The organism is Vibrio sp. QJM3NY_26 (assembly GCF_057786005.1).
In genome coordinates this window covers 519,044-576,714 of record NZ_CM173515.1, presented here as the reverse complement: position 1 = coordinate 576,714, position 57,671 = coordinate 519,044, and the positions used below count along the sequence as shown (strand labels likewise).

Below are 57,671 nucleotides of genomic sequence, written 5' to 3'. Positions count from 1 at the left end.
TCATCGCAGAGCACGCTCACTTCGATGGAACAGAACGACATCATCTACCTTGATGGCAAAGAGAATCCATACCAATGCTCCCTTTCGCAGGATTGTAAGTTAGGCTCCGCGCTAATTATCCCGTTAAGAGCAGGAAACGAAGTCATCGGAACCATCAAACTGTATGAGCCAAAGTTGAAACTATTCTCGACCATCAATATGTCGATGGGTGAAGGTATCGCTCAGCTATTGTCGAGCCAGATCCTGTTTAGTAATTATCAACAACAGCAAACGCTGCTCACCCAAGCGGAAATCAAACTGCTGCATGCACAGGTGAACCCACACTTCTTGTTTAATGCGCTTAACACAATCAGCGCAGTGACACGTCGCGACCCAGATAAAGCTCGGGAGCTAATTCAGCATCTGTCTCACTTCTTTAGAAGTAACCTGAAGCAGAACATCAACACTGTAAAGCTCAAAGATGAACTGGCACACGTTAATGCGTATCTAACCATAGAGAAAGCACGCTTTACCGATCGATTAGAAGTGGAATGGGATATCGACCCACAACTGTATGAGTCGCAACTGCCAAGCTTTACCCTGCAGCCACTGGTTGAAAACGCCATCAAGCATGGTATTTCAAACATGTTGGAAGGCGGCCAAGTGAAGATCTATAGCGAAGCCTTCGAGGGTGGATTTAAGCTGATCGTGGAAGACAATGCAGGCAACTATCAAAAGCCTTCTCAAGACCATGTCGGTTTAGGGATGGAAATTGTTGATAAACGACTCACTAATTTCTTTGGACAAGATTCAGCACTAAAAATAGAATCTCAACCACAGCAATTCACTCGAATGAGCTTTATCATACCTATACTAAAATAAAGGTATTTTCGGAGACGAATCGCTCCGAGTTGAAACATTTAGAAGCAGACATTTAAAAGATAAGCATGAATCAAACAGGGATAGAACCAAGATGAAGATTGTAGGATGTTAAAGGCATTAGTTGTCGATGATGAGCTTTTTGCTCGCGAAGAACTGATTGAACTACTGACCGAAACAGGAGAGGTGGAAATCATCGGCCAAGCAAGTAACGCGATCGAAGGACTTAAACAGATCAATCTGCTCAAGCCTGACGTGGTGTATTTGGATATCCAAATGCCGCAAGTTACCGGAATCGAACTATTAAGCATGCTTGACCCAGACACCATGCCCTACGTGGTATTCGTCACTGCTTACGACCAATATGCGATTCAAGCCTTTGAAGACAATGCCTTTGATTACCTACTCAAACCGGTTGAACCTTGTCGATTAAACAAGAGTGTTTGTCGTCTGAATAAGGTCATCAAGCAGAACCACAAAGCGCCGGAACAAGACATCTCTGCCATTGCTCCTTGCCGTTTAGAACAGATCCCGTGTATCGGCCATAACCGCATAGTGATTATGGCGAGCCAAACGGTCGAGTGCGCTTATTCGGATATCAGTGGTGTGCATGTTCGTAGCTCCTCACAAACGGCGACCTCACAGTTAACGCTAAAGATCTTGGAAGAAAAAACCGATTTGATCCGTTGTCATCGACAGTATTTGATCAACATAAAATCGATCCAAGAGATCAAACTGTTGGAAAATGGATTAGCGGAGATCATCACGCTGACTGGCTTTGAAGTGCCTGTCAGCCGCCGCTACCTCAAGACACTGAAAGAGCTACTCGGTCTCCAGTAACTTGTTAGAAATTCGACGACTTGTTCCAAAGCACGATCAAAAAAGCCAACGCATCAACGTTGGCTTCCTGCTGTTTACAAATCAATAGTGTTTGCGAATCGATAGAGTTACGAATCGATCTTGTCACACATCAATAGTGATTAGTCGACTTGCTTAATCTGCAGCTCTTTCGGTACTTCGAAGAACATGTTCTCTTCACGACCTTGAATCTCTTCAACCTCGGTAGCACCCAGCTCACGAATACGATCTAAGATTTGGTTTACCAACTCTTCAGGAGCAGAAGCACCGGCTGTTACACCGATTTTCTTTTTCCCTTCAACCCATTCAGTTTGAATGTCTTCAGGGCAGTCTGTTAGATAACCTGGCGTACCGAGCTTCTCAGCTAGCTCTTTTAAACGAGTTGAGTTCGATGAGTTCTTAGAACCAACAACTATCACCACATCAACATCACCGGCCATCTCACGAATTGCGTCCTGACGGTTTTGAGTCGCGTAGCAGATGTCGTCTTTACGTGGGCCTTGGATCTCAGGGAACACTCGACGCAGCTCTTCAATCACGTCTGCAGTTTCATCAACTGACAACGTGGTTTGGCTAACGTAATGCAGGTTACTTGGATCATTCACCACTAGGTTCTGTACGTCCTCTGGTTTCTCAACCAAGTACATTCCACCTGTTTGGCTAGCGTACTGACCCATGGTGCCTTCCACTTCTGGGTGACCCGCGTGACCAATCAGAACCACTTCCATATGCTTGCGGCTCGCACGAGCAACTTCCATATGTACTTTGGTTACCAATGGGCATGTTGCATCAAATACCGTGAGTTCACGCTCTTTCGCTTCTTTACGAACCGCTTGAGAGACACCGTGAGCAGAGAAGATCACGATGTTGTCGTCTGGCACTTCACTCAGTTCTTCGACAAAAATAGCACCACGCTGCTTGAGCCCCTCAACAACAAAGCGGTTGTGCACCACTTCATGGCGAACATAGATCGGTGGCTGATACATTTCGAGTGCGCGTTCTACGATGCTGATCGCACGATCGACACCAGCACAAAAGCCACGAGGGTTAGCTAACATTATTTTCATTTCATTGCTCATCATTTACCGCGGTACTAAGGTTGTTTCTATAGAGTTCGCTGTCAGCGAGGTTCGCATTCTACAGTGAAGCGCCTAGACAGTGAAGCTTCGGGTGACATCACAGCTGTAAGGCTATCTTGTTCTAGCGTGAAGACAGCTATTCTATCGTTATTCCACCGCTAAGATGTTGACGTCAAACGTAACGTCTTGGCCTGCTAATGGGTGATTAAAATCAACGGTCACTGAATCACCTGCAATATCAGTGATAATACCCGGGATCTCCATACCATCAGGACCTGAGAAAGCCATAATAGTGCCAACTTCGACTTCAGAATCGCCAACAAACTTAGCACGATCCATATGATGGATATGATCTGGATTTGGCATACCAAAGGCGTCTTGCGCCTTCAATTCGATAGACTTTTCAGTCCCCGTTTCAAGACCAATCAGGCACTGTTCAAAGTTCTCACTTAGGCTGCCATCACCCATAACGAACTTCGCAGGCTTACCCATATTTTCGGTGCTATCGGCAACTGAACCATCCTTCATTTTAATCGTAAAATGTAGAGTTACTGCTGAATCATTTTTAATTGCTGCCACGTTACTTTCCTTAGATTTCTTTATTATTTGAGAACGCATTCTGCTTTGCTCCCTTATTAATTGCAGCATAAAAAAAAGCGCCGTCGGAATCAACCGACAGCGCTTAGGGCTATTCTATTCTGTGAGTCATAGACTGACTTTAGGGCAATCTATTTAAAAGCGATTTACTTAATACTCATTAATGCCTGAGTAGCCTATTTGCTTTCATCTTTCTTGCGAAAGCCATCTAAGATGATCATCACAGCACCGATACAGATCCCCATATCCGCTAAGTTAAACGCAGGCCAATGGTAAGTACCCCAGTAGAAATCTAAGTAATCGACAACAAAGCCGTGTACGACTCGGTCAAATACGTTTCCAACAGCGCCACCAATGATGATCGCATAAGCAATGTTATTCCACTTCTCTGCCGCAGGTAGTTTACTCATCCAGTATGTCAGCATGCCCGTTACCGCAAAGGCGATACCAGTAAACAACCAACGCTGCCAGCCACTCTGATCGCTCAGAAAGCTAAATGCTGCACCATAGTTATGGACATACAAAAAGTTAAAGAATGGTAACACCTCGATACGGTTTGCCCAGCCATAACCCATATTGTCCATAACGAATAGTTTGATGCCAATATCTGCAAGGAAGACCAACAGAGCCAGCCATAACCAACGCACACCAGATTGTTTTAACGAAACTTCACTCATTTCTATTCCTAGTATTTACGAAGCCAGTACCCATTTAATCATCCTGTTTAAGGGATGATGAGCACTCAACTCGGTTAAACACATTTCCTATAATTAAAAATAACCCCAGTTGATACTGGGGCTATGATTTTTACAAAAAGTTCAGTCTTTCTCTGAGTCGTTATGCGTATTTACGCACTTCGCCTTCACCATCGATGTTCGACACACAACGACCACAAATTTTCTCGTGACCTTCGATTGTGCCTACATCTGGAGTGTGGTGCCAGCAACGGTCACACTTCTCAGCTTCAGTTGCTGCAACTTCAACGTATAGGCCTGCAACGTCTGTCGCTTGAGCTGTATCAGACTTATAGCTAAGCGGCTTAACAACAGCAGCAGAGGTGATAAGTACGAAACGTAGCTCATCTTCTAGCTTGTTGATTTTAGCAGCCAGTGCGTCGTCAGCGTATAGAGTCACTTCAGCCTGCAATGCACCACCGATCGTTTTCTCTTTACGAGCATCCTCAAGAAGCTTGTTCACTGCGCCACGAACTGACTGGATTTCAGTCCAGAATTCGTTGCTTAGCTCTTCGTCATCAGCAAGACCGAATAGGCCTTCGAACCACTCGCCAGTGAATACAAACGTGTCGCGCTCGCCTGGCATCTCGTTCCAGATTTCATCTGCAGTGAACGACATGATAGGAGCCATCCAACGAACTAGAGCTTCTACGATGTAGTAAAGCGCCGTTTGACAGCTACGTTGAGCATGGCTGCCCTGTTTCGCTGTGTACTGACGGTCTTTAATTACGTCTAGGTAGAAAGAACCCATTTCGATAGAACAGAACTGCATTAGACGTTGAGTCACACCGTGAGTGTTGTACTCACCGTATGCTTTAACGATCTCTTCTTGTGCAGCTTGAGCACGGCCAACAGCCCAGCGATCAAGTGCTACCATTTCTTCAGCAGGAACTAGATCCGTTTCAGGGTTGAAACCGTTCAAGTTCGCTAGGAAGAAACGAGCCGTGTTACGAATACGACGGTAAGCATCAGCAGAACGCTTAAGGATCTCGTCAGAAACCGCAACTTCGTTAGTGTAATCCGTAGAAGCAACCCATAGACGTAGAATATCTGCGCCTAGCTTGTTCGTTACATCTTTAGGAGCAACAACGTTACCGATAGATTTAGACATCTTACGGCCGTTACCATCAACCACGAAACCGTGCGTTAGCACTTGCTTGTATGGTGCTTCGTCTTTCATCGCGATAGATGAAATCAAAGATGACTGGAACCAGCCACGGTGTTGGTCAGAACCTTCAAGGTAAAGATCAGCACTGTGCGTTCTTTCTTCATTCGGGAAGTTGTACTCTTCACGAGAATCCACAACAGAGAAGTGCGTTACACCTGAGTCGAACCATACGTCTAGCGTATCAAGTACTTTCTCGTACTTGTCAGCGTCTTCAGCACCCATCAGTTCAGCAGCATCTACATCCCACCAAGCTTGAATGCCTTTTTCTTCCACAAGCTTCGCTACTTTTTCAATAAGAGCTGGGCTATCTGGGTGAAGTTCGGATGTTTCTTTATGAACGAACAGAGCAATTGGCACACCCCAAGTACGTTGACGAGAGATACACCACTCAGGGCGACCTTCGATCATACCTTCGATACGGCTTTGACCCCATTCTGGCATCCATTCAACACTCTTCGTTGACTCAAGTGCTTTTGCACGTAGGCCAGCTTGATCCATAGAGATGAACCATTGTGGTGTTGCACGGAAGATAATTGGAGTTTTGTGTCTCCAACAATGTGGGTAGCTGTGCTCGTAAGCGTGGTGATGCAGTAGTGCACCTTTCTCTTTTAAAACGTCTAAAACAGAATCGTTCGCTTTGAATACATGCTGACCAGCAAATAGCTCAGTATCTGGCAGGTAAACGCCGTTTGAGCCTACTGGGTTAGCGATTTCTAGGTCGTACTTCTTACCAACCACGAAATCCTCTTGACCATGACCAGGCGCAGTGTGAACCACACCAGTACCTGAATCCGTTGTAACGTGGTCGCCAAGAACAGCAGGAACAGTAAAGTCATAGAACGGGTGGTTGAACTGAGAAAGCTCAAGATCAGCACCAGTCGCAAAACCAAGATTATGGAAGTGCTCGATACCCGCACGATCCATTACGTCTTTTGCTAGTTCAGAAGCAACAACGATACGTTGAGCTGGCTGTTCGCCATTCGCTTCAACTTGGATAAGTACGTACTCAAGATCATCACGTAGACATACTGCGCGGTTAGCAGGCAGAGTCCAAGGTGTTGTCGTCCAGATAACGATAGAGATTTCGCCCTGACCCGCGTGACCTTCCGCTAGAGTAAATTTCTCTAGAAGCGCCGCTTCGTCAGCTGCTGTAAATTTCACATCGATAGATGGAGAAACTTTATCTTTATATTCAACTTCAGCTTCAGCCAAAGCAGAACCACAGTCAGTACACCAGTGAACTGGTTTGAAACCTTTAAGAAGGTGACCTTTGTCTGCGATTTTGCCTAGAGAACGAATGATATTCGCTTCAGTGCCGAAATCCATAGTGCGGTAAGGTTTATCCCACTCGCCCATGATACCAAGACGTTTGAAGCTCTCTTTCTGACCTTCAACTTGGCCCGCAGCGTACTTACGACACTCTTCGCGGAATTCAGCAGCCGAAATCTTCTGACCTGGCTTACCTTTCTTCTTCTCAACCATCAACTCGATTGGAAGACCGTGACAGTCCCAACCTGGGATGTACGGTGCATCAAAACCAGAAAGGGTCTTAGATTTGATAATAATGTCTTTAAGAATCTTATTCAGCGCGTGGCCAATGTGAATGTCGCCGTTCGCGTATGGAGGGCCATCATGCAGCACGAAAGATTTTTTACCTTTCTTTGCCTTACGGATTTCACCGTAAAGATCTTCTTTGTACCAACGCTTCAGCATTTCTGGTTCACGATTTGCCAGATTGCCGCGCATTGGGAACCCTGTTTCTGGTAAGTTCAGGGTATCTTTATAATCACTCATCGATTCTTAATTCCGTTATATTGGGCGAAGTTAGACATTATGTTAATCGGTGGAATCATCCGACTAATTCTTTAGCTGAAGCAGCCACACCCTTGCGGCTTCAGCATCCAATTCTATTTGATTCTTTAGTGCGTCGAACGATTCAAATTTTATCTCGTCGCGCAGTTTGTGCAAAAGTCGTACTTCTAACTGTTTACCATATAAATTGGCTTTAAAGTCAAAAAAGTGCACTTCTAATTGCTGCCTTACACCATTAACCGTTGGTCGTTGTCCAATATTAGCAACGCCACCGACAGGAACACCGTCGATATCCAATGCTTCAACAACATACACTCCCGATACAGGAGAAACACAACGCTTTAATGGAATGTTAGCGGTAGGGAAACCGATAGTTCTCCCTAGTTTTCGACCATGAGACACACGACCACTAATACTGTAGTCACGGCCTAACATGGTAGCACTTGCAGCCAAATCATCGACCGCTAGTGCATTCCGTATCTCAGTGCTGCTTACTCGTAATTGATTTAAGCAATAGCTTTGGGTGCTTACCACCTCAAAACCATATTTTTCGCCCGCTTCTTTAAGCATCGCGAAATTACCTGTTCGACCTTTGCCAAAGCAAAAATCGTCACCAACCACCAAGAATTTCACACCAAGCTTATCAACCAAAAGATCCTTAATGAATGCTTCTGCGGATAAGCTTGCAAAATACTGATTGAAATTCACACACAACAACCGACTGATATCTAGCTTACTCAGTTGCACATATTTATCTCGTAAGCGAGTTAAACGTGCTGGCGCTTTACCTCGGGCAAACAGCTCCATAGGCTGTGGTTCAAACGTCATGACAACAGAAGGGAGCCCTAATGCTGCAGCTTGTTTAGAAACCTGACTCAGAACCTCTTGATGTCCTAAATGAACACCATCGAAGTTACCTATGGTTAATACACAGCCATGATGCTGCGCTTTAATATTGTGTATACCTCGGATCAGTTCCATTATGATCAGCTAAAACCTGTTATTTGCATCATTTATTGTGTGAAACCGACGGATTATATACTAATCAGTATTAATCTGTCGCTGCTTTTAAATGTTTTACTCGGATACCTAAAATCAGTACCGAAACAATATAAACAAAGCCACCAAGTCCAATCAAGCCTGTTAATGTCAGCGCTCTCTGGCTAAAGCTCCATTCAAGCCAATGTTGCATATTATCCAACTGCCATAAAATCGCCGCAACCATCACTACGCCTGAGATAATCAATTTGGCACTGAACAACAAGGTTGTCTTAGATAATTGATACACACCTGCAAGATGCAATCCACGATATAACAAGGCCATATTCACAAAGGCAGACAATGCCGTCGCTATCGCCAAACCAACATAACCATAGAAATACGCAAAAATCGCGTTGAACACCATGTTGGTGACCATGGCGATAATGCCGTACTTCACAGGAGTTTTAGTATCTTGGCGAGAGTAATAGCCCGGAGCTAACACTTTAATCAGCATGAAATTCAGCAAACCCGATGCGTAAGCAACCAATGACATTGATGCCTGCTGTACATCATGTGGCGAAAACTCACCACGCATGAAGAGCACCATCAGCATCGGCTTAGCTAACACTATTAGGCCTAACATCGCAGGAATGCCAAGCAGCAACACCATACGCACCCCCCAGTCCATGGTGTGCGCAAACCCTTCACCTTGAGCTTCAACATGTTTACGAGACAAAGCAGGAAGAATGACAGTCGCAATAGCAATACCGAATAGACCTAGTGGGAATTCAAGCAGTCGGTCTGAATAATACAACCAACTGATCGAACCGGTCGCTAGGAAGCTAGCAATAAAGGTATCAAACAATAAGTTAATTTGGCTGACCGATACACCGAACAGAGCTGGGATCATTAGCGTACGGATCTTTACAACGCCCGGATCTCTCCAGCCCCACTTCGGCTTAACCAGAACACCCGCTTTTATCAAGAAAGGCATTTGGAAAAGAAATTGGACTAAACCACCAAGAAACACACCGATTGCCAAGCCAATTTCAGGCTGTTCTAAATTAGGAGCAAGAAACCAAGCACAAGCAATGATCATTACGTTCAAGAAAACAGGTGTAAATGACGAAACCGCAAATTTACCCATGGTATTGAGGATTGCACCAGATAAAGCAACAAAGGTAATAAACCATAAATAAGGAAAGGTAATCTTGAGCATAAAGCTCGCCAGCTCAAATTTAGGGGCTGCTGGGCCATCATTCAACCAATCTATAAACCAACCTGCACCAAACATCGCAGTGATCACACCCGAGCCCAAGACTCCGATAACGGTCACTATAGACACTAAAACCCCGAGCGTACCCGACACTTTAGCAATTAAATCTCGTGTCTTATCTTTATCACCTGCGGCGTGATATTCTGTTAATACAGGAACAAACGCTTGAGAAAACGCGCCTTCTGCAAAAAGTCGACGTAAGAAATTAGGAATTTTATTAGCGAAGAAAAATACGTCGGCACTCGCTCCTGCTCCCATCAAATTTGCTACTACTACATCACGTACTAGCCCCAACACACGGGAAACAAAAGTCATTGCACTGACAATCAGGCCTGACTTTAATAGTCGTTTACTCACAGAAACCTCTGACACTGGTTGATTACTTTCAAGCAAGGATAAATACTATCCTGTCCTTAGAAGCATAATTATTAGCATTGGTCTAAAAATGCTGTTAGAATCCCCGCCATCTTAACCGCGATGACCTTTCCATACCAAAATTTGTTTTGGCTGAGATTGGTTTTTGCACAAATCATTTGACAATTAAGCGCCTATGAGGGATAGTCCTCGCCCTTAAATTGTCACCGAACTAAGTTTTTGGGAGTTAGACCTTGGCAAACAGTAAATCTGCTAAGAAGCGCGCTATCCAAGCTGAGAAACGTCGCCAGCACAATGCTAGCCGTCGTTCTATGATGCGCACTTACATGAAAAAAACTATTGCAGCTATTGAAGCTGGCAATAAAGAAGCTGCAACTGCTGCTCTTGTAGAAGTTACACCTCTTCTAGACCGCATGGCGACTAAAGGCCTTATTCATAAGAATAAAGCTGCACGTCATAAGTCTCGTTTCGCTGCTGCAATCAAAGCTCTTTAATAGAAATTTGATTACAACGCAAAACGAAAAAAACCGGCCTCGGCCGGTTTTTTTATATCTAAATTTTGAGTAACACAGCGATTTTTCTTGCTGAACATTACTTAGCTTACTTAAAAGCACGTGGTTTGCCGGCAGATACCAGCTTACTAAAAGGCATATCGCTTACCGATAGAAAACTAAGCATATAAAAAACAGACAACTAGAAAATAAACAGACAAGAAAATAGATAAATAGATAGGTTGGTAAATAGATAGGCACTAACATTCGACATGAAATACTGACACTTCCTTGTGTCATTCTATCACTGATAAGAAATCCCCCTCCCACCAGCAATAAGCTACTTGCAGTAAATACCATGCAGTAGGTTAATCATCGCTTTTACTTCTTCACTGCTCAATGTGTAATACACAGTTTGAGCTTCTTTGCGAGTTTCGACCAAACCATCTCTTCTCAACCAAGCAAGATGTTGAGATAAAGCAGACTGACTCAGTTCCAACTTGCCACACAACTCCCCAACTGACAGCTCAGTACCATGTAATAGGCACAAAATCTGTAAGCGACGCTCGTTGGCCATGGCTTTGAGTAGAATCACAGCTTGCGCTGAGTTCTTCTCCATCTCTTTTAAGTTCATAGTTTGGCTCCCTACAACCTTTACACCAACTACGGCTATTAGTATTTCCGGCATATGGTGGCGTTATGATAATCGATATCAATTCATTAACAAACCGCCTCACTCGAACAATTTGCTAAAATCTGCGTCACATACATTTTTTACTGCTGGATGTTGGATCATCCTCTCAGCAAATATGACGTAGTACTCCTCTTTTAACTCTTCAATACCAACCAATAATTGCAGTGATGAATCCTCTTCAACTTCAGACATATAAAGCGTAGGCGCTAAGAAGATAGCGTCATCGTGATAACGAGCAAAAGCCTTCATCAATGCCGCGTCATCAAACTCACCCAAAATATCAGGTTTAAGTCCTTGTCTATCAAACCATTGCAGCACTTTACGCCCCATCGAGGTTCGACTTCCTGGGATCAAAAGCTTTCTTTGCTCTAATACAGCCGGGAAGCTAACACCTTCAACCTTACCCGAACTGAAAAAACTCATTCCACTCTCACCTAACTTCTTACTAAACAGGCCAGGACTTTGACTAGAGTCCACCGGACAGTCAGACAAGATCATATCGAGCTTATGTTGAGACAGTTGCTCAAGTAGCATTTCATGGGTCGATTCAAAGCAGCGTAAATGAATACTGTTATCTGGGGGAATAGTCGACATCAGAATCTTGCTGACAAGCCTTTTAGACAGCGCATCTGCAACACCAACATCAAACAGAATATTGGAGTGCTGGCTGTAATTCACGATATCCAACATCTCGTAGCTCAGGCCAAACATACGATCGGAATATTTAAAGACTAGCTGTCCAAGCTCTGTAGGCTCAACACTGCGACCATTGCGCTTGGTCAACTTGCCATCCATACGCTCTTCTAACGCTTTTATCTGACCTGTTACCGTTTGTGGTGTTAGGAATAGAGCTTCTGCTGCTTTAGTAACAGAGCCTTGCTTGCAAACCATCCAGAAGTAATAAAGGTGGTTATAGTTGAGGTGCGACATAGATGTGCCGTAATAAAAGAGTAGATACCCTTGTTATATCAAATATGACACCTTCGCTCAACAAACTCGGAAAAACCTAACCAAACTAGTTATTACCACTTATTTTTTCGAAGTGTCTGATTTCATAATGTAATATTTCAGCAATTATTTTTAATTTTTCTCTAACTTTTAAGATCTATATCACCTATCAAAAATACAAACAAAACCCAATAAAAACAACAATTTAAGATAAGACCATTTCAAGACCAAATATTTAAAGGGCAAATCATCACAAAAAAGTCTCACCTAAACCAAAATGTAATATTACTGAAATATTTGTTCTCTAACATCACGCTCAGATTAAACAAACAGACCAAACACAGACTTAAACGGTCCAATGGAGAAAACATTATGAACCAAGCTACTACTGCAGCAGCGCCTATCTCGAGCACAACTCGTTGGCTACGCTGGGCTAACTTGGCATTCATGCTTTACCTACTATTACTTTCAGTTTCAATGGTTGGTACAGGCTTCAAATGGGCAACAGGCGAGCAAGCAAAGGTTCTTTTCGAATTTGCTTCACACCCAGTTGCAGGCTTAATGATTGGTTTAGTGGCAACAGCACTTATTCAATCATCAAGTACAGTTACTTCAATTATCGTTGGCCTTGTGGCAGGTGGTTTACCTGTTGAGCTAGCAATCCCTATGATCATGGGTGCGAACATTGGTACTACAGTAACCAATACGCTAGTTAGCCTTGGCCATGTTCGTTGTAAAGATGAGTTCAAACGTGCATTCGCAAGTGCGACGATTCACGACTTCTTTAACCTATTAGCTGTTGCTATCTTCCTACCACTAGAGATGGCGTTTGGTATTCTAGAGAAGATTTCTCACTGGTTAGTATCACCGATGCTAGCAACAGGTGATATGAGCATGGGGGGTCTTAACTTCATCAAGCCAATCACTAAACCAGTAGTCAGTGCGATTAAAGAGCCACTATCGACATTTGGCGACACTGTTGGCGGTATCATGCTTATCGTTCTAGGTATCGCGACTATCTTCGTAGCTATCACGGTGATGGGTAAGCTAATGAAGAGCCTGATGGTGGGTCGTGCTCGTGAGATTCTAAAGAACGCAATCGGTCGTGGTCCTATCCACGGTATCGCTTCTGGCTCTATCGTTACTATCCTTGTTCAGTCTTCTTCTACGACAACAAGCTTGATGGTTCCACTAGTAGGTTCAGGTGTTCTTAAAGTACGTGACGTTTACCCATTCACTCTGGGTGCAAACATCGGTACGTGTATTACCGCGCTATTAGCAGCGACAGCAGTATCTGGTGAGTTCGCAGTATTCGCACTACAGATTGCTCTAGTACACTTGGTGTTCAACATCATGGCAACGGTATTCATCTTTGGTATTCCGTTCCTACGTGAACTACCAGTAAAAGCCGCTGATATTATTTCTGACATGGCTGTGAAGAATAAATCTGTAGTGGCTGGTTACCTTATTGCGGTATTCCTTGTACTGCCTGGTACCGTGTTAGCACTGACGGCTTAATCGCTAAATAATTAGATAGCTTAACCGCTAACAAGACACATCGCTTATAACAAAGCCCGCAACCTCCTAGGTTGCGGGCTTTTTCTTTTTAAGAGCAGATGAGGGAAGAAAAAAGTAGATACGGGATGCGAGTGAACGAGTAACGAAGAGCTAAAAGCAAATTCGAAATATGAGAAAATCGGCAGAGAAAATATTACTCACCAGAGGTGTCCGTTCTAGCTCTTCGTATCCCGCATCTCGTTTACTCGTATCTAGCTACCCTTCGTATCTCACATCCCGTTTATTCATATCTAAAAAAACGCTTACTTACCTTGCTCATTACGCAGATACATAATGGCAACCATGCCAAAGCCGATAAATTGCCATAAATACTGTCCGTCGCTTGCGCCAGTGATGGTTTGAGTGAAAGCCATACAAGCAGTGACAAACAAAGAAGCGAAAGCAGCATAGAGCAACCACGGACGCTCTTTACCCACCATGAACTCACCTGCAAATACCGAACGGATAACCAGTAAAAACGGCACACATTGCAAAGCAATCAGAATCGGGAACATAAAATCGAATGTTGGACTCAGTAGAGCATGACCGATTTGGCTCTTATCCCAAGTTCCTACAATATAGCCTTTCCAGCCAGCCCAAGTGTCACCTGAATAAGCGGTATCGGGCGTAATAAAGCCAAGCACAACGCCCATCACTTTATCGATAAAGCCATTTTTGAACCAAAAGACGAATAAGAAGATCTGAATTGGAATGATCTGAAAAGCAAACTTCTTCAACATGTGTGTACCCCAAATAATTAATGATTTGGTTACCAGTATGTGGAAGTCGATATTTTTACGCTTGATGCAAGGCAATCGAGCCTGAATCCAAACAATAATCAAACATGTTGAGAAGCCTGTCGGCACAAGAAAACCTTGCGGAAGAGCCGTTACTATTAGCGGTAACTCAACGTCTTCACTTCAAAGAGAATTATGTGGTTTAGGAAAGGTTTGTTTTTTATAAAGATTCAATAAGATCAAACAGTTGGCCATTATACTCTTTTTTCACTTCGGTATAGCGCTGATAGTTGTATTGCGAACCTTCAGGGTTATCCGACAGCTTGTCAGCCACACTAAGTAGATAAAAACTGATTGGACTCGGTGTACTTTCGGCAGCATAAAAAAGGTAAGGGAAAGCTTGATTAGCATGTTGGTTGATTAACAGTGCAAGACCCAAGGTAAGGTTGGCAATATCACAACGCGGATTCATCTCAAAGGCTTGCTTTGCCAGTTGCAGTGCATGTTCGCGATCTTCTTGCTCATGACTTTGCAAATAAGCCAAAGATTCCGAATACGACAATAAGGCATTGACCAGATAATTGTCTCTTCCTTGCTGTTGAATCGTATCCAACTGAAGTGCGATCTCTGCAAATGGCTGTCCACCTTTGCCTTGGTAGAAAAGCGATATCCCCTCTGAAATAACCTTCCAATCATCGTAGTTATCAATAGCGGTCACTCGATGACTGACTACGCCGTATTCTGAACTCATTGGGGCAATAATGGCTTTAATCTCAAGAATCACATCCCCAATAGCATCAAAGAAGTTGTCTTGGCTAAAGCTCTTTTCCACTTTCTGGCTTTGATTGGGCTGGCGGTTGTTTTGTATCAGCACGCTCAGTACATAGTCACCGCCCTTTTTCTTGAGCCAACCTTTAAGTTCGACACCATTATTGGCAAGTGACTGCTTGCCCTGTTTCGATAGCTGAGAGAAGTGGTAACCTGATAAGTTTTTAGCCGAATTCAATCCATAGAAAAGATAGTTGTATACACTTTCCGACATCTCATAATCGTCCGCAGAATCGAGCGTAATATCATGGATATAAACGGGAATCACATTACTTTGATTAGCGGCAATACCCACAGTGTCATTGGTTGGGACATCGCTTTTCCATGCCAAAATTGCGATCAAACCGAACGCTAATACAGCGGTTGTAATAAAGGCGATAGTTCTATTTTTGGGCTTAGAAACAACAACTTTGGTTTCAGGTGGGAGTATATCTTCTACAGGAGTAGTCTCAACGCTAGGCTGAATTATCTCAATATCAAACAGATAACCTCGCTTAGGAATGGTTTGAATGATGCGATACGGACGTGCTTTATCCAGAAGCTGACTACGCAATAAACTGATGACCTGTCTGACCAAGTTGTCAGACACTTGAGTTCTTTGCCACACATCATCAGCTATCTGCTGCGTACTAACCACTTGCCCGCGCTTCTCGATGAAATAGCTGAGCAACCTTGCTTGTAGTGGCTCTAAATGAATCTCTTCACTATCAATCACCAACTGGTTTTTATCAGGGTAGAAAGAAATAGGAAAGTCGTGTTGCAATACAAAGCAATGCGAGCGAGTCATAGTAGTTCTGTGGTTAGAAAAGACCACTCAAGATTATTGGTTTTACGAATGGTAAGCAAGCCAAGCATCAGAAATAAAAAAGGCTGCGCAGAGGCAACCTTTCAGTCATTCAGTCAATCAGTCAGTCAGTCAGTCAGTCAAAGCAGATTAGATTAAACCGAGAATGGGTACTTAATCGCTTCGTGGCATTCGTAACCTTCAACCCAGAAGTCATCCATCGTTACCCACGTTTCTAAATCTTCTAGAGACTTAATTTCAGGATTGATATGGAATGTAGGGCCAGCTAGAGGCTCACGCTTCAACTGAACATCGCGCATTGGTGCAAGTTGATCTTCATAGATATGAGCGTTAACAAGCTTGTGATAAGCCACACCCGCTTTCTTGCCGGTGATCTGCGCCATGATAGCGAGGAACACATACACTTGAACCATATTGAAATTCAAACCTAAAGGTACGTCACAAGAGCGCTGAGTACTGTTTAGGTACAGAGTGTCACCAAGCAGAGAGAAGTGGTGGCTATACATACACGGACGCAAACAACCCATGTGGAACTCACCTGGGTTATAGAAGTTTAAGATCTCGCCGCGGTCATCAATGCCGTTTGTTAGATCATCAACAATCTTCTTCAGTTGGTCGATATGACCGCCGTCAGGTTTTGCCCATGCACGTCCTTGAACGCCATAAACACGGCCCATGTCGTCTTCACCCTTGCGGTAAGGGTTATTCAGCCATGCTTCATTCAGGTTAGAATTCGCATCCCAAGTTTTAGTCCCTAGCTTACGAAAATCTTCAGCATTGTCGTAACCGCGGATATAGCCAAGCAGCTCAGCAACTGCGGCTTTCCAAAAACTTTTACGTGTTGTTACCAGTGGGAATTGGTTATTACCAACATCATATTCAAGGTCAGCATTGATTACGGTTAGGCAGCGCTTGCCTGTGCGTTCATTTTCAATCCAAGTACCGTCATTAACGATACGCTGACAGAGATCTAAATACTGTTTCACACCAATTCCTTACTTCGTTTGTTGTGGTAATTCATCTTTGTAGTGACCACGCTTGTATGCCCAAACCATCATCAGCCCACCGATGATAACCATTGGCAGTGACAAAATTTGTCCCATAGAGATAAATCCACCGAACAAACCTAGCTGAGCATCAGGTTCACGTACGTATTCAACTAGGAAGCGGAATGTACCATATCCTGCTAGGAATAACCCTGATACAGAACCAAGAGGACGCGGCTTTTTAATGAACCAGTTCAAGATGAAGAACAGTACAATACCTTCAAGCGCCATTTCATAAAGCTGAGATGGGTGACGAGGTAGTGGACCACCGTTAGGGAATACAATCGCCCATGGCACATCAGTCACACGACCCCATAGCTCACTGTTCATGAAGTTGCCCATACGCCCCATACCTAAACCAAATGGCACTAATGGTGCAATCATGTCAGCGACACCAAAGAAGGTTCGACCGTTCTTTTTGGCATACCAAAACATCGCGGTGATCACACCAATCAAACCACCGTGGAAAGACATACCGCCAGTCCATACCTTAAATAGGTAGAGTGGATCTTCAATGAAAAGGCCAAAATTGTAGAAAAGTACGTAGCCAATACGACCACCCAATACCACACCTAGAAAGCCGGCAAACAGTAAGTCTGATACTTGCTCTCGAGTCCAACCACTACCGGGTTGATCAGCTCGGCGATTTGCTAACCAAAGAGCAAACATAAAACCGACAAGGTACATTAGGCCGTACCAACGAACTGAGATTGGTCCTAGTTCAATAAGAACAGGATCGATATTTGGGAATTCGATAAAACCCTGAGACATACTTGGCTCTCTATCTAAAATTGAATAACGGTTAACTCAACAGCTAACAGAAAAGACACTACAGCAGCATAGTGGCTGCTATAAACATTAAAAATACCGCAAAGAATTTCTTCAGCACGGGGGTTGGCAATTGAGTGGCCAGTTTAGCGCCAACTCGTGTGGTCAGAACTGAGGTACAAGATATCGCGATCAAAGCCGGTAGATAAACATAACCTAAGCTATACGCCGGAAGATCATCGACAGAAGAGCCATGCCAAATAAAGCCTAACATTCCCGAAATCGCGATAACACAACCACATACAGAGGATGAGCCAACCGCTTTGCGCATTTCCACACCGTGATGATTAAGGAAGGGTACCGATAAAGAACCACCACCAATACCAGCCAAGCTTGAAACCAAACCAATACCGCCACCACATAACATGGTCTTAGCTGAACCCGGCATCAACTTTTGACTCTTAGAGCGGATCGACAACAACATCTGCAACGCCAATACCAAGACAATCACACCAAAGACTTTTGGCAGATATTGAGCAGGAATAACGTCGGCGACAAAAGAACCTAGGAAACCACCAATCACCACGCCAGGCATCAACCACTTAACGACAAAAAGCTCCACATTACCCAATTTTAAATGGTTAATAGCAGACGACCCTGAGGTAACAATAATGGTTGATAACGAGGTTGCCAATGCCATTTGCATCGCAAACTCTTGAGGAATACCCGCTTTAGGAAGCAAAAACAGCAAGGCAGGAACTACCAGCAAACCACCGCCAATGCCTAGCAAGCCAGCTAAAACACCAACAATAGCACCAAGGCCTGCTAACAAGCCTATCAGTTCATATGACACGTTAAATCCTATTTTTTACCTGCTCGAATGAAGCCTGTAAATTCACGCTCTTCGAAATAGTTCAGCATCATACTATATATGTCACTACCATATGGTTTTGAAAGCGCTCTATTTGCCAAATCCTGTAATTCACTCAAGTTAGATTGGCGAATCAAATATTTAGTCCTCGCGACATTTGAGGTATTCATACTTAACGTCTCATACCCCAACCCAATCAGTAACAACGCGCCCATAGGATCACCGGCTAGCTCGCCACAAATACACACAGGTAATTGATGTTGCTTACAAGTATCATGAATTTGTTTTAATGCCATGATCACCGCTGGGTGCATTGATTCATAGACATCAGATACTCGTGAATTGTTCCGATCAACCGCTAATAAATATTGAGTTAAGTCGTTGGTACCGACTGAAACAAAGTCGACCTTATCAGCAATCAGCGGCAGTATGTAAAGCATTGATGGCACTTCAATCATGATACCAACGCGAGGCATACGCACTCGGTTATCAAGCTCATGCACTTCGTCATACGCTTGTTCAATAAGTTGTAGCGCGTCATCCAGTTCCTGAGCACCAGAGATCATCGGCAGCAAAATACTCAAGTTATGGCTTTCACAGCTCGCACGTAGCATGGCACGTAACTGAATAATAAAGATGTCAGGATGATCGAGCGTAAAACGAATACCACGCCAGCCAAGAAATGGGTTGTCCTCTTCGATTGGAAAATAAGGTAAGGCCTTATCGCCACCGATATCGAGTGTACGCATCACCACTTGCTTCTCAGGGTAGCTCGCGAGTACAGAACGGTATTGCTTGAACTGTTCGTCCTCTGACGGAAACCTCTGCTGCAACAAGAAAGAAATTTCGGTTCGATACAGCCCCACCCCATCAACGCCTTGGTTGATAGCGATATTGGTGTCGGCACTCAAGCCCGCATTAAGCAAGATCTCGACTTGCTGGTTGTCTTGCGTTTTTGCCGGTAAGTATAGTTCTCGATTGACCATAGAAGAGAGCTCACTCTCTTCTAAAATCAGCCCTTGATATTCTTTGAGCAGGTTTTGAGTCGGCTCAATAAAGATCTCGCCACTATACCCGTCAACAATCGCTTGCTTACCATTAGCTTGAGCAAGATTTAGGTTAACCCCCATAACAGAAGGAATACCCAAAGCTCGAGATAAAATCGCGGCATGTGAGTTCGCCGCCCCTTCCAAAGAAATAACAGCTAAAAGTTTTTCTTTGGGAATAGAGGCCAATACCGAAGCCGTTAACTCTCGAACCACCAAAATAATTGGCTTATCTAGCGTGCGAAGTTCATGTTCAGAATTGTGAAGGAAATAGAGCAATCTTTGACCAAGCTCTCGGATATCTTGTGCCCTCTCACGAAGGTACACGTCTGACATACGAGCAAAGCGATTCGAGTAGCTCTCAACAACCTGCCTTAATGCCCAATCGGCCTTATCGCCTTTCTGGATTTGGCTCTTAAGATCCTTACGCAACATTGGATCGTTGAGTAAGTGAGTAAACAGGTCAAAGATCGCCAACGCGTCTTTATTGATTTCACTATCTAGGCGCTTTCGCATTCGCTTAAAGTCATTGAGAGCATTTTCGACGGCGACTGCCAGCATTTCATGCTCTCTTTCAACATTAAGCGTCGATGCTGGATAAACATCGGTGAGTTCAGGCTGAGTGTTATCCCACCATAAATCACCAATCGCAACGCCCGATGAAGCTGCAATACCTTTAATCTTAGGTAGCTTCTGTTGCTCTAAAAGCCAATGGCCTTGAGTTTGAGCGTGCGCCACAATGACCGCAAGTTGTGCTGAGAGTGTGACAAGGAAGGATTCTTCCATCTCACTGAATAAACGAGGAGACTTCTGTTGAATGACCAATACGCCAAGCACTTGCTTACGATGGATAATCGGAGTGCCGAGAAAAGAGTGATAAACCTTTTCTCCAAGCTCTGGAAAAAACTTATAAGCAGGGTGAGCAGACGCTTGTGCAAGGTTGATAGGTTCAGCACTTCTTTTGACAAGGCCAACCAGACCTTCGTCAAAACCAATGTGAATGCTATTGCCTTTGAAGATCAGGCCTTGAGTTGCCATCAACTCAAGACGCTGCATATCATTATTTGCCAAATACACGGTGCAACATTCCGTCTGCATCGCACTGCATGTCTCTTTAACCAAAATATCAAGAGCCGTCGACACATCTTCAACTCTTGATACGTGTTCAACTATTTCCCTTAGTTGACTGAGCATGCTTAACCTCTACGCAATTTGCGTTTTCCTTTTGTTTTTCGCTCTTTAAACGGCATTGCTAAAGATGCGAATTCTTTCATCGCTCGACGGTAAACATCTCGCTTGAAAGAAACAACTTGTCGAACTGGGTACCAGTAACTCACCCAACGCCAACCATCAAACTCAGGTGTACTTCCACGCTGCATATTGATCTGCGATTCATCGCAATCTAAGCGTAAAAGGAACCACTTCTGTTTTTGTCCAATACAGACAGGTTTAGAATCCCACCGAACCAGTCGTTTGGGCAGCTTATAGCGTAACCAATGACGACTTGTCGCGACGATCTTTACATCCTTTTTAGTAAGGCCAACCTCTTCATACAACTCGCGGTACATTGCCTGTTCCGGAGTTTCACCTTCATCTATTCCCCCTTGAGGGAATTGCCATGAATGTTGCCCGTATCGTTTAGCCCAGAAGACCTGACCATGGTTGTTACAGATTACAATACCAACATTTAATCGGTAACCATCGCCATCTATCACTGGCCAACCTCTATCTAAATTTTTAATTACTCTGATTTTTCCACATATCCCCAATCGGAGCAAACTTAGTGACGTGACAAGCGCTATATTTATGAATATTAACTAAGAATATGGATAAGTTTTGCTCAAATTCTAGTTACCCACACAAGAGTGAGACATAGACCACATTTATTCACCTTTTCTGTGAATAACTATGTGAAGAATTACCCGCAATCGTTTTTTTTAATCCATAGATTCATCAACATCAAAAACACCAAGTCGAGTAAATATAATTTATTTAATTAAAAATCAATTAATTAGAATTAGAATTTCATTTTTAAAAACATTAAAAAAGTAAAAGATCTTTCAAAAACAGAACATGGTTAAAGATCAACCACTCCGATGTTTATCCACACTAGTAAGCGAAAGATTCATTTTGAGCCCCATTTGGCAAGCATTTAATCCACCATAAACCCCTGTTTATTTATCCACTAAATTAATATTTCAATTAATTACCTTTATGTCCTGTGGATAACCATGAGTTTGATCCCTTTCCTAACAAGGAGATCATTTCTTAACCAGTCGTCATATGGTGATAACTTCTGGTAAAATCATTTTTTTGATCATGTCTTTTATTATGAAACCAGAACCACAAACACAACAAGAGCTGCTAGACAGAGCGTATGCTATCGCCGGAATGACCTTTAAAGAGCTCGCCGATGAAGCTGAGATGGTGATGCCAAACGACCTCAAGCGTGATAAAGGCTGGGTTGGACAACTATTGGAATGGCACTTGGGTGCGCCCGCTGGCAGTAAACCAGAACAAGATTTTGCCAAACTCGGTATCGAGCTTAAAAGCATCCCGATTGGCTACTCTGGAAAGCCACTCGAAACCACCTTTGTTTGTGTCGCTCCATTGATGGGCGTGCAAGGCATAACTTGGGAAACCAGTCACGTTCGAAACAAGCTGTCTAAAGTGTTGTGGATCCCAGTTGAGGGAGAAAGAGAGATTCCGCTGGCAGAAAGGCATGTTGGCTCCCCATTACTCTGGACACCAAGCCTAGCTGAAAACGAACTCCTGAAAAGAGATTGGGAAGAGCTGATGGAGTTGATCGTGTTGGGTAACGTTGAGCAGATAACAGCAAGACACGGTGAAGCACTGCATTTAAGACCAAAAGCGGCCAACAGTCGCGTGTTAACAGAAGCTTACGGTGCAAGTGGAAAACCTATCAAGACTAAGCCACGTGGTTTCTATCTACGGACTCAATTCACCCATAAATTACTGACAACTCATTACGCATAGAGCTTTTATCTAGCATAGATGGACCAAACTATCAGTATGTTACAAACCGCCAGTAACTAGAATCAATCTCTAGCTATAAATGCTCTCTAATGAGGTTTAAGCGCCAGTTCAATATCACAGTAGCTTTGGCTCGGCTCATTACCAAACTCATCATAGGCGTTGTGTAAGCGAAGATACGCCTTTTCAAAACCGAGCCGGAGCAACTCTTCTTTCACTTGATCCAAGGATCCAAAGTGAAGCGGCTCACCGTCTTGCTTTACCGGTTCTAGCTTGTGTTTATATTCCACTGCTAATAGATATTCCGAGATATCGGAACAGCCAATAACGTATACCTTCGGTGTTTGATAAGAGTCTTTGTGCTCTCCATGTAACCACATGTCTAATTGATGCTTTTGCATAGCCAGCCTCCCTTGCTCTATAAAGCGTAGTAGAACTCTTTTTCTTTACTAGATAACGACTTAAAAAAGCACACATAACTGCTTAAAAAAGCAAAAAAGAGAAGCAAGTGCTTCTCTTTTTTGGCCTGTTTTAGTTCAAAAGCTTGCACTTTCGACGCCGCAACTATCACTGATATTTATCTTAAGGGGTGAAAGGCGCTATCACCCCACAAGATTACGTCGGTATTCGCGCGCTTAAGACTCGACGAAGATGACGAACTCGACGTTCAATCGTAACGACTTCAGGTTCAGAAAAACCAATTGGTCGACCATCGGCTTCAAGGCCAATATCTCTCAATAAATGAGTATTGTTCCATGGTAGATCGTATGAACTACGACGAACTTTTCGTTGCCATTCACGCTCTTCACGACGAAGGTCTGCACGGATAAGGACTGTTGCTAGTTTTAAGTATACTGAGTGACGCATAATAACTCTCCAGTTGTAAAATAAACTGAGGAAAAATAGCGTGTTAGATAGTATGAGGGCTTCTCACTTAGCTGCTATTTTTCCGCAGCCAAATAAGGATACGGATCTATTAGTTAGGTTTATCTTGGGTGTTTCGATCGGCCATGGCTGATGCTTGTGACATAACAGTCACCATGTCAGTACACGGATCAAACGACGCGCAAATATGCTGTATAAAATCGAAATGTTTCATTTGCGCCTCCAAACTAACTAAAAAATCCAAAAAGAAATGAGATAATAAAAGCAAATAAGTCTTTGTTAAGCTATTGCTTTCACGGTTAAAGTCTAACCAAGTGAGTATATTATTCAACCGATAATTGATTAACAATTTCAAAACAAATTATTCACCCAAAATATCAGTTGCATATCACTTTATATATAACATATTCACTATGATTATATAAAATCACAGAACATCTCTCTTAAAGACCGAGCCTCTAATAGCTCAATCTGTCAGCAGTCAACGATCAACGATCAACGATCAACGAGAAGTTGTAGCAATAGATATAAAAAAACCACGCATCATGCGTGGCTCTTATATTTACATTAACTGGATAGAATCAATGAATAGAGAGCTCTAAACAACACCTTCAGAAATCAGGCCATGCTTATTCAGCAATCTGTACATGGTTGCACGCGAAACTCCAAGCTCCTTAGCGGCCAACGATACTTGACCACCATAAGATTCCAGAACAATCAGCAACGCATCTCGCTCTGAACGCTCACGGATACTTTTGAGACTGCGGCGCTCATCATTCTGTTTTGGTAAATCAAGTTGTTGATCGTCAATGATCACCGCATCCGACATCAGCACGACACGCTTAATTTGATTCATCAGCTCACGCACATTGCCCGGCCAGTGATAACGATTCATCGAGCGGATAGCATCGTCTGAAAAGCTCTTGGCTTGAGCATTAAACTCTTTTGAATACTCACGTAAAAAATGATTAGCCAGTACTGAAATATCACTCACTCGCTCTTTCAAGCTCGGAACGTGAATACGCAGAACATTGATGTAATGATAAAGCTCTTCATTGAAATCACCCTCGATCAATGCCTTTTCGATATCAGAAGAGTTCGCGGCCAGAATACGCACATCGACAGGTTTAGGACCATCCGCAGTTTCAATTTTACCTTCTTGTAAGAAACGCAGCAGGTTCAACTGCTGATTACGTGGCATCGCCAATACATCATTGAGTAAGATGGTTCCGCCGTCGGCTTCTTCCAACAGACAAGGTGCTGAAGCGGGCTGTGCTGAGATACCAAATACCTCGGCCTCTATTCTCATTTCAGATAAGGCACGACAATTGACCGTTAAAAATGGCTTTTGCGCTCGCGAAGAGTTTTGATGAATTGAGCGTGCAACCGTCTCTTTTCCTGCTCCACTCTCTCCGTAAATCAGGATACTGACATCTGTCGGCCCAATGCGCTTTACTTGGTCTCTCAAACGCTTCACAGCCACAGAGTCGCCAAGCAAACCCATATTGTTGTTGATGCCGTAGTTTGGCCATACTTTCTGCTCAAGCTTGAGCATACCCAGTTGGTGACCAATGGTACTCAATAACTGGGCATCTGGGATTGGCGCCGTGAAAAAGTCGATACAGAAGTTCACGATAAATTGGCAAATGGTATCAGAGCTCAATTGCGATTCACGAATAAAGGCGAGCCATCTTACTTGCTTGTTGTTACTCACGAGATTAGCGATACCGTTAAGGCTAAACTCATCATGACTAAGATCCACAATGCCAATGCATGGGCCAATGTCAGCAATCAAGGCATCGGCTTTTCGTAAATCTGCACACTGGGTACATTGCCAACCCACTTGCTCTAACACTGATAACCAGGGTTCGTACGCACCACCAACGACGATAAGAGAACCTGGTAAGGAATCCATCTTAAATTGAGTTCCCATCCTTCTTCCTTATTCTATTTTTATTTAAATCAAGCTAATACGAGTCACTGCTTCATCGTTCGACAAAATGCCACGAGATCGTATTCAGCGCAGGACGTATAGTAGTGAGACTATCTTAGATTTCATGTCTCAATAGTAAGACTATGTCAGAAATAATGGTTTTTCGAATCAAGAGTGCGGTACAGGCTAGGTTTTGCAGCCTAAAAACAGAAAAAGCCACCCGAAGGTGGCTTTTTTAATTAGATGGGCTGTTACATCCCATAAGCGAGTATTACGCTTGTGGACGCATTGCCGGGAACAAGATCACGTCACGGATTGTGTGCGTATTTGTAAATAGCATCGCTAGACGATCAATACCAATACCTTGACCCGCTGTTGGCGGTAAGCCGTGCTCTAGTGCAGTAATGTAGTCTGCATCGTAGTACATCGCTTCGTCATCACCCGCGTCTTTTGCGTTAACTTGCGCTTTAAAACGCTCATCTTGGTCTTGTGCATCGTTAAGCTCAGAGAAACCATTCGCTACTTCACGGCCACCGATGAAGAACTCAAAGCGGTCTGTGAAGAATGGGTTGCTGTCGCTACGACGAGCCAATGGAGAAATATCCGCTGGGTAACCCGTGATGAACGTTGGTTGAATGAGCTGAGGCTCAGCCGTTTCACCAAAGATCTCTTCAAGAAGCTGACCACATGTCCAGAATTTCTCAACGTACAGACCCACTTCTTCTGCAATTTTAACCATCAATTCTCTGTTCTGAAGATCATCTTCAGTCAGAGCTTGAATGTTTGCATTTTCAGGCGTGTAGTGTTTGATTGCATCGAACATGCTCATGCGAGCGTAAGTGCCACCGAACTCAACCGTTTCGTCACCGTAAGGCATAGAAGTAGAACCAAGAACATCCATCGCTGCTGTGCTTAGCATCTCTTCAGTTAGATCCATTAGATCTTTGTAGTCAGAGTACGCTTGGTAGAATTCCATCATTGTGAATTCTGGGTTGTGACGTGGAGAGAGACCTTCGTTACGGAAGTTACGGTTGATCTCGAATACACGGTCAAAACCACCAACCACTAGACGCTTAAGGTAAAGCTCAGGTGCAACACGTAGGTACATGTCGATGTCTAATGCGTTGTGATGAGTGATGAATGGACGTGCTGTAGCACCGCCCGGGATCACGTGCATCATTGGCGTTTCAACTTCTAGGTAGCCTTTTGAGCTCATGAAGTTACGGATTGAAGACACAAGCTTAGAACGCACGATGAATGTGTTACGAGAGTCTTCGTTCACGATTAGATCAACGTAACGCTGACGGTAACGCATCTCTTGGTCAGTTAGACCGTGGAACTTCTCTGGTAGAGGACGAAGTGCTTTAGTTAGCAGTTCAAACTCTTCCATGTTCACGTAAAGGTCACCTTTACCAGATTTGTGAAGCGCACCTTTAACACCGATGATGTCACCGATATCTAGGCCTTGGTACTTCTCTTTCAGTACTTTTTGTACGTCTTTCGCTGCGTATGCTTGGATACGACCAGAAGTTTCTTGAATCGCAAGGAATGGACCACGCTTCGCCATAACACGACCAGCGATCGCAACGATATGGTTAAGCTCTTCTAGCTCTTCCTTAGTCTTCTCACCGAATTCCGCTTGAAGATCGCCAGCTAGGTGCTCACGACGGAAATCATTTGGGTGACCGTTCGCTTTGCAGTTTAAGCGGATGTGATCCAGCTTGCTACGGCGCTCAGCGATTAGTTTGTTCTCTTCAGGTGAAGAAGCTTCTTGTGCGTTTTCGTTTTGAACAGCATCAGTCATTAGAGATGTACCTTGCTTTTATAATTTGGACAGCTATATTTTTGAAAATATAGGCATTTTTACCAATATTATTGGTAAAGCTTAATAGTTGGTAAAGCTTACAGACCTGATTTCAGGCTAGCTTCAATAAACTTGTCTAAGTCACCGTCAAGAACCGCTTGAGTATTACGGTTTTCGATGCCGGTGCGCAAATCTTTGATACGAGAATCATCCAGTACGTAAGAGCGGATTTGACTGCCCCAACCAATGTCTGATTTCGTTTCTTCGCTCGCTTGTTTTTCAGCATTTTGTTTTTGAATCTCAAGTTCAAAAAGCTTAGCACGTAGCTGCTTCATCGCTTGGTCTTTGTTCTTATGCTGCGAACGGTCATTCTGACATTGAACCACGGTGTTGGTTGGAACGTGAGTAATACGTACCGCCGATTCCGTGGTGTTTACGTGTTGACCACCAGCACCAGAGGCACGGTATACGTCAATACGTAAGTCAGAAGGATTAATATCGATCGTAATGTTGTCATCAATCTCTGGGTAGATAAACGCAGATGCAAATGAAGTATGACGACGGCCACTTGAATCAAATGGTGACTTACGAACTAGACGGTGAACACCTGTCTCTGTACGTAACCAACCATAAGCGTATTCACCAGAAATACGTACCGTTGCGCCTTTAAGGCCAGCAACATCACCATCAGACACTTCGATCACTTCAGTCTTGAAGCCTTTCGAATCTGCCCAACGTAAGTACATACGCAACATCATTGAAGTCCAGTCTTGAGCTTCTGTACCGCCCGAGCCTGACTGTAAATCGATGTAGCAATCTGATGCGTCGTGATCGCCAGCAAACATACGACGGAATTCCAGTTTTTCTAGCTTAGCTTCTAGCTCTGCCAGTTCTGGTTCGATTTCGTCAAACGTTTCTTGGTCTTCTTCTTCAACCGCAAGCTCTAATAGACCCTCAACATCCTCAACACCTTGGTCAAGTTGGTCGATCGTTTCTACTACTGCTTCCAATGCAGAACGTTCTTTACCTAGCGCTTGAGCACGCTCAGGTTCGTTCCATACATCCGGTTGTTCTAATTCTGCGTTTACTTCTTCTAGACGCTCTTTTCTAGCGTCATAGTCAAAGATACCCCCTCAGGATATTTGTGCGTTCAGACACATCCTGCAGACGGTTTTTAATAGGATTGATTTCAAACATTTTAGCTCATCATTTATGAGTAGAATTTAACCGAAGAATTGTACTCAAAAGTGTGACGGAGATACAGAATTTTTTAGAGCGGAAAGCCAAGATTCAACAACTTAATGGAATATAAAATTGACAGACAGAAAAAACACGTGAAATTTGTAAGGGAAAGAAAGAAAACAAGCTCTGTTTTTGAACAGAGCTTGTTGAATTTGGGGCTAAATGATGAACATCATTCAGTGAACGATAACGCTATTTAGCTTCAACTATTTGGCTTCAATATAGTCAACCATCAACTGCAACGATTGGTTGCCACGAAACTCGTTGATATCCAGCTTAAATGCAAGATGAACCGTTTTCACGGACGCATCAGGCCAGCGACGTAAATCAACATTGAAAGCAATACCATCAATCATCACATTGGTTGGGTGGCCTTTGTATAGAGGTTCTAGCATCAATTTAAGGTGCTTTTCACCTACCAGTTTTTGATGCAGCACTTTAAACTCACCATCAAAGATGGGTTCTGGAAAAGCTTGGCCCCACGGACCACCTGAACGCAACGTCTCAGCGGTATGCATTGAGAACTCTTCAGGTAACAGCTCACCATCAGACAAGATAATACCCTTCAGTGCCGTCTCACCGAGTTCTTTACGCACAACGTCATCAAACATCTTGCTGAATCGCTCGAAGTCTTTTTCCATAATGGTTAAGCCAGCAGCCATTGCGTGACCACCAAACTTCAAGATCAGGCCAGGGTTTTGAGTATCGATTCTGTCTAGCGCATCGCGCATGTGCAAACCTGGAATCGAACGACATGAACCCTTAATGCTGCCTTCACCACCATCAGCAAATGCGATTACTGGGCGGTGGTATTTGTCTTTGATACGCGAAGCCAAAATACCAATCACACCTTGGTGCCAATCACGTTGGAACAGGGCTAAGCCGGAAGGCAAATCGTCTTTACCGAACTCAAGGCGCTCACAAAAAGCCATCGCCTCTTGTTTCATGCCCTCTTCGATCTCTTTACGTGTTTGGTTCAAGCCATCTAACTCGCTGGCCATTCGACGCGCGGCGTGAATGTTATTGCTCATCAACAACTCAACACCAAAAGACATGTCATCCAATCGGCCAGCCGCATTGATACGTGGACCAAGCGCAAAACCAAAATCGGAGGCAACCAATCGCTTAGCATCTCGCTTAGCAATTTCAATCAAGGCTTGAATACCCGGACGAGCTTTACCCGCACGAATGCGTTGTAGCCCTTGGTGCACCAAGATTCGGTTATTTTCATCAAGTGGAACCACATCCGCAACAGTACCCAGTGCCACTAGATCAATCAGTTCCATCAACTTAGGTTCTGTCATACCGTGTTGAGCAAACCAGCCCAACTTACGCATGTGAACACACAACGCCATCATCAGATAAAAGGCGACGCCAACACCCGCTAGCGCTTTTGAAGGAAATGCGCAGCTTTCTAGGTTCGGATTGACCATCGCATCGGCGATTGGCAGTTCATTGCCCGGTAAGTGATGATCGGTAACCAGCACATCAAGGCCTTGCTCTTTGGCGAAACGGACACCGTCAATCGAAGAGACACCATTGTCGACCGTCATGATCACTTCAGCGCCAAGTTCGATCGCCTGTTCGACAACCTCAGGGCTCAAGCCATAACCATCTTCAAAACGGTTTGGTACCAGATAATCAACGTTAGAGCTGCCCAACATACGCAGAGCAAGCACAGACAACGCCGAACTGGTTGCACCATCGGCATCAAAATCACCGACAATGATAATGCGTTTTTGCTGCTGAATCGCTTTGAACAACAGCTCAACCGCAGCATCAATGCCACCCAGTTTTTGATAAGAGTGCAAGCCTTTCGCTGCTGTCTCTAGTTGGTCAGCACTGTCGATTCCACGACTCACATAAATGCGCTTTAACAAGTCAGGTAAGTGAGCAGGTAAGACTGAAGTGTCGACCTCAGGACGGCGTTGGATCTCTATCATATAAAAATGGGCCTGATATTAATCAGGCCACTCCTTAAATCAAAAACATGGGGGATAATTTGGCAATACAGAAACGATATTATTGCTCTAAACGTTGAAGAAGTTGTGCTGGCGGTAAGTAACCACTCACCAACTCACCGCTTGCTAGTACGATAGCAGGTGTGCCATTGATGCCAAGCTCACGACCTAGTTGGTATTGTTTAGCGATGATCTGCTTCTGCTCTGCTAGGTCTTTACCAGACGCTGGCATTTGACGGTTTACTTTAGCATCGTGCATGGCTGTTTTTGGATCATCTGAAGCCCAGATTGCTGCCATTTGATCGGCAACTTGTCCTGTTGCACCTTGGCGTGGGTAAGCCATGTAACGAACGGTAATACCTAGATCGTTATAGCCTTGCATTTGGCTGTGCAGACGAACACAGTAGCCACAGGTAATGTCAGTAAATACCGTCACAACGTATTTTTCGTTATCGGCTTTATATTCGATAACCGTATCCGACATCGCCGCGACCTTTTCAGCATTCAGCGGAGCTTGACGCTCAGCCAGAACGTCACTGAATTTGCCGTTATCATCAAGAGAGTAAAGAGTGCCGGCTAGAAAGTGATCGCCCTCTGGAGAAGAAAAGATAATGCCACTGTTAGTTTGAATTTCTAATAGGCCATCGATGTCTGAAGGAACGATCTTCTCTACCTTGATACCGATTTTTTCAAAACGCTTAGTTAACGCTGCTGTATCAATAGCTTGAGCTGGAGCAACTTCTACGGCTGTTGATGTTTGTTCTACTTTCGCTTCTGATGCATTACATGCAGTAATCATGAGAGGAAGCACTAATAGAGGAAGACGGCGTAATACGCTCATTAAGTTCACCTTAAAAATAAATGGATTTAAGCACGTGGGTGATGCTGCGCGTGAATTTGCTTCAGCCTTTCGGTCGCCACATGAGTATAAATTTGGGTTGTCGATAAGTCACTATGCCCAAGCAACATCTGTACGACCCTGAGATCTGCGCCATAGTTCAGTAAATGAGTCGCAAAAGCGTGTCTTAATACGTGTGGTGACAATAGCTCTGTATCTATACCAGCAACAACCGAGTAATGCTTAATACGATACCAGAACGTCTGACGGGTCATTTGCTTGGCGCGTTTACTCGGAAAAACCACATCAGAACTGTTTTCGCCGAGCAGTTGTGGCCGACCTTGCTCAATAAAAGTCTCAATCCAGTCCACGGCATTTTCGCCCATTGGCACCAAGCGCTCTTTACCGCCTTTACCAATAACACGCACCACGCCTTGTCTTAGGCTGATATTTTCCATCGTCAAACTGACTAACTCGGTAACACGAAGACCAGTTGCATATAATAACTCAAGCATCGCTTTATCGCGAAGTTCAATAGGGTCATTAGGATCAGGAGCCTCTAGCAGCGCATTAACTTGCTCTTCACTCAAATCTTTTGGCAAGCGCTGTGGCAGCTTAGGGCTGATCAACAATGCACTCGGGTCATCGCCTCTCACTTTCTCGCGGTGCAAGTATTGGAACAAGCGACGAATCGCCGACAACATGCGAGCACGGGAAGTCTGCTTAAAATCGGCGTCGGCTAACCAACCTTGATAATCCTGTAACCCTGAAAGGCTTATAAAGTCGAGGCGGTAATTGTTCTTTTCCATCCACGTTAGAAGCTTGGACAAGTCGGTACGGTATGAGACAAGCGTATTCTCCGATAACCCCCTCTCCATCCACATAGCATCTAAAAACTGCTCAACGAGACCGTGGTCTGCGCTCTGCCCTTGAGGCGACTGCATAGTGTTACTCACAATATTGGAAACTGTTTTGAGAGTATGTCAGAGCAAATATGAATGCCATAAAAATTACGACTTGAGCGGATAATCGCTGCAATCAAAGTCGATTTATGGTTAGAATTCGCCATCTGAAATTAAAATCGAACGTTTGCTATGAAAATTGGATTATTTTACGGCTCAACCACCTGCTATACCGAAATGGCAGCAGAGAAAATTCGCGGCATTATTGGTGAAGACTTAGTTGATATCCATAACGTGAAAGAAACCCCTCTTTCTTTTATGGCGGACTACGACCTTCTACTGCTTGGTATCTCAACGTGGGATTTCGGTGAAATTCAAGAAGACTGGAATGAGTTGTGGGAAGACATCGCAACAACGCCAATGAAAGGTAAGGTGGTTGCTCTGTTTGGTCTAGGTGATCAAGAGGGCTACGGTGAATGGTTCCTAGATGCGATGGGTCTATTGCATGATGAACTGAAAACCGCAGGCGCTGAGTTTGTCGGCTTCTGGCCAAACGATGACAGCTACGAATTCGAAGCATCTAAAGCATTAACAGAAGACAAGTCTCAGTTTGTTGGTTTGGCTCTCGATGAAGATTCACAGTACGAACTCAGCGACGAACGTATCGCAACTTGGGTTGAACAAGTCCTCGTCGAGTACAGCGAAAAGCTATAAGTTCTGCTTCCTTAGAGTTCAGAACTAAGCACTACGAGCTAAGGGCTAAGAACTAAAAGCTTCAGGCAGAAAGAACATCATCGATTAGATACAAAAAGGCCTCATTACTGCGAAGTAATGAGGCCTTTTCTATTTCATCTCGAAGGACAATCTAATCTCAACGGAAGATTAAACGGTCTCTTCAGCCATCTCTTGTTCTGTTGCTTTACCAACAAAGAACATGCAGATGATTGCTGCAGCAGTTGGAAGTAACCAACCCATACCGATCTCGAACAATGGCAGCATCTTAAGTGCAGACACATCGACACCCGCTACTTTAGCACCATCAATAAGAGCAAACAGTAGAGACACTAATACAACCACACGGTAAGCGGCTTTTGGATTAGGGAAACGGCTACGCAAGAACGTCAGAGCAACCAACGCGATAGCGACTGGATACAGTGCAAACAGTACTGGAACAGACAGAGAAATCAGTTGAGAAAGGCCAACGTTCGCTACGGTTGCACAAGCTACACCGTTGATGATTACCCAAGTCTTGTAAGACAAAGGCGTTAGCGAGCTGAAGTAATCAGAACATGCTGAAACAAGGCCAATCGCCGTTGTTAGACACGCCAGCAATACGATCACTGAAAGCACTAGCTGACCTGATGGGCCAAACAGTGATTGAACGTAAAGGCTTAAGATAGCACCGCCATTGTCCGCACCCGCTGCGACTGTTGCGCTTGTTGCGCCCAAGAAGAACAGAGAGATGTAAACAAACGCTAGACCAGCCGCGGCAATACAACCTGCGCTGATAAGGTACTTAGTCGTCGCTGCACGATCAGTAATGCCCTTGCTGCGAATCGCATCAACAATCAGCATGCCAAACATCAACGAAGCAAACGTATCCATGGTGTTGTAGCCTTCAAGGAAACCTTTGGTCAGTGGCTGAGTAATGTACTCACCGTGAGCCGCAAGAATGTCGCCTTGTGGGTTAACGAACACAGCAACTGCCAGTACAACCAAACCAACAAATAGTGCAGGTGTCAGTACCTTGCCGATTACGTCGATAAGCTTACCTTGCGACCATGAGAAGAACATCGCTACCACAAAGAATGCAATCGAAAAAAGAGTGAGGTGAGCTTGAGAGGCATCGATGAAGAACGGTTTCACCGCCATCTCATAAGCAACAAGGCCGGTACGTGGCGCAGCAAATGCAGGACCGATGATGATAAAGATCAGCACTGCCATGATAGTTGCAGCTCGCTTTGGAAGATCTTTGGTTAGATGACCCCAAGAACCACCAGCCACTGCAACTGCGACGATAGTGATTAACGGCAGACCAACGGCGGTCAGCAGGAAACCAGACATCGCTGGAAGAAAGTGGTCACCAGCTAATTGGCCAGCAAGAGGTGGGAAGATGATGTTACCCGCACCTAAGAAAAACGCAAAAAGCATAAAGCCCAATGCCATTATATCTGTTAGTTTTAGACTCTGTTTCACAGATAATCCTTAATTATATTTATGAATTTATGTTGTGCTTACGTGAATGTTACAGCTAGAAGCTGCCAATCAATCTATAAAATAGTCGCGCATAATGACGAAACACTTGGCTAGCTGCAAGTCACCACAAAAAAACACCATATAAATTTGCATTTGAGAACCAAAAGCAGTGGATTCCACTAGATATGGAAATATTGCCATAATTATAAGCTAACCATAATTAACAACAATGAATTCTCAAATAGAACATTGAGCTATACAATTAATTAACATTAGAGCTAATCACTTAAAATATATCGATATCCAGAACATTCATGAAAGACAAAAAAACCGAAACCAAAAGCTTCAATTTCAAAAAATTCTCTATTTACGGAGGACAAAGTGGCATGCCCGTCAGTACCGATGGCGTGTTACTTGGCGCTTGGGTAAGCCTGCCACAAAGATCATGTGTACTCGATATTGGAACAGGAACAGGTCTGTTGGCCTTGATGGCCGCGCAGCGTTTTGAGGATGCTTCAATCTCTGCGATAGATATTGATCAGCACGCTATTGATGCAGCAACAGTCAATATTGAGCAGTCGCCTTGGCAAGATCGCATCTCCCTTCATCATGGCAGCGTGTTAACCACGGATTTCTCGCAACGATTTGATGCAATAATTTGTAATCCGCCCTACTTCAACTCTGGAGAGCAGGCACAGCAAAGCCAAAGAGCCACCGCGAGGCACACCAACAGCTTGGATCACCTTGAGCTTGCTCAGCGTTGTTTCGAGATAACGACCGATGCCGCCACCGCCAGTTTTATACTGCCGACGACCGAGGGAGAAGGCTTCATCAAGCTTGCCCAACAATGTGGTTGGTACCTAGCGAAGCGCCTTGATGTAAAAACAACAGACAGAAAACCGGCAATTCGAGTCCTGTTTGAATTGTCTAAAGATCCTGTTTGTGAGCAAGATTTGCAGCGTGAATCGCTTACGATCCATCACGATGGCGGTTATAGCGAGGCATTTATTGCCCTTACTAAAGATTTTTATCTCAAGATGTAGCAAATACCATGTGATCCTAATCACTAATGCTTCTATAATGTCCGACTACTCTTTTTTATCGTCTGCTTTTTGAGGCAGAAACATTTATTGCTTGTGGAGAAACAACAGTGATCAGAACCTTTGCAGAACTCGATCTAAACCAAGAGCTGCTTAAAGCAATTGACGAAATGGGCTACGAACGTCCAACACAGATACAAGCTGAAGCAATCCCGCAAGCGTTAGATGGAAGAGACGTTTTGGCTTCTGCGCCAACAGGTACTGGTAAAACAGCATCATTTGTATTGCCAGCACTGCAATACCTACTGGATTTCCCACGTAAGAAATCTGGCCCTGCACGTATGCTTATCCTGACGCCAACGCGTGAGCTAGCAATGCAGATCACCGAACAAGCACGTGAGCTTGCTAAATACACCAGCCTGAACATCTTTACGATCACGGGCGGTGTGATGTACCAAGAGCACGCTGACATCTTAAGTACAACCCAAGATATCGTGGTGGCAACACCCGGTCGTCTAATGGAGTACATCGAAGGCGAGCGTTTCGATTGTCGTGCGATTGAATGGCTGGTTCTCGATGAAGCCGACCGTATGCTAGACATGGGCTTTGGCCCTGTTGTTGACCGTCTGTCTGCAGAGTGTCGCTGGCGTAAACAAACTTTACTGTTCTCAGCAACGCTAGAAGGTAAAGGCATTGAAGGTTTCACTGAAGATCTACTGAAAAACCCAGCAGAGATCGATGCTAAATCATCACTGCGTGAACGTAAGAAGATCACTCAATGGTATCACCGCGCCGATTCAGCTAAGCACAAGCTTGATATCCTAAAACATATCATCACAGAGCAAGCTGAACGCAGCATCATCTTCTTGAAGACGCGTGATCGCCTAGGTGAGCTACGAGGTCAACTAGAAAGTGCACAGATTCCATGTGTGTGGATCCAAGGTGAAATGCCTCAAGATCGTCGTAACAACGCGATTTCTCGTTTCCGCGATGGTTCTATCAACGTACTGCTGGCAACTGACGTCGCAGCTCGTGGTATCGATCTTCCAGATGTGAGCCACGTTATTAACTACGACATGCCGCGTACAGCAGATGTCTACCTTCACCGTATCGGCCGTACGGCTCGTGCAGGTAAGAAAGGTAACGCGGTTTCTATCATTGAAGCGCACGATCAGCTAATGATTGAACGTGTGGCTCGTTACACTGAAGATGCGATCAAAGAACGCTTCATCGAAGGCATGCGCCCAACGCATAAGAAAGCCGCGGTAACGAAGAAGAAGAAACCGAAGAAAGAAGACAAGAAAGCGGTAGCTAAGCAAAAAATTGCTAAGAAAAAGAAAATCGCTAAGAAAAAGAAAGCCGTTAAGAACAAGTAATCTAACCGCCTTTCAATGATTCAATAAAAAGCCCCATGCAGTTATCTGCATGGGGCTTTTCTTTGTCTGGTTTATTATTGTCTGGCTTGTTATCAGGCTAAATAACTAGGCCTCTAATTTTAATTTCAGACTCAAACCGAGAGGAACTCATTAACTAAGAGTGACTAATTAACCAAGAGCTACTAGTTTTGCTCTTCACGCTTGAAGACAAGCTCTTTCGCATTCGACTCTTCTTCAACGAAGTAGTAACCCGCCGTATCAAATTTGGTCAGCGCTTCCACTGAATCGATTTTATTCTCAATGATGTAGCGAGCCATCATGCCACGCGCTTTCTTGGCGTAAAAGCTGATTACCTTGTACTGGCCATTCTTGCAGTCTTTAAAAACTGGCGTGATGATTTGACCATCAAGGCTCTTCGGCTTCACCGCTTTAAAGTATTCGTTCGATGCTAGGTTGATCAACACATTGTCGCCTTGAGTATTTAGCACTTCATTCAGCTTGTCTGTGATGATGTTGCCCCAGAACTGATACAAGTTAGTGCCACGCTCATTAGCTAAACGTGTGCCCATCTCTAGGCGGTAAGGCTGCATCAAATCCAATGGCTTCAATAACCCATATAAGCCAGAAAGCATGCGCAGGTGATTCTGTGCGTAATCAAAATCATCGTCCGACAGTGTTTCAGCATCTAAGCCTGTGTAGACGTCACCTTTGAACGCCAAAATAGCTTGGCGTGCGTTGTCTTGGGTAAAGGTCTCGCTCCATTGCTCAAAGCGCGCTACGTTCAGCCCAGCAATCTTATCGCTTACTTTCATCAGAGCTGAAACATCAGCAGGTGTCAGCTTGCGGCACTCTTCAATAAGCTCTGCAGAGTGTTCAACAAACTCTGGCTGGCTGAAGCGCTCAGTCGCTAATGGTGATTCGTAATCTAATGTCTTGGCTGGAGAAACGACAACTAACATAACTTTACCCTAATCGGTTATCTAACTGGATGCAGCTAGAGTATAGAAAAAACATCAACTTGTCTTTATGACTCTTCCTATTACTTTGATAGACAGATCTAACGATAAGTCGCTTACAAAGAAGAATCGCTTGCAAAGAAAAATCGTTAACAAAGAAAAAGTCGCAGACAAAGTAAAAATTACTCACCAAGAAAAATCGCAGACAGATAGAAATTGCAAACAGATAGAAATCGCAGGCAAAGAAAAAGGCTAAGGTCGAAACCTTAGCCTTTCTAATGATTTTAGGATGAGTGATGAATCACTCCAACAAGATTACTTCTTCTTGTTGTTAACCCAAATACCATCTTCCAATTGAGCCTTAAGCTCTGGGAAATCATCCGCATCAAACGTGGGTACTTTACCCGCGTCTAATTGACGGTTGTAGTCTTTCGCTAGCTTAATCACGATGCCCGATAGCAAGATGATCGCTACCAAGTTCACAATCGCCATTAGACCCATCGATACGTCAGCCAATGCCCATACCGTTGGCAATGTCGCCAAAGAACCGAACATAACCATACCCAGTACAACGATACGGAACAGCACGAGGCCCTTCTTGTTGTTGTGCTCTAGGAAGATAAGGTTTGTTTCAGCGTACGAGTAGTTTGCAATGATTGAAGTGAAAGCGAAGAAGAAAATCGCTACCGCTACAAAGATGCCACCCCATTCGCCCACTTGTGCCGTTAGTGCACGTTGCGTGAGTTCGATACCCGTTACTTCACCGTGTGGTACATATTCACCAGACATCAGGATGATTGCTACTGTTGCAGAACAGATAACAATTGTGTCCATGAACACACCTAGCATTTGCACATAACCTTGCGATGCAGGGTGCGGTGGGTAAGGCGTAGCAGAAGCTGCTGCGTTTGGCGCAGAACCCATACCCGCTTCGTTCGAGAACAAACCACGTTTGATGCCGTTAATCATCGCTTGTGCGATCGCGTAACCTAGGCCACCAGCTGCTGCTTCTTGCAGACCGAATGCACTCTTGAAGATAAGAGCCAGAACTTCAGGCACTTTCTCAATGTTCATTAGCATTACGTAGATAGCGATAGCTAAGTAAGCCAGTGCCATGATTGGAACAATGATTTCTGCAGTGCGGGCAATCTTACGGATACCACCGAAGATAACGAATGCAGAGATAATTACGATACCAACACCAACGTAGCCACGCTCAAAGTCGAATGCCGTGTTCATTGCACTTGCAATCGCGTTCGCTTGAACCGCGTTGAATACTAGACCAAATGCGATGATTAGGAAGATAGAGAATAGAACCCCCATCCAACGCATACCTAGGCCTTTCTCCATGTAGTATGCAGGGCCGCCACGGTAGTTACCGTCGTTATCACGCGTTTTGTATAGCTGAGCTAGTGTGCTTTCTGCAAATGATGTTGCCATACCTAGCATGGCGATTAGCCACATCCAGAAGATAGCACCAGGGCCACCGGCGGTTAGTGCCACAGCAACACCTGCCATGTTACCTGTACCTACACGAGCAGCAAGACTAGTACAAAGAGCTTGGAAAGAAGAGATACCAGCACTGTCTGCTTTACGGCTGTTTCTAAGAACAGAGAACATGTGGCCGAAATGGCGGAATTGAATGAAGCCTAGTCGTACAGTGAAGTAGATACCCACACCAACGAGTAAGTAAACTAAGATAGATCCCCAAAGGAGATCGTTCATCAAATTGATTAAGTCTGTCACGTGAACCTCGTAATTGAGTTTAAGCACCGATCTTGCTTCCGAGCCTTCCTCTAGATCACCTATGCCAGTGTCAATAGTTGTGTCGGCATTAGATTTATATTTATTTGTTGCGATCTAGATTGTAAATGTCGCTTCATGCATCCATTTTACGTATCAGTGTATTTTTTGACGGGCGGATAATGCAGCGAGACGGCCTAAAAATCAATATGCAAATACATTTATATTAAAATGACATTTCACTAATAACACACCTTTTGTTAACACAATTTTCAACAATACAGCCCAATAAAAGTCACATTATCGGGACATAATATCAACAACAACCAAGGTACCACCAAAACAAGAACGACATCCTATAAAGATGACGTCAGCCTAGGTTTTACAAGGTATAGTGAAGATCTGTATTTTTTTCTAGAGCAATGAGAACCCTCTACCGCACGGCACAATACGCACTTAAATGCATTATAGTAAAAATACCATTCCATTCGCACAATGAATTAACATTCCATAACCCCTAATTTAATCGTTTACTTAGGTTTGTTTGCTTGTTTTTTGTACATGAAAATCCCCACAATGTGTGAGCATGCATAAGAAAACAGAACAAAAACTTCATAGATTTGAAACAAATGAGAAACAAATCAAGGTTATTGTGAACCTAAATATGATATTTAATGGTTCGTAAGAACGATTCCCACGGAAGGAGATATGGCTTATGGATAGCTTTCAATTCGATGATCTATCAGAACTAGAAATGCCTCGTGCAACTCAAAAAACTCGCTCTAAACCACTCAAGCGTAAATGGCGTGAAATCGAGGCAATCAACGATCGTAGACAGCTTGAGAAAGAGCTCAGAGAGATGAATCTCGGTCTCGATTTTAGCCTTGATGATATAAAGCTTTAATCTGCACGACAAGAAATCAGATAGCAAAAGGCACCTATACAGGTGCCTTTTTTATTGTATGGAACCACTCTTCGATTTAGAGCACAATTTGAAAGCGAGCGTCTTAATAGAGAGCGCCTAATAATAGCAGCGTTTCAATACGACAACGGGCTACACGCACTCTTGCTCATTCTGTCGAACACGAGCCGCAAGTTGGCGGTACTGATCGGCAATTGTCTCTCCAAAGACAGGGTCATCTTCCGGTTGAAGCCATTGAGACTCTACTTCTTGCCAATCTTTGACCGTGAATGCCTTCACAATCATCGGTAACACATGCTTCTCTTCATATTCCATGTGCTTTCGTTGAGCTTTAACAAAGGCTTCAAGCTGTTCAATAAAGACTTGTTGAGGAACAACCGCATCTTGGAGGATCATATCGACCACACCTAAAAAGTCCGCTGTTTTCTCAGAAAGCAATTGATGTTCCAGCTCCAAGTCTTCAATCATTTGCTCGCTGCCATATTGCTTGAGGTAGTAACGATAAATAACGTCTTCTTTCGGGTGATGCACCTTATCTGAATGGTTCATGAGATAATGAACCACCTCTGCGATCAAGCTATAGTTTATTTCTCGCTCTTGTTTTAGATGCTCTAACTTATTGTTGAGTATCGCGAGCAAACGAGCCATATAGCCATGCTCTCGTCTTATCCTTTCAATCATCATAGTATTGCACTCCATTACACCTACTATTTACAAGTGTATACGAAGATACTCATTTATGATTTGACCCTGCTCAGAAAACCACCAACCTACAACTCTGTTGGTAATCGCCAATCTATAGGTTGTTGATCCATAGAAGAAAGTAGCTTGTTGGTTGTTGAGAAATGCTGACAACCAAAGAAGCCACGACGGGCGGATAATGGCGATGGATGAGGAGCGACCAAAACATGATGCTTGTTTTCATCAATAGCTTGGCCTTTCTTTTGGGCATGCGCGCCCCAGAGTAAGAATATGATCGGCTCAGAACGTTGATTTAGCTCAGCAATGATGGCATCGGTAAAGGTTTCCCAACCACACTTAGCATGTGAGTGTGCTTTTGCCTCTTCTACTGTCAGTACCGTATTCAACATTAATACCCCTTGAGATGCCCAAGTGTCGAGGTAACCATGACTCGGGATCTCAAAGCCGTCTATATCTTGTGCGAGTTCTTTGTACATATTACGTAGAGACGGTGGGATTTTAACGCCAGGCAGCACAGAGAATGCTAAGCCGTGAGCTTGGTTGGCACCGTGATAAGGGTCTTGCCCAAGGATAACCACGCGTACAGACTCAAAAGGCGTCATATCAAAAGCACTGAACACCAGCTCTTGAGGAGGGTAGACGGTTTTCCCACTATTGCGTTGCTGTTCAACAAACGCGAGCACACTCTGAAAGTACTCTTTGTCACGTTCATCATTAATAATGGATTCCCAAGTCTTTGGTGCGCTCATCGTTTTACTTCCCAATCATCAAGGTTTCTAGCGGCTTTCGCCAGACAAAAAAATAGCTGTATCGGCTAACTGTCCTAAATTAGGCTCTAGTTATACCTCATACAGCTATCAATAAACATGATGTGTAGGGTTCACTTGTTGATGAATCATAATAATCAGTTCAAGTTGTGTTTATCTCGATTAACCACTTTTCTGCTGTGTACGATGGTGCCCGTGGTTATGCACGTGACGGTTTGGTGTTGGTAAACGGCGTGCGACAGCAACAGTTGAAGTTTGGGTGATTGAATACATAAAGGCACCTCCTGTAAGACATCGTGAACTACATATTCACTTTAGTACTATGAAAGAAAGGTGCCAATTTTTAGAAATAGACGGAAATAAATTTCCCCCTCTATTATTACTCTTCTTCGCTCACTGCCGTTGCTGAGCGATGGAACATTCTAAGTTGTTGAATTTCCTCTTTCCAGATCGTCGAATCAATGGTTTCCAAGATAAGAGGAATACCATTAAAGCGAGAATCCGAGGCAATATACTCAAAACAATCCCAGCCAATCTCGCCTTTTCCTAAAGAATGATGTCGATCGACTCGGCTCGCAAACTCAGCTTTTGAATCATTGATGTGCATTGCTCTTAGATAGTGCATACCCACAATGCGCTCGAACTCAGCAAAAGTATGCTCACACGCTTCTGTTGTTCGTAAGTCATAACCGGCCGTAAACGTATGGCAAGTATCTAAACACACACCGACACGCGACTTATCTTCTACTTGGTCGATGATCTCTGCTAGGTGCTCAAATCTCCAACCCAGATTAGTCCCCTGCCCTGAGGTATTCTCAATCACTGCAATTACATCAGGCACCGCTTGGTGAGCCAAGTTGATAGACTCAGCGATCTTGGCCAAACATTCGCTTTCTGAGATTTTCTTCAAATGACTCCCAGGATGAAAATTCAAAAGCGAGAGTCCTAGTTGGTTACAACGCTCCATTTCATCAATAAAAGCCGCACGTGATTTCTCTAGCTTCTCTTCTTCTGGTGCTCCTAGGTTAATAAGGTAGGAGTCATGAGGAAGAATATTCTCAGCACTAAAGCCCAACATCTTACAGTTGGCTTTAAACGCACTAATGGTTTTCGCTTCCAGCGGCTTTGCTGCCCACTGTCTTTGGTTTTTGGTAAACAGCGCAAAAGCATTGGCACCGATCTCTCTTGCGCGCATTGGCGCCTGATCAACACCACCAGCAGCAGACACATGAGCACCAATAAACTTAATATTGGTTTGAGGTTTTGAGGATGAATGATTGTTTGTCATTAAATCACTTTACACTTTCAGGATGCTTAATAAATAAAGGGTCGTATCGTTTGTAGTTCAATAAAAACACAACAAATGTAGTAAACTTACAACAAATAAGACTGTTAAATATTTTTTATACTTTAAAATATTTTGTAATTACTTTGTTTTCAAAGGTTTTATTGATTTACCTCAATATAATCACCTTTGTAAAAATATGGTTTTTGGTTGTTTTTTGACTTAAATCAATGTTAACCTTACAGATATTAGGTATATATTACCCAGCTCAACAAAAATCGAAAGTTAACACCATAATCAAACCACATTCAGTGGACTAGGAGATAGTTATGATCCAAGGTATTCAAATTACTAAAGCAGCAAACGATGACCTACTAAACTCAATCTGGCTACTAGACAACGAAAAGAATGAAGCTCGTTGTGTTGTTGCTACTGCAGGTTTCGAAGCTGACCAAGTTATCTCAGCTGCAGACCTAGGCGACTACGAAAGCCGTGAAGTTGCAATCGAAGCAGCACCACGCATCGAAGGCGGTCAACACCTAAACGTTAACGTTCTTAAGCGTGAAACGTTAGAAGATGCAGTTGCTAACCCAGAGAACTACCCACAGCTAACTATCCGTGTATCGGGTTACGCTGTACGTTTCAACTCTCTAACGACTGAACAGCAACGTGACGTTATCGCACGTACGTTCACTGAGTCTCTATAATTTTTAGAGCTTGAATTAGAATACAAAAACGGCGCTCATTGAGCGCCGTTTTTATTTGTTCAACAATACAGATGTACGTTACGGTTGAACTCGACGAAGCACTACTTTTAGCGCTTCAAAATCATTATCAAGATCTTCAGATAACAACTCCATCGCCGCGTGTTTTGCTAGCGGGCCTGGCAGTTCAATATCCGTACCTAAAATATCATCAACCACTTCTTTGAATTTCGCTGGGTGTGCTGTACACAAGAACAGACCAGTTTCGTTCTCTTGCAGTTGCTCTTCCAGTAGACGGTAAGCAATCGCACCATGTGGTTCACATAGGTAACCCTGTGCTTTTAGGTCACGTACTGACTCAGCACTTTGCTCGTCAGATACCTTACCTTTACCTAGTGTATCTAAGCCCCAACCTTTCAGTTGGCAAAGCTCTTCAATACGAGGCCAGTTGTTTGGTTGGCTCACGTCCATCGCGTTTGATGTTGTTGCTACCGTTGGCTTTGGATCCCATTGCCCTGTTTCTAGGTAACGAGGAACCGTGTCATTTTCGTTGGTTGCAGCAATGAAACGCTTCACAGGTAGGCCTAGTGCTTTAGCAAGTAGACCTGCTGTAAGGTTACCAAAGTTACCACTTGGTACTGAGATAACAAGGTTCTCACGTTGCTCTTTAGTCAGCTGAGAAGCCGCCTCAAAGTAGTAACAGATCTGAGCCATTAAACGGCTGATGTTGATAGAGTTTGCCGAGTTAAGGCCAATCTCTTTACGCAGCTCAGCATCGTCAAATGCATCTTTCACTAGCGCCTGACACGCATCAAAGTCGCCATCGATCGCCACAGTATGGATGTTCTTGCCCAGCGTACAGAACAGCTTCTCTTGCAGTGGGCTGATCTTGCCTTTCGGGTAAAGGATCACAACATTGATGTCTTCCATACCGTAGAAAGCGTGCGCAACCGCCGCACCAGTATCACCTGATGTTGCCGTTAAAATAGTGATTTGACCACCATCTGAAACAGCTGCTAAAGATTGAGCCATAAAGCGGCCACCAAAATCTTTAAACGCGAGTGTTGGGCCGTGGAAAAGCTCAAGCGCGTAAACACCATCTTTTACTTGCTTGATAGGTGCAGGGAACTGGAACGCCGCATCTACCAATTGAGCAACCTGTTCTTTTGGTAGCTCATCGCCGATTAAAGCCGAAAGAATCTTTGAACTACGAGGGACAAAGTCCTCTGCTAGCAGCGCATCGATATCATCAAACTTTGGCAGTTCAGATGGGAAAAATAGACCTTGATTGCGGCCTAGACCTTGACGAACGGCTTGGCCAAAAGAGACTTGCTCGTCATTTTCTTTGATGTTGTACAGCTTCATAACTCACTTCCTGTAACGATCGAACCTTGCTTATCTAAGCGACAAACGTGGACGAATCCTTCTTCGTTTTGTACGTAATTTTGTTCTAACCAGCGTGCAACACGCTCGGCGACATCTTGTTCTTTGCAAATGCTAAATAGAGTTGGACCACTACCGGAGATCCCAGTAGCAAGCGCTCCAGCTGAGGTTGCGTATTTACGCGCATCAGCAAACCCTGGAAGCAGTTTCTCACGATATGGTTCAGCAATCACGTCTTTGATCATCTTCGCTGCTAGCTCTGGCTGACCAGAGTGGCAAGCATGGATGAAACCCGCTAAATGGCGACCATGAGCAATGACATCTTGGCGACGATATTGAGAAGGTAGAATCTCGCGAGCTTCTGCCGTTGAAACCTTAATGCCCGGATATGCCATTACCCAGTACCAGTCATCAAAACATGGAACTTCTTGACTAATGATACCTAACTCTTCCAGCATTAATTGCACACCACCAAGGTAACAGGGTGCAACGTTATCGTAGTGGATGCCACCTGAAATTTTACCTTCCATTTCGCCCATCAGAGCAAGCAGTTCAGTTTCATTCAGTGGCTGACCATGAAAACGGTTTAAAGCATCCAGTGCCGCAACAATTGAACAAGCACTTGAACCTAAACCAGAACCAATAGGCATGTTCTTTTCTAGTGTCATTTCCAAAGGCTTAACCGCAACGCCTTTTTTATCAAGCTCTCTAGAGAACACAACCCAGCAGTCGTAGACAATGTTTTCTTTGGTTTCAGTTGGCAGCTTAGAAACAAAACTGCCTGCTGTTTTTAGTGAGAATGATTCATCACCTGCTTTAACCATAACTCGGTCACCGAGCAGCGTGCCATCCACTGGAGACACAGCTGCCCCCAGCACATCAAACCCTACACTGACATTGCCGATTGATGCAGGCGCATAAACAACAACATCCATATCACTTGAACTCATTCCTAAACTCCTAATTTCCAACCAAGAGTACGCATCACATCAGAGAATACGCCTGCTGCTGTAACTTCAGTACCCGCACCGTAGCCACGTAATACTAGAGGGATCGGTTGGTAGTAACGGCTGTAGAATGCTAATGCGTTCTCGCCATCTTTAATCTTGAACATTGGGTCGTCGCCATCAACAGCTGCAATACGAACTTTACACTTACCATCGGCGATTTCACCCACATAACGAAGTACTTTGCCTTCTTCTGCTGCGATCGCTGACTGTTCTTGGAAGTAAGCATCCGCTTCTGGCAAGCGAGCCATAAACTCTTCAACCGTGCCTGAATCATCAAAACCCGGTGGCAATGCTTGGTCAACTTCAACATCTTCAAGCTCAAGTGCCATGCCCGCTTCTCGAGCGAGAATAAGCAGTTTACGCGCCACATCCATACCCGATAAATCATCACGAGGATCCGGTTCAGTAAAGCCGTTATCTTTTGCAATATTGGTTGCTTGACTGAGTGTCATACCTTCATCAAGCTTACCGAAGATGTAAGACAGTGAACCAGAAAGAATGCCGTTGAATTTCTCAAGTTCATCACCCGCAGAGATTAGGTTCTGTAGGTTTTCGATGACCGGTAGACCTGCGCCTACTGTTGTCTCGTACATCAACTTACGACGTGAATTACGTGCAACTTCACGAAGCTGATGGTAGTAAGCCATGCTCGCTGTATTTGCTTTCTTATTTGGTGTTACCACGTGGAAACCAGCCGCTAGGAAATCAGCGTATTGCGCCGCAATGCCTTCGCTAGACGTACAGTCAACCAATACTGGATTGATAATGTGGTTACGTTGAACAAGTGCATTTAAGCGCGCTAAGCTAAACTCTTCTGTCGCGCTCGACATGCGATCACGCCACTGCTCTAGCGGCAGGCCATCGCTATCTAGCAACAAGCCTTTGCTGTTTGCTAAACCACATACGCGAATCACGATGCCTTTTTCAGCCAGTTTGCCTTGTTGACGTTGGATCTGGTCAACAAGCTCACCACCAACACCACCAACACCAACAACGAATACGTCAAGGAAGTGCTTAGAGTTAAATAGGTTCTCGTGACACGCTTTGATCGCTTCAGAGATTTTGTCTTCAGGAATAACCGCAGAGATCGCACGCTCAGAAGAACCTTGCGCGATAGCAACGATGTTGACGTTCACTTCAGCTAAAGAAGAGAAGAACTGAGAAGCAACGCCACGTGAAGTACGCATACCGTCACCCACCAGCGTCACAATCGCAACATCATCCATGAACTCAACAGGCTCTAATAGGCCATCTTTAAGTTCAAGTTCAAACGCGTCTGACAGCACTTGCTTCGCTTTCACTTTGTCAGCCGATTCAATACAGAAGCTGATGCTGTACTCTGAAGAAGATTGAGTAATAAGGACGATAGAAACGCCTGCAGAAGACATCGCGCCAAACACACGACTCGCCATGCCTACCATGCCCTTCATACCTGGGCCAGATACGTTAACCATGGTTAGGTCACTTAGCGTAGTGATACCTTTGATCGCTAGGTTATCTTCGCCAGTGTCTTGGCCAATCAAAGTGCCTGCACCCTGTGGGTTGAAGCTGTTTTTGATTAGGCAAGGAATATGGAATTGCGCGATAGGAGCGATAGTCTTCGGATGTAGAACCGAAGCGCCGAAGTAAGAAAGCTCCATCGCTTCTTGATAGCTTAACGATTTAAGAAGACGAGCATCATCCACTAAACGCGGGTCACAGTTGTAAACACCATCGACATCTGTCCAGATCTCACAACAATCAGCGCGTAGACATGCCGCTAGAACCGCTGCTGAGTAATCAGAGCCATTGCGACCAAGCGTTACTAACTCACCTTTTTCATTACCAGCCGTAAAGCCCGGCATGATGTTTACGTGACCTTCTGGAAGCGGTGATTGACGGAAGTTCTGAGTTGAAACATCCACATCGACCATCGCTTCAAGGTGGTCACCTTTAGCGTATAGGTATTGAACTGGGTCAATCAGGCTTGCCGGTTGGCCTTTCGCTTCAAGTACCGCTTTCATCAACTGGATTGAAATTCGCTCACCTTTACTGATGATGCGAGCATTTACGTGATTTGGGCACATACCCAGTAGGTTAATACCATTCACGAACTGCTTAAGTTGAGCAAGAGAGGTATCGACCTGCTCTTGAAATGCAGAGCCATCGACTGACGGCAATACAGCTTGAATCTCTGCAAACAATGCTGCGAATGATGATTCGATCTCGGTGATCTGTACGTCTGCTTCACCATTTTTTAGTGCTGCTTCAATAACAGCAACCAGCTTATTGGTTGTTTTTCCTGGAGCCGATAGTACAACGGCTAGCTCTTCTTGCTGGGCATTATTAGCGATGATATCTGCTGCTCGTAAAAAACGATCTGCATCAGCTAATGATGAACCTCCAAACTTTAAAACGCGCATCCCTTTCTCCATAAGTCATAAAAATGGTACAAAAAAAGGCCTGTATCTTGTTGGATACAGGCCTTTTTTTTAAAATCCGTTACTTAGCAGCCTGCCCCAACAATGTGAATGTCGGTAATAATAATGGTGGTGGTCATTACTAGGTGGCTTACGTGCTGCATATCAAATTCTCTGCTTGTGCTTTACTCTACGTGTATCAATTTTTAGCACTACACGTCAATGAAAAGTTGATTTTTTTTTACATTCACACCATTTTTCAGAGCAAACCGCCATTTCAAGGATAAAACAGCGGCTATAAGCCTACAATTCAAAGGTTGGGTTTGATATCAGCACAACAAAGTTAACCCATTGCATATATAGCCATAACAAAATGCTATATCGATTGTGCAGCGAACGTACATATCTTGTGCTTTAATTGAACGATAACGTTCGAAGAACAATAATAATGACATCAGGAGTGGGAAGTGAAGAGATTACTTATTCTTTTAGCCTTTGCTATGCCTGTTGTTTGTTCAGCGAACAGCCTACCTCTGTTAAACAGTTTGCCTTTGCTACCCAGTCAAATCGATCGTTCTGCACATAAGTTTTTTATCTCAACACAAAATGCATCGAGTGAAAGCTTTGACACTTGGAAAGTCGATAGTGGCTATTCTTATAGTCTGTTTGCTGATGTAGATCTTTATGTCGGTACACGTATTAATAGTGATTCACTAAAATATGAGAGTGGATTCTTGAGTGGTGTCAGCTATCAATTCTCAGAGAGAGTCTCTTTCAACAGTTCTCTGCACACTTATAAAGATGAAACCGAGGACAGTGAAAAGTCGGTCGCCGCTGAGGTTTCAAGCCGAGTACAACTGACCGACAATCTAGATTTGCATGCCACCCTTGATTATGAAGAGTGGCAGCAAGGTGTTGAAGTGGGATTAGGATTTCGTTTCTAATCTATCTCATTTCGTGATTGATAAGCCCGTTAAGATTCAATCAACAATTCCGTTGAAATTAGCACACCATTCCAATCAGCATATATATAGTCACCAGGCTGAATCAGTTGATTGTGTACCGTGAGCGTGACATTAACTTGCCCAACACCGTGCTTCTCGGTTTTAAATGGTGATGCCCCAAGCGCTTGAATACCAAGATCCATCTGCGCCATCATCGCTACATCACGAACCGCACCATTCACAATCACGCCTTCCCAACCGTTTTCTATAGCTAGAATCGCCAATTGATCACCAAGCAGTGCTTTCTGACACGAGCCATTACCGTCTACGACGAGCACTTTGCCACTGCCGTCAGTCTCTAAAACCTCGCGAACCTTGGAATTATCGTGATAACAACGAACTGTTACAATTTTTCCCCAGAACGCACCACGTTGACCGAAGTTCTGCAATGGCATGTTCAGTTGGGTGACTTTGCTCTCAAATTCATCACACAAGTCGGGTGTTATATCGTGCATATATCCTCCGTGAGTAAGGCGTTACCTATTAAGTCAGGCGAGCCTCTATGCTTTTATATGTTATTAAAATTAATCCTTTGTTTTCATCATTCTATGCTCAATTTATTACTGAATAAAAGTTGATTGAGCATATTTATCTACTAGACTCTAAGGACAGCTTTCAGCTTCCTTGGTTCATAATCTGGTCTTTAGCAGGCGAGATGTAAGAACTATCTCGAATAATCATTCTGGTTTTGCTGCTAAATAATCACCATAACATTGGTTAAGTTGTAGCCATACTATTAAAGTTTGTTGCGATACGGCAATTGATGTAAATCAACAAAGTGAATGGAATTAACATTCTCGCGTTGTTAGCATGCTGTTAACATTATAGAATCCTCTGCAATCACTAAAAGAATGATTAAAAGGCGTACTGGATCTACGTTATTGGGCAATACTTCAAGGAAGGCAGATAGCTGGAAGTAAGTGTTTTTTTGAAAACTTTAAGTTATCATCAAAAATACATTACCTGTATGTTATGTTTTTGCCTAGAATTTATTCTATTAGCACAGTTTCGTCACAAATTTAGGTACCGCCAAATGCAAACCCCGCAGATTCTTATCGTTGAAGATGAGCAAGTAACTCGTAACACTCTAAAGAGTATTTTTGAAGCAGAGGGATATGCTGTTTTTGAGGCTAGCGACGGTGAAGAGATGCACCAAGTGCTATCTGACAACCAAGTTAACCTTGTAATTATGGACATCAACCTTCCTGGTAAGAATGGCCTACTACTTGCGCGTGAACTACGTGAGCAAGCAAATGTAGCGCTTATGTTCTTAACGGGTCGTGATAATGAAGTTGATAAGATCCTTGGCCTAGAGATCGGCGCTGATGACTACATCACTAAGCCTTTCAACCCTCGTGAACTGACTATCCGTGCACGCAACCTTCTTAACCGTTCAATGAGCACAAGCTCTGTTCAAGAAGAAAAGCGTAGCGTTGAGAAGTACGAGTTCAATGGTTGGGTACTAGACATCAACAGTCGTTCTCTGGTTAGCCCAGATGGCGAAGGCTACAAGCTACCTCGTTCAGAGTTCCGTGCTCTACTTCACTTCTGTGAGAACCCAGGTAAGATCCAAACACGTGCAGACCTTCTTAAGAAGATGACTGGCCGTGAGCTTAAGCCACACGATCGTACTGTAGACGTAACAATCCGTCGTATTCGTAAACACTTTGAGTCTGTTTCTGGTACGCCAGAAATCATCGCAACGATTCACGGTGAAGGCTACCGCTTTTGTGGTGATCTAGAAGACTAATTCGATTCGCGCTTCGGGCCGTTTAGTTCTTGTCGTCGGTTAGCTGTTCTAAACCGATAGCACTTCTAAACCGTTAGTACTTATAAACTGATAGTACTTCTAAACCAATAGTACTTGTAAACCAATAGTACTTCTAACAGTCGAAGCGTAATCAATAGTGATTAAAAAGGGAGAATGCCAATGCATTCTCCCTTTTTTATTGTTCATTGATCGCTAAGGTTTTAGTAAACCGTATCAACCTTAACGTCTTTCTCGACGAGCCACTTCACGGTTTCGCCGTCTTTGAGTTCAATCGCAACATCAACAGGTTTGTCACTATCGATCTCTAGCTGCCATACAAAAGCGACTTCCCACTGAGTTTCACTGTGTGTTCTTAAATCAAGATCGTCAGCTGTTACCAACAAGGTATCCGCACCCTGTTTAACCGTCACACTCTCAACCGCAAGCGTTGCTGGTAGTTGTGAGTCAGACTCTAGGTAGATAGAACCATGCAGAGTCTTATCTTGAGCCTCTCCAATCGTAGGCATCTTGTTGTGCCACAGGTTGCTTTTCATTGTGACTGTCGCTGCAGATATTTCTACTTGGTTATCCTGCTGCCACTCTACTTGTGGTGCAGAACAACCCGCTAATGCCACGACACATGCGGCGAATGCTAATTTTTTCATTATTCTTCTACCTTTGATTTAACCAACTCTTTAATACTTCAATGTCATTCTGGTATTCGTTATTTATTTCATCAACCCAATCTGAAATGTTCTCCCACCACGCAGGCATATCTGGAGATTGAGCTTTCTGAGCAACTTGCTGTATGCGCTTCAGACCAATTGAACCTGCCGCACCTTTAATCTTATGCGCTTCAGAAACGATGCTGTCTTGATCTTTCGCCACCATGTTGGAGTTCAATATTTCCATATATTCCGGCATCATATCTTCAAACATCACGATGCTGTCCAAAACCGGTTTCGACCCGACAATGTCAACATAAGACTCTAGCATATCAATATCAAGCAAAGAGGTATCAATCGTTGAAAGAGCGGGCTTACTCGCTGTTACTTTCTCAGCACCTGTTACTTTCTTAACACCTGTTACTTTCTCAATACCGGTTACTTTTTCAACATTCTTTGCTGTATCAATTCCCTTGGCTTTCTCAATAACCTCTGGCGCATCCTCGATAAGATCGCTGATGACATCCTGGATTGCACGAACCGACAGTGGTTTACTGATCGCTTCGTCCATGCCTTTCTGGAAGTATTCTTGCTTGTTGTTTAATACGTTTGCGGTTAATGCCACCAAAGGCGGCAGCTTGCTGTATTTCTCGCGGTAGTATTGAGCAATATCGAAGCCCGTCATATCTGGTAACTGGATATCCAGTAATACCAAGTCATAATCTTTCGGGTTGAAAACGATTTGCGCCTCTTTACCCGTCATTACGACTGTCACTTCATGACCAAGGCTTTCAAGTAGAGAGCGAGCTACTGTGATATTAAGCTCAATATCTTCGACCATGAAGATCTTGAGGTTGGACTGCTTTCTTGGCGTTTTGATCAGAGCCTGAGTATCGTGATTAACAGGCACTCGAATCGAAACTGTAAAGGTACTACCAAAGCCCTCTTCACTGGTGACTTCAATGTGACCATCCATCATATTGATCAGCTGTTGAGACACGGCAAGACCAATTCCGGTACCGACAGCGTGTAGATTATCTGTTCCCGACTTCACCTGGTAGTACATCGCGAAGATCTTCTCAATTTCACTTTCAGGAATACCAATTCCGGTGTCTTCTACTTCCATGGTGATGTTGGCAAAGTCGCCATCAACTTCAGCGCTGACTGTCATCACCACACCACCATCTTTGGTGAACTTCATGGCATTACTAACAAGGTTCCACAACACCTGTCTAAGACGAGTACCATCCACTTCGACCGCAGCAGGAAGATCCGATAACCTTTCAAGATCAAACCTTAACCCTTTTTGCTCTGCCATTAACGCAGAAATACTCTCGATCTCAACAACGAAATCTTCAAAGTTGAGCGGAGTTGGGAATAACTCAAGTTTACGACGATCAAATTTATCCATATCGATAATATCGTTAAAGATATTACCCAATGTCACCGCGCTCACCTTGATGGTTTGCATCTGCTTGCGCTGCTCGGTCGTCAGTTGGCTATCCAACAACATACGACTCAAGCCGATGATGCCATTGAGCGGTGTTCTTAACTCGTGGCTAATGGTTGAGATAAAGGTGGTCTTATCGCGACTGGCTTTCTCCAGTGACTCTTGGTGCTCTTTACGCTCGGTAATATCACGACCAAAACCGACCAAGCCCAAGTGACGACCTTCTTTACTGTAGAAAGGCACCTTACGCAGTTCGAAGTAGCTCTTACGACCATCAGGGTATTCCAGCCATTGGTCATAAGTCAGCGCTTGGTTGTCAGCAAATACTTTCTTGTCAGTTTCAACAACTTGTTGAGCGATCTCTTTGCTATAAACATCCCAAGGCGTTAAGCCAACGAGATCTTTTTCTGTCTTGCCAGTAAGCTCTTCAACTGCACGGTTACAACCAGAAAACACACCATCTTCATTGCGATAGTAAATAAGATCAGGAGAGGCATCAATAAATGAGCGTAGCAGTGCCGTACGCTCTGCAAGTTCAAGCTGAGTTCGCTCACGCTGGAACACCTCATTTTCGAGATCGTGCATTGCTTCTGCACGCGCTTCTTCCGCTTTTTCACGCTCTTCAATTTCTTGATTAAGCTTCTCGATATTGAGTTGCAGTTTATTGTTGAGCTCTTGATCTCGCTCTCGCATGTCACCAAGCTTAGAGACCAATTTCGCCAACCTTTGACGAGACTCTTCCAGCTGATCAACGACCACTGATAGGAAATAAACCGCCCAAGGCGTGATCACTAAACCGAAGAAAACCGAACGGACAATGTCGATATCATCAACATTACCTTTGAGTGCGAGGGTAATACCCACTTGCACAACAACTGCGAGGGCTACAAGCGCTAAGGCGAGTAAGATAGAAAAGCGGACAATCCCCAGTTTTACGAGTAGATCCACGTAATACTGAGCGAGATTTTTCATGGGTTTCATTTAACGCTCCATGCGATAAGACTAGCAATATTCTACCCTGTTTAAAGAGAGGAGGTAAGCTAGCTACATCACACGCAGCAAGAGAGCTACAGTTATATTGTTTAAAACAGATAAGTGGGATAAATAGAGGGGCAGCAAGAGATAAATACGCTTATCGAATTGAGGAAGGATGCACCATCGAACGGTTTCGACCGTCGGATTTAGCTTGATACAACGCACTGTCAGCCAAGGCAACCGCCGAATCCATTTCATCATCAGGTGTCGGAATGTAAGAGATAATACCAATACTCACCGTGATGAATTCAGAGACATTCGATTTCTCATGCGCCAGTTCCAATTTAAGGATCCCATCATGGATACGCTGTGCCACCAGCTGAGCACCTTCAGCCGTAGTATTCGGTAGAATAAAGCCGAACTCTTCACCACCGTAACGAGCCACACAATCCGATGAACGGTTCAGCACCTGCTTAAATGCCTGAGAGACTTGGATCAGAGCATCATCACCTTGTTGATGTCCGTAAAAATCGTTGTAACCTTTAAAGAAATCGATGTCACACAGCATAATCGTCAGTGGTAATTTCTCACGCACATGATAATGCCACAGCGTCGAAAGCTGCTCATCAAAGCGACGGCGGTTGGAAACCTGAGTCAAGCTATCCATAAAGCTAAGACGCTCAAGCTCAAGGTTAGCTTCTTCAAGTTTCTGCTCCGCAAGGTAACGTTCTGTAATATCACGCGCCATGATCAACACACCATTAGTGCTTGATGCCAGATCTCTAAACGGTGATTTCACCACATCATACCAAGTGTATTCGCCATCACTAGAGACGACCTTATCGATATAGCGTAATGACTTACCTTGATGAAGCACTTGGTGGTCGGTGTCTGAAATACGCATATACATACTATTAGGCACCACATCTTGCAGGCGCTTACCGACCAAATCACTCACTTCCGAGATACCCAGCGCTGCCACAAATGGCTTATTACACGCTTGGTAAACCATATTTTCGTTGAAGATACCAATCGAGTCAGGGCTCGCTTCCAAGATGTTTTGGAGGATGGTGTCACGTTGGGCAAGCGCGACTTCGGTATCTTTTCGCTTTTCCATTTCGCCGCGCAGCTTTTGCTGCATGTCGTGCCAATCGGTCACATCATGGCTAATTGAGAGCGTGCCTATGGTTGATCCATCTTGCGAGAGCAAGACACTTTGATAGGTTTCAAGCAAACAACCCTTACCGTCTTGATCCGTTGTCCACGAACGTTCACTGACTCGACCTTTTAAAGCCCCGCCAGAAACACTCAAAGTGCCCTCTTCTGAGCGACCATGCCAAAACTTTTTAAACGAGCGATTACTCGTCACCAACTCACCCTTTTGATCTTTTACATAGATCAGCTCAGATAAAGAATCCAAAGCGGTACGCGCGACATTAAGCTCACGAACTTCTTGGGACACCTCTTCATCTGTATTTTTATACGGTGATGCGTGAATCATCCACGCTTTCTTGCTTCTAAAACGGATCCTGCGACCAACCAAATTGATCTTAAAGGACTCAAATTCAGACAGCGCCCACAGTGAGACCTGCTCAAATGATCGAGAGTTGATGTGATTGGTTAAGTAATGACGAAAGCTATTCTCGCTTTCAACGGTAGGAAATCGAAAGTTAACGCCAATTTGGCGAATACCAAGCAGCTGCATAGCTTGGCGATTGGCATATAAGATCTCTCCACTTCGAACATCAACAAAGTAGAGTGGCGATGGAGTAGCGAGTAGAAGTTTTTCAAGATGCGACTGATAACGTGAATAAAGATGCCAGCAGATGAGAGCAATCAGCAATACAACAACGATATAAATACCGTAGCCATACGCCCTGTCCCACAACCAAGTCATTACCAGTTCCATTTACTCTCAATCTATACCATAAAATCTGTGAGGGAAATGTTACCACTATTTGTTGGTTTTATCTGCTGTTACCGACAGTCACCATTTTCTATCAATTGACCGCGTTTAAAACGGGCAGTGTGTACTCGAATGCAGAGCCAGTTTTGATGCCTTGTGCGCCAGTTTTATCAAGCGAACGGCCAATCTCAGTCATCGCTAACCAACGGTTCTCACACCACAAAGGAGAGAGTAACGTCGGGCGTCGTGCCGCAGAAGATACTCGGTGATAAACCACGTTTGCTGGAGTACGTTGAATCACCTCAGTCGCGATATCAATGTACTCCTCAAGGCTTGGTGCTTCTAGCTTTCCGGCCTTCCACGCCTTAGCCATGGTACTGCCCTCTACTATATGGAGCCCGTGCAGCTTAATACCGTCGGTGCCAACGGCTAATACTTTATCTAAAGTTTCAAGGTTATCCGCTTTGGTTTCTTTGGGCAGGCCAACAATAAGGTGGGTACATATCTTGATCCCCAAAGCACGAGCACGCCGAGTGATCGTTTCATACACCGCGAAATCGTGGCCACGGTTAATTCGCTTGAGGGTTTTATCATTGGCCGTTTGTAGTCCGAGTTCTAGCCAAATCTCGTAGCCTTGTTTCACGTAACCCGACAGCAGTTCCAATACAGAATCAGGCACGCAATCGGGTCTTGTACCAACGCAAAGGCCAACAATATTGGCACCCGGAGCTTTAAGGGCTTCTTCGTACATATTCTTGAGCACCTGCACTTCAGCATAAGTGCTAGTATATGCCTGAAAGTAAGCAAGATACTTCTTAGCACGGGCAATCTCACCCGCACGGTCTTTTAATTGATCGGCAATACTTTGAATCTGAGTTTGTTCGTCGGAAAAAGACGCCACATTGCAAAAAGTGCAACCACCGCGACCGATTGTGCCGTCTCGATTTGGGCAGCTAAAACCACCATGAAGTGTCAGCTTGTGAACCTTTTCGCCATAACGACGTTGAAGGTCTTGGCCGATAGTATTAACCAACTCGTGTAATTGCATATTTTCAAAGTGCTCAAGTAAATAAAAATGAATCTCAGTCTTTTTCTGAAAAAAAATTACATCCCTGCAAAATTCGACCAATTAGTTTACGCAAGGCTTTTTGCGAGCAACCTATCAAATATCAATAAACATGCAAAAAATCGGCTCTATTTGCCTAATGTTGCACATTTGTTAGACATTAAATTCAAAATAAAACGAAAAAAATGGTCTACATGGACCAACTTTCATTGCAATTCGCCTAGACAAAATTGTAGGATACTTACACATATTGGCTATTTTTGAGTATTTACTTACACCTAAAA

The 57,671-nt window shown here is 44.0% G+C and carries 50 protein-coding genes, 1 pseudogene and 1 other annotated feature (1 of these 52 cut by a window edge); of the genes and pseudogenes, 14 read left to right on the top strand and 37 right to left on the bottom strand.

What is annotated here, in order from left to right:
* Both AC3CH4_RS02520 and btsR read left to right on the top strand, forming a co-directional pair.
* On the top strand, positions 1–861 hold the 3' portion of the coding sequence (locus AC3CH4_RS02520; RefSeq protein ID WP_114632993.1) for a sensor histidine kinase. The gene continues 810 nt to the left of window position 1, outside the view; the window shows 861 of its 1,671 coding nt (coding positions 811–1,671); its start codon lies off the left edge, out of view; the stop codon is at positions 859–861.
* A gap of 105 nt (positions 862–966) precedes the next feature.
* Positions 967–1,698: a two-component system response regulator BtsR gene (btsR, locus tag AC3CH4_RS02515; RefSeq protein WP_004735051.1), complete on the top strand. Its 732-nt coding sequence runs from the start codon at positions 967–969 to the stop codon at positions 1,696–1,698.
* A 140-nt stretch (positions 1,699–1,838) separates the two neighbouring features.
* On the opposite strand, the gene ispH is transcribed toward btsR, so the two are convergent.
* From ispH to murJ, 6 genes are all read right to left on the bottom strand, one after another.
* Positions 1,839–2,795, bottom strand: coding sequence for a 4-hydroxy-3-methylbut-2-enyl diphosphate reductase (gene ispH / locus AC3CH4_RS02510; RefSeq protein ID WP_029222310.1), 957 nt, complete (start codon positions 2,793–2,795; stop codon positions 1,839–1,841).
* Between the two features lie 147 nt (positions 2,796–2,942).
* The gene (gene fkpB, locus AC3CH4_RS02505; protein ID WP_102501027.1) at positions 2,943–3,374 is read right to left on the bottom strand and encodes an FKBP-type peptidyl-prolyl cis-trans isomerase; all 432 of its coding nucleotides are present in this window, start codon (positions 3,372–3,374) and stop codon (positions 2,943–2,945) included.
* A 194-nt stretch (positions 3,375–3,568) separates the two neighbouring features.
* Complete coding sequence (lspA, locus tag AC3CH4_RS02500) at positions 3,569–4,069, bottom strand: signal peptidase II (protein WP_488543248.1); 501 nt, start codon at positions 4,067–4,069, stop codon at positions 3,569–3,571.
* 160 nt (positions 4,070–4,229) lie between these two features.
* The gene (gene ileS, locus AC3CH4_RS02495; RefSeq protein WP_488543247.1) at positions 4,230–7,088 is read right to left on the bottom strand and encodes an isoleucine--tRNA ligase; all 2,859 of its coding nucleotides are present in this window, start codon (positions 7,086–7,088) and stop codon (positions 4,230–4,232) included.
* Positions 7,089–7,151: 63 nt separating this feature from the next.
* The gene (ribF, locus tag AC3CH4_RS02490; RefSeq protein ID WP_017077722.1) at positions 7,152–8,087 is read right to left on the bottom strand and encodes a bifunctional riboflavin kinase/FAD synthetase; all 936 of its coding nucleotides are present in this window, start codon (positions 8,085–8,087) and stop codon (positions 7,152–7,154) included.
* A 70-nt stretch (positions 8,088–8,157) separates the two neighbouring features.
* Entirely contained in the window at positions 8,158–9,720 is a 1,563-nt protein-coding gene (gene murJ / locus AC3CH4_RS02485; RefSeq protein WP_050546228.1) for a murein biosynthesis integral membrane protein MurJ, read from the bottom strand.
* 251 nt (positions 9,721–9,971) lie between these two features.
* Here murJ and rpsT point away from each other — a divergent pair, with 251 nt between their 5' ends.
* A complete protein-coding gene (gene rpsT / locus AC3CH4_RS02480; protein ID WP_012603273.1) occupies positions 9,972–10,232 on the top strand; it encodes a 30S ribosomal protein S20 in 261 nt (86 codons plus the stop codon).
* A 337-nt stretch (positions 10,233–10,569) separates the two neighbouring features.
* On the opposite strand, the gene AC3CH4_RS02475 is transcribed toward rpsT, so the two are convergent.
* Together AC3CH4_RS02475 and nhaR are read right to left on the bottom strand one after the other, a co-directional pair.
* The gene (locus AC3CH4_RS02475; RefSeq protein WP_004735028.1) at positions 10,570–10,863 is read right to left on the bottom strand and encodes an ArsR/SmtB family transcription factor; all 294 of its coding nucleotides are present in this window, start codon (positions 10,861–10,863) and stop codon (positions 10,570–10,572) included.
* A gap of 99 nt (positions 10,864–10,962) precedes the next feature.
* Positions 10,963–11,853: a transcriptional activator NhaR gene (gene nhaR, locus AC3CH4_RS02470; RefSeq protein WP_004735027.1), complete on the bottom strand. Its 891-nt coding sequence runs from the start codon at positions 11,851–11,853 to the stop codon at positions 10,963–10,965.
* Between the two features lie 390 nt (positions 11,854–12,243).
* Here nhaR and AC3CH4_RS02465 point away from each other — a divergent pair, with 390 nt between their 5' ends.
* Entirely contained in the window at positions 12,244–13,389 is a 1,146-nt protein-coding gene (locus AC3CH4_RS02465) for a Na/Pi symporter (RefSeq protein WP_004735026.1), read from the top strand.
* A gap of 302 nt (positions 13,390–13,691) precedes the next feature.
* Here AC3CH4_RS02465 and AC3CH4_RS02460 read toward each other — a convergent pair whose 3' ends face one another.
* The 7 genes from AC3CH4_RS02460 to rppH form a co-directional block, all read right to left on the bottom strand.
* Positions 13,692–14,168, bottom strand: a complete 477-nt coding sequence (locus tag AC3CH4_RS02460) for a hypothetical protein (RefSeq protein WP_171328927.1) — start codon at positions 14,166–14,168, stop codon at positions 13,692–13,694.
* Between the two features lie 217 nt (positions 14,169–14,385).
* Positions 14,386–15,780, bottom strand: a complete 1,395-nt coding sequence (locus AC3CH4_RS02455; protein ID WP_171314944.1) for a winged helix-turn-helix domain-containing protein — start codon at positions 15,778–15,780, stop codon at positions 14,386–14,388.
* 152 nt (positions 15,781–15,932) lie between these two features.
* Positions 15,933–16,784, bottom strand: coding sequence for a thymidylate synthase (locus AC3CH4_RS02450; RefSeq protein ID WP_171314943.1), 852 nt, complete (start codon positions 16,782–16,784; stop codon positions 15,933–15,935).
* Between the two features lie 9 nt (positions 16,785–16,793).
* On the bottom strand, positions 16,794–17,615 hold the full coding sequence (lgt, locus tag AC3CH4_RS02445) for a prolipoprotein diacylglyceryl transferase (protein ID WP_171314941.1): 822 nt from the start codon (positions 17,613–17,615) through the stop codon (positions 16,794–16,796).
* 58 nt (positions 17,616–17,673) lie between these two features.
* Positions 17,674–18,465 carry a sulfite exporter TauE/SafE family protein gene (locus AC3CH4_RS02440; protein ID WP_054548383.1) on the bottom strand — a complete coding sequence of 264 codons (792 nt, stop codon included), beginning with the start codon at positions 18,463–18,465 and terminating at the stop codon, positions 17,674–17,676.
* A gap of 8 nt (positions 18,466–18,473) precedes the next feature.
* Positions 18,474–20,723 carry a phosphoenolpyruvate--protein phosphotransferase gene (gene ptsP, locus AC3CH4_RS02435; RefSeq protein ID WP_004735019.1) on the bottom strand — a complete coding sequence of 750 codons (2,250 nt, stop codon included), beginning with the start codon at positions 20,721–20,723 and terminating at the stop codon, positions 18,474–18,476.
* Between the two features lie 2 nt (positions 20,724–20,725).
* Positions 20,726–21,244: an RNA pyrophosphohydrolase gene (gene rppH / locus AC3CH4_RS02430; protein ID WP_004735018.1), complete on the bottom strand. Its 519-nt coding sequence runs from the start codon at positions 21,242–21,244 to the stop codon at positions 20,726–20,728.
* 616 nt (positions 21,245–21,860) lie between these two features.
* Here rppH and mutH point away from each other — a divergent pair.
* Positions 21,861–22,526, top strand: coding sequence for a DNA mismatch repair endonuclease MutH (mutH, locus tag AC3CH4_RS02425; protein ID WP_086027492.1), 666 nt, complete (start codon positions 21,861–21,863; stop codon positions 22,524–22,526).
* A gap of 86 nt (positions 22,527–22,612) precedes the next feature.
* Here the strand turns inward: mutH and AC3CH4_RS02420 are convergent, their stop codons facing one another.
* The 8 genes from AC3CH4_RS02420 to xerD all read right to left on the bottom strand — a co-directional run bounded on the left by AC3CH4_RS02420 (position 22,613) and on the right by xerD (position 32,130).
* Positions 22,613–22,924: a DUF6482 family protein gene (locus AC3CH4_RS02420; protein WP_004735016.1), complete on the bottom strand. Its 312-nt coding sequence runs from the start codon at positions 22,922–22,924 to the stop codon at positions 22,613–22,615.
* A gap of 214 nt (positions 22,925–23,138) precedes the next feature.
* On the bottom strand, positions 23,139–23,390 hold the full coding sequence (locus AC3CH4_RS02415; protein ID WP_004735015.1) for a hypothetical protein: 252 nt from the start codon (positions 23,388–23,390) through the stop codon (positions 23,139–23,141).
* 616 nt (positions 23,391–24,006) lie between these two features.
* A complete protein-coding gene (gene vpsR / locus AC3CH4_RS02410; RefSeq protein WP_488543246.1) occupies positions 24,007–25,341 on the bottom strand; it encodes a cyclic-di-GMP-binding transcriptional regulator VpsR in 1,335 nt (444 codons plus the stop codon).
* Positions 25,342–25,612: 271 nt separating this feature from the next.
* The gene (gene lysS / locus AC3CH4_RS02405; protein ID WP_004735013.1) at positions 25,613–27,145 is read right to left on the bottom strand and encodes a lysine--tRNA ligase; all 1,533 of its coding nucleotides are present in this window, start codon (positions 27,143–27,145) and stop codon (positions 25,613–25,615) included.
* A gap of 98 nt (positions 27,146–27,243) precedes the next feature.
* Positions 27,244–28,342, bottom strand: a protein-coding gene (gene prfB, locus AC3CH4_RS02400; protein ID WP_099426155.1) for a peptide chain release factor 2 whose coding sequence is annotated in 2 segments (ribosomal slippage) — positions 27,244–28,266 and positions 28,268–28,342 — 1,098 coding nt in all. Because the reading frame shifts where the segments join, the coding sequence is not laid out codon by codon here.
* Positions 28,343–28,593: 251 nt separating this feature from the next.
* A complete protein-coding gene (recJ, locus tag AC3CH4_RS02395) occupies positions 28,594–30,330 on the bottom strand; it encodes a single-stranded-DNA-specific exonuclease RecJ (protein WP_488543245.1) in 1,737 nt (578 codons plus the stop codon).
* A gap of 79 nt (positions 30,331–30,409) precedes the next feature.
* Entirely contained in the window at positions 30,410–31,189 is a 780-nt protein-coding gene (locus AC3CH4_RS02390) for a thioredoxin fold domain-containing protein (RefSeq protein ID WP_017077716.1), read from the bottom strand.
* Between the two features lie 26 nt (positions 31,190–31,215).
* Positions 31,216–32,130, bottom strand: a complete 915-nt coding sequence (gene xerD, locus AC3CH4_RS02385) for a site-specific tyrosine recombinase XerD (RefSeq protein ID WP_004735009.1) — start codon at positions 32,128–32,130, stop codon at positions 31,216–31,218.
* A 150-nt stretch (positions 32,131–32,280) separates the two neighbouring features.
* Here xerD and fldB point away from each other — a divergent pair, with 150 nt between their 5' ends.
* Positions 32,281–32,802, top strand: coding sequence for a flavodoxin FldB (gene fldB / locus AC3CH4_RS02380; protein ID WP_004735008.1), 522 nt, complete (start codon positions 32,281–32,283; stop codon positions 32,800–32,802).
* A 168-nt stretch (positions 32,803–32,970) separates the two neighbouring features.
* Here fldB and brnQ read toward each other — a convergent pair whose 3' ends face one another.
* Positions 32,971–34,284: a branched-chain amino acid transport system II carrier protein gene (gene brnQ / locus AC3CH4_RS02375; protein WP_017077715.1), complete on the bottom strand. Its 1,314-nt coding sequence runs from the start codon at positions 34,282–34,284 to the stop codon at positions 32,971–32,973.
* A 314-nt stretch (positions 34,285–34,598) separates the two neighbouring features.
* Between brnQ and AC3CH4_RS02370 the strand changes: the two genes are divergently transcribed.
* Together AC3CH4_RS02370 and srmB are read left to right on the top strand one after the other, a co-directional pair.
* On the top strand, positions 34,599–35,327 hold the full coding sequence (locus AC3CH4_RS02370) for a tRNA1(Val) (adenine(37)-N6)-methyltransferase (RefSeq protein ID WP_004735006.1): 729 nt from the start codon (positions 34,599–34,601) through the stop codon (positions 35,325–35,327).
* A 107-nt stretch (positions 35,328–35,434) separates the two neighbouring features.
* The gene (srmB, locus tag AC3CH4_RS02365; protein ID WP_054547801.1) at positions 35,435–36,700 is read left to right on the top strand and encodes an ATP-dependent RNA helicase SrmB; all 1,266 of its coding nucleotides are present in this window, start codon (positions 35,435–35,437) and stop codon (positions 36,698–36,700) included.
* A 182-nt stretch (positions 36,701–36,882) separates the two neighbouring features.
* On the opposite strand, the gene yaaA is transcribed toward srmB, so the two are convergent.
* The gene (gene yaaA / locus AC3CH4_RS02360) at positions 36,883–37,659 is read right to left on the bottom strand and encodes a peroxide stress protein YaaA (RefSeq protein WP_488543244.1); all 777 of its coding nucleotides are present in this window, start codon (positions 37,657–37,659) and stop codon (positions 36,883–36,885) included.
* A 130-nt stretch (positions 37,660–37,789) separates the two neighbouring features.
* Here yaaA and AC3CH4_RS02355 point away from each other — a divergent pair, with 130 nt between their 5' ends.
* A complete protein-coding gene (locus AC3CH4_RS02355) occupies positions 37,790–37,912 on the top strand; it encodes a hypothetical protein (RefSeq protein WP_488518466.1) in 123 nt (40 codons plus the stop codon).
* Positions 37,913–37,971: 59 nt separating this feature from the next.
* Here AC3CH4_RS02355 and AC3CH4_RS02350 read toward each other — a convergent pair whose 3' ends face one another.
* On the bottom strand, positions 37,972–39,402 hold the full coding sequence (locus tag AC3CH4_RS02350) for an alanine/glycine:cation symporter family protein (protein WP_017084788.1): 1,431 nt from the start codon (positions 39,400–39,402) through the stop codon (positions 37,972–37,974).
* A gap of 712 nt (positions 39,403–40,114) precedes the next feature.
* Here AC3CH4_RS02350 and AC3CH4_RS02345 point away from each other — a divergent pair.
* A complete protein-coding gene (locus AC3CH4_RS02345) occupies positions 40,115–40,303 on the top strand; it encodes a DUF3545 family protein (protein ID WP_488543243.1) in 189 nt (62 codons plus the stop codon).
* A 150-nt stretch (positions 40,304–40,453) separates the two neighbouring features.
* On the opposite strand, the gene AC3CH4_RS02340 is transcribed toward AC3CH4_RS02345, so the two are convergent.
* The 3 genes from AC3CH4_RS02340 to nfo form a co-directional block, all read right to left on the bottom strand.
* Positions 40,454–41,005, bottom strand: a complete 552-nt coding sequence (locus AC3CH4_RS02340) for a hemerythrin domain-containing protein (protein ID WP_054547802.1) — start codon at positions 41,003–41,005, stop codon at positions 40,454–40,456.
* An 86-nt stretch (positions 41,006–41,091) separates the two neighbouring features.
* Positions 41,092–41,772 carry a uracil-DNA glycosylase gene (ung, locus tag AC3CH4_RS02335; protein ID WP_171311867.1) on the bottom strand — a complete coding sequence of 227 codons (681 nt, stop codon included), beginning with the start codon at positions 41,770–41,772 and terminating at the stop codon, positions 41,092–41,094.
* Positions 41,773–42,169: 397 nt separating this feature from the next.
* Complete coding sequence (gene nfo / locus AC3CH4_RS02330; protein WP_488543242.1) at positions 42,170–43,078, bottom strand: deoxyribonuclease IV; 909 nt, start codon at positions 43,076–43,078, stop codon at positions 42,170–42,172.
* Between the two features lie 326 nt (positions 43,079–43,404).
* Here nfo and grcA point away from each other — a divergent pair, with 326 nt between their 5' ends.
* Positions 43,405–43,782 carry an autonomous glycyl radical cofactor GrcA gene (grcA, locus tag AC3CH4_RS02325; protein ID WP_004734998.1) on the top strand — a complete coding sequence of 126 codons (378 nt, stop codon included), beginning with the start codon at positions 43,405–43,407 and terminating at the stop codon, positions 43,780–43,782.
* A 78-nt stretch (positions 43,783–43,860) separates the two neighbouring features.
* Here grcA and thrC read toward each other — a convergent pair whose 3' ends face one another.
* The 3 genes from thrC to thrA are packed head-to-tail and all read right to left on the bottom strand — an operon-like array spanning position 43,861 to position 48,574.
* Positions 43,861–45,144 (bottom strand): threonine synthase, encoded by a 1,284-nt coding sequence (gene thrC / locus AC3CH4_RS02320; protein WP_004734997.1) that lies wholly within the window; start codon positions 45,142–45,144, stop codon positions 43,861–43,863.
* Complete coding sequence (gene thrB, locus AC3CH4_RS02315; RefSeq protein ID WP_004734996.1) at positions 45,141–46,097, bottom strand: homoserine kinase; 957 nt, start codon at positions 46,095–46,097, stop codon at positions 45,141–45,143. Before thrB ends, thrC begins: the two co-directional genes overlap by 4 nt.
* 17 nt (positions 46,098–46,114) lie before the next feature.
* On the bottom strand, positions 46,115–48,574 hold the full coding sequence (gene thrA, locus AC3CH4_RS02310; RefSeq protein ID WP_054547806.1) for a bifunctional aspartate kinase/homoserine dehydrogenase I: 2,460 nt from the start codon (positions 48,572–48,574) through the stop codon (positions 46,115–46,117).
* Between the two features lie 29 nt (positions 48,575–48,603).
* Positions 48,604–48,722, bottom strand: a sequence feature (Thr leader region).
* 316 nt (positions 48,723–49,038) lie between these two features.
* Between thrA and AC3CH4_RS02305 the strand changes: the two genes are divergently transcribed.
* Positions 49,039–49,515 (top strand): DUF7840 domain-containing protein, encoded by a 477-nt coding sequence (locus AC3CH4_RS02305; protein ID WP_065207245.1) that lies wholly within the window; start codon positions 49,039–49,041, stop codon positions 49,513–49,515.
* A gap of 29 nt (positions 49,516–49,544) precedes the next feature.
* On the opposite strand, the gene AC3CH4_RS02300 is transcribed toward AC3CH4_RS02305, so the two are convergent.
* Positions 49,545–50,030 (bottom strand): putative 4-hydroxy-4-methyl-2-oxoglutarate aldolase, encoded by a 486-nt coding sequence (locus AC3CH4_RS02300; protein WP_004734993.1) that lies wholly within the window; start codon positions 50,028–50,030, stop codon positions 49,545–49,547.
* Positions 50,031–50,077: 47 nt separating this feature from the next.
* Between AC3CH4_RS02300 and AC3CH4_RS02295 the strand changes: the two are divergent.
* Positions 50,078–50,236, top strand: a pseudogene (locus AC3CH4_RS02295) (ribonuclease activity regulator protein RraA).
* A 372-nt stretch (positions 50,237–50,608) separates the two neighbouring features.
* Positions 50,609–51,325 (top strand): two-component system response regulator ArcA, encoded by a 717-nt coding sequence (arcA, locus tag AC3CH4_RS02290; protein ID WP_004741534.1) that lies wholly within the window; start codon positions 50,609–50,611, stop codon positions 51,323–51,325.
* Positions 51,326–51,546: 221 nt separating this feature from the next.
* On the opposite strand, the gene AC3CH4_RS02285 is transcribed toward arcA, so the two are convergent.
* The 4 genes from AC3CH4_RS02285 to mnmL all read right to left on the bottom strand — a co-directional run bounded on the left by AC3CH4_RS02285 (position 51,547) and on the right by mnmL (position 57,369).
* Entirely contained in the window at positions 51,547–51,990 is a 444-nt protein-coding gene (locus AC3CH4_RS02285; protein WP_004734990.1) for a hypothetical protein, read from the bottom strand.
* Positions 51,991–51,997: 7 nt separating this feature from the next.
* Positions 51,998–54,421: an aerobic respiration two-component sensor histidine kinase ArcB gene (arcB, locus tag AC3CH4_RS02280; protein ID WP_488543241.1), complete on the bottom strand. Its 2,424-nt coding sequence runs from the start codon at positions 54,419–54,421 to the stop codon at positions 51,998–52,000.
* 151 nt (positions 54,422–54,572) lie between these two features.
* On the bottom strand, positions 54,573–56,324 hold the full coding sequence (locus tag AC3CH4_RS02275) for a sensor domain-containing diguanylate cyclase (protein WP_017077703.1): 1,752 nt from the start codon (positions 56,322–56,324) through the stop codon (positions 54,573–54,575).
* A 91-nt stretch (positions 56,325–56,415) separates the two neighbouring features.
* A complete protein-coding gene (gene mnmL, locus AC3CH4_RS02270; RefSeq protein ID WP_017087516.1) occupies positions 56,416–57,369 on the bottom strand; it encodes a tRNA modification radical SAM protein MnmL/YtqA in 954 nt (317 codons plus the stop codon).
* Positions 57,370–57,671: the final 302 nt, after the last annotated feature.

Excerpts from the sequence above, each read along its gene's own strand:
- btsR (WP_004735051.1), top strand. The coding sequence starts at position 967 with ATGTTAAAGGCATTAGTTGTCGATGATGAGCTTTTTGCTCGCGAAGAA.
- ispH (WP_029222310.1), bottom strand. The coding sequence starts at position 2,795 with ATGAGCAATGAAATGAAAATAATGTTAGCTAACCCTCGTGGCTTTTGT.
- lspA (WP_488543248.1), bottom strand. The coding sequence starts at position 4,069 with ATGAGTGAAGTTTCGTTAAAACAATCTGGTGTGCGTTGGTTATGGCTG.
- ileS (WP_488543247.1), bottom strand. The coding sequence starts at position 7,088 with ATGAGTGATTATAAAGATACCCTGAACTTACCAGAAACAGGGTTCCCA.
- ribF (WP_017077722.1), bottom strand. The coding sequence starts at position 8,087 with ATGGAACTGATCCGAGGTATACACAATATTAAAGCGCAGCATCATGGC.
- AC3CH4_RS02475 (WP_004735028.1), bottom strand. The coding sequence starts at position 10,863 with ATGAACTTAAAAGAGATGGAGAAGAACTCAGCGCAAGCTGTGATTCTA.
- nhaR (WP_004735027.1), bottom strand. The coding sequence starts at position 11,853 with ATGTCGCACCTCAACTATAACCACCTTTATTACTTCTGGATGGTTTGC.
- AC3CH4_RS02465 (WP_004735026.1), top strand. The coding sequence starts at position 12,244 with ATGAACCAAGCTACTACTGCAGCAGCGCCTATCTCGAGCACAACTCGT.
- AC3CH4_RS02460 (WP_171328927.1), bottom strand. The coding sequence starts at position 14,168 with ATGTTGAAGAAGTTTGCTTTTCAGATCATTCCAATTCAGATCTTCTTA.
- AC3CH4_RS02455 (WP_171314944.1), bottom strand. The coding sequence starts at position 15,780 with ATGACTCGCTCGCATTGCTTTGTATTGCAACACGACTTTCCTATTTCT.
- lgt (WP_171314941.1), bottom strand. The coding sequence starts at position 17,615 with ATGTCTCAGGGTTTTATCGAATTCCCAAATATCGATCCTGTTCTTATT.
- ptsP (WP_004735019.1), bottom strand. The coding sequence starts at position 20,723 with ATGCTCAGTCAACTAAGGGAAATAGTTGAACACGTATCAAGAGTTGAA.
- mutH (WP_086027492.1), top strand. The coding sequence starts at position 21,861 with ATGAAACCAGAACCACAAACACAACAAGAGCTGCTAGACAGAGCGTAT.
- AC3CH4_RS02420 (WP_004735016.1), bottom strand. The coding sequence starts at position 22,924 with ATGCAAAAGCATCAATTAGACATGTGGTTACATGGAGAGCACAAAGAC.
- AC3CH4_RS02415 (WP_004735015.1), bottom strand. The coding sequence starts at position 23,390 with ATGCGTCACTCAGTATACTTAAAACTAGCAACAGTCCTTATCCGTGCA.
- vpsR (WP_488543246.1), bottom strand. The coding sequence starts at position 25,341 with ATGGGAACTCAATTTAAGATGGATTCCTTACCAGGTTCTCTTATCGTC.
- lysS (WP_004735013.1), bottom strand. The coding sequence starts at position 27,145 with ATGACTGATGCTGTTCAAAACGAAAACGCACAAGAAGCTTCTTCACCT.
- recJ (WP_488543245.1), bottom strand. The coding sequence starts at position 30,330 with ATGATAGAGATCCAACGCCGTCCTGAGGTCGACACTTCAGTCTTACCT.
- AC3CH4_RS02390 (WP_017077716.1), bottom strand. The coding sequence starts at position 31,189 with ATGAGCGTATTACGCCGTCTTCCTCTATTAGTGCTTCCTCTCATGATT.
- xerD (WP_004735009.1), bottom strand. The coding sequence starts at position 32,130 with ATGCAGTCGCCTCAAGGGCAGAGCGCAGACCACGGTCTCGTTGAGCAG.
- fldB (WP_004735008.1), top strand. The coding sequence starts at position 32,281 with ATGAAAATTGGATTATTTTACGGCTCAACCACCTGCTATACCGAAATG.
- AC3CH4_RS02370 (WP_004735006.1), top strand. The coding sequence starts at position 34,599 with ATGAAAGACAAAAAAACCGAAACCAAAAGCTTCAATTTCAAAAAATTC.
- yaaA (WP_488543244.1), bottom strand. The coding sequence starts at position 37,659 with ATGTTAGTTGTCGTTTCTCCAGCCAAGACATTAGATTACGAATCACCA.
- AC3CH4_RS02345 (WP_488543243.1), top strand. The coding sequence starts at position 40,115 with ATGGATAGCTTTCAATTCGATGATCTATCAGAACTAGAAATGCCTCGT.
- AC3CH4_RS02340 (WP_054547802.1), bottom strand. The coding sequence starts at position 41,005 with ATGATGATTGAAAGGATAAGACGAGAGCATGGCTATATGGCTCGTTTG.
- ung (WP_171311867.1), bottom strand. The coding sequence starts at position 41,772 with ATGAGCGCACCAAAGACTTGGGAATCCATTATTAATGATGAACGTGAC.
- nfo (WP_488543242.1), bottom strand. The coding sequence starts at position 43,078 with ATGACAAACAATCATTCATCCTCAAAACCTCAAACCAATATTAAGTTT.
- grcA (WP_004734998.1), top strand. The coding sequence starts at position 43,405 with ATGATCCAAGGTATTCAAATTACTAAAGCAGCAAACGATGACCTACTA.
- thrC (WP_004734997.1), bottom strand. The coding sequence starts at position 45,144 with ATGAAGCTGTACAACATCAAAGAAAATGACGAGCAAGTCTCTTTTGGC.
- thrB (WP_004734996.1), bottom strand. The coding sequence starts at position 46,097 with ATGGATGTTGTTGTTTATGCGCCTGCATCAATCGGCAATGTCAGTGTA.
- thrA (WP_054547806.1), bottom strand. The coding sequence starts at position 48,574 with ATGCGCGTTTTAAAGTTTGGAGGTTCATCATTAGCTGATGCAGATCGT.
- AC3CH4_RS02300 (WP_004734993.1), bottom strand. The coding sequence starts at position 50,030 with ATGCACGATATAACACCCGACTTGTGTGATGAATTTGAGAGCAAAGTC.
- arcA (WP_004741534.1), top strand. The coding sequence starts at position 50,609 with ATGCAAACCCCGCAGATTCTTATCGTTGAAGATGAGCAAGTAACTCGT.
- AC3CH4_RS02285 (WP_004734990.1), bottom strand. The coding sequence starts at position 51,990 with ATGAAAAAATTAGCATTCGCCGCATGTGTCGTGGCATTAGCGGGTTGT.
- arcB (WP_488543241.1), bottom strand. The coding sequence starts at position 54,421 with ATGAAACCCATGAAAAATCTCGCTCAGTATTACGTGGATCTACTCGTA.
- AC3CH4_RS02275 (WP_017077703.1), bottom strand. The coding sequence starts at position 56,324 with ATGGAACTGGTAATGACTTGGTTGTGGGACAGGGCGTATGGCTACGGT.
- mnmL (WP_017087516.1), bottom strand. The coding sequence starts at position 57,369 with ATGCAATTACACGAGTTGGTTAATACTATCGGCCAAGACCTTCAACGT.